General features: G+C 48.1%; 57 protein-coding genes (1 of these 57 cut by a window edge). 5 read left to right on the top strand and 52 right to left on the bottom strand.

Annotation, left to right across the window (positions count from 1 at the left end; translation table 11 throughout):
- Window positions 1–200 precede the first annotated feature (200 nt).
- Genes ACFPPD_RS13495 through ACFPPD_RS13480 form a run of 4 tightly spaced genes read left to right on the top strand, consistent with a single transcriptional unit; the run spans window position 201 to window position 4192 of the window.
- The gene (locus tag ACFPPD_RS13495) at window positions 201–1391 is read left to right on the top strand and encodes a glycosyltransferase family protein (RefSeq protein WP_209745452.1); all 1191 of its coding nucleotides are present in this window, start codon (window positions 201–203) and stop codon (window positions 1389–1391) included.
- 11 nt (window positions 1392–1402) lie between these two features.
- The gene (locus ACFPPD_RS13490; RefSeq protein WP_209745449.1) at window positions 1403–3058 is read left to right on the top strand and encodes a hypothetical protein; all 1656 of its coding nucleotides are present in this window, start codon (window positions 1403–1405) and stop codon (window positions 3056–3058) included.
- Window positions 3048–3446 (top strand): HAD-IIIC family phosphatase, encoded by a 399-nt coding sequence (locus tag ACFPPD_RS13485; RefSeq protein WP_378082455.1) that lies wholly within the window; start codon window positions 3048–3050, stop codon window positions 3444–3446. The genes ACFPPD_RS13490 and ACFPPD_RS13485 overlap by 11 nt, the downstream gene beginning before the upstream one ends.
- Window positions 3443–4192 carry a glycosyltransferase family 2 protein gene (locus ACFPPD_RS13480; protein ID WP_209745446.1) on the top strand — a complete coding sequence of 250 codons (750 nt, stop codon included), beginning with the start codon at window positions 3443–3445 and terminating at the stop codon, window positions 4190–4192. Before ACFPPD_RS13485 ends, ACFPPD_RS13480 begins: the two co-directional genes overlap by 4 nt.
- Window positions 4193–4318: 126 nt before the next feature.
- Here the strand turns inward: ACFPPD_RS13480 and pseI are convergent, their stop codons facing one another.
- From pseI to ACFPPD_RS13230, 50 genes are all read right to left on the bottom strand, one after another.
- A complete protein-coding gene (pseI, locus tag ACFPPD_RS13475; RefSeq protein ID WP_209745443.1) occupies window positions 4319–5368 on the bottom strand; it encodes a pseudaminic acid synthase in 1050 nt (349 codons plus the stop codon).
- A 49-nt stretch (window positions 5369–5417) separates the two neighbouring features.
- A complete protein-coding gene (locus ACFPPD_RS13470) occupies window positions 5418–7316 on the bottom strand; it encodes an NAD-dependent epimerase/dehydratase family protein (protein WP_209745440.1) in 1899 nt (632 codons plus the stop codon).
- On the bottom strand, window positions 7288–7881 hold the full coding sequence (locus tag ACFPPD_RS13465) for a GNAT family N-acetyltransferase (RefSeq protein WP_209745437.1): 594 nt from the start codon (window positions 7879–7881) through the stop codon (window positions 7288–7290). Before ACFPPD_RS13465 ends, ACFPPD_RS13470 begins: the two co-directional genes overlap by 29 nt.
- A 26-nt stretch (window positions 7882–7907) precedes the next feature.
- A complete protein-coding gene (locus ACFPPD_RS13460) occupies window positions 7908–8633 on the bottom strand; it encodes a cytidylyltransferase domain-containing protein (protein ID WP_209745434.1) in 726 nt (241 codons plus the stop codon).
- Window positions 8630–9751 carry a DegT/DnrJ/EryC1/StrS family aminotransferase gene (locus ACFPPD_RS13455; protein WP_209745431.1) on the bottom strand — a complete coding sequence of 374 codons (1122 nt, stop codon included), beginning with the start codon at window positions 9749–9751 and terminating at the stop codon, window positions 8630–8632. The genes ACFPPD_RS13460 and ACFPPD_RS13455 overlap by 4 nt, the downstream gene beginning before the upstream one ends.
- A 31-nt stretch (window positions 9752–9782) precedes the next feature.
- A complete protein-coding gene (locus tag ACFPPD_RS13450; protein WP_209745428.1) occupies window positions 9783–10370 on the bottom strand; it encodes an acyltransferase in 588 nt (195 codons plus the stop codon).
- Window positions 10367–11320, bottom strand: coding sequence for a Gfo/Idh/MocA family protein (locus ACFPPD_RS13445; protein ID WP_209745425.1), 954 nt, complete (start codon window positions 11318–11320; stop codon window positions 10367–10369). The genes ACFPPD_RS13450 and ACFPPD_RS13445 overlap by 4 nt, the downstream gene beginning before the upstream one ends.
- A 74-nt stretch (window positions 11321–11394) precedes the next feature.
- Window positions 11395–12714, bottom strand: coding sequence for a nucleotide sugar dehydrogenase (locus tag ACFPPD_RS13440; RefSeq protein ID WP_209745422.1), 1320 nt, complete (start codon window positions 12712–12714; stop codon window positions 11395–11397).
- 32 nt (window positions 12715–12746) lie between these two features.
- On the bottom strand, window positions 12747–13784 hold the full coding sequence (locus ACFPPD_RS13435; protein ID WP_209745420.1) for an NAD-dependent epimerase/dehydratase family protein: 1038 nt from the start codon (window positions 13782–13784) through the stop codon (window positions 12747–12749).
- 24 nt (window positions 13785–13808) lie between these two features.
- Window positions 13809–14750, bottom strand: a complete 942-nt coding sequence (locus ACFPPD_RS13430) for an NAD-dependent epimerase/dehydratase family protein (protein ID WP_209745417.1) — start codon at window positions 14748–14750, stop codon at window positions 13809–13811.
- Window positions 14751–14762: 12 nt separating this feature from the next.
- The gene (gene asnB, locus ACFPPD_RS13425; protein ID WP_209745414.1) at window positions 14763–16670 is read right to left on the bottom strand and encodes an asparagine synthase (glutamine-hydrolyzing); all 1908 of its coding nucleotides are present in this window, start codon (window positions 16668–16670) and stop codon (window positions 14763–14765) included.
- Between the two features lie 49 nt (window positions 16671–16719).
- On the bottom strand, window positions 16720–17853 hold the full coding sequence (locus ACFPPD_RS13420) for a DegT/DnrJ/EryC1/StrS family aminotransferase (protein WP_209745411.1): 1134 nt from the start codon (window positions 17851–17853) through the stop codon (window positions 16720–16722).
- Between the two features lie 25 nt (window positions 17854–17878).
- Complete coding sequence (locus ACFPPD_RS13415) at window positions 17879–18616, bottom strand: cephalosporin hydroxylase family protein (protein WP_378082451.1); 738 nt, start codon at window positions 18614–18616, stop codon at window positions 17879–17881.
- Window positions 18603–19322, bottom strand: a complete 720-nt coding sequence (locus tag ACFPPD_RS13410; RefSeq protein WP_209745409.1) for a WbqC family protein — start codon at window positions 19320–19322, stop codon at window positions 18603–18605. Before ACFPPD_RS13410 ends, ACFPPD_RS13415 begins: the two co-directional genes overlap by 14 nt.
- Window positions 19319–20011: a formyltransferase family protein gene (locus ACFPPD_RS13405; protein WP_209745406.1), complete on the bottom strand. Its 693-nt coding sequence runs from the start codon at window positions 20009–20011 to the stop codon at window positions 19319–19321. The genes ACFPPD_RS13410 and ACFPPD_RS13405 overlap by 4 nt, the downstream gene beginning before the upstream one ends.
- A gap of 26 nt (window positions 20012–20037) precedes the next feature.
- The gene (locus ACFPPD_RS13400) at window positions 20038–20673 is read right to left on the bottom strand and encodes a class I SAM-dependent methyltransferase (protein ID WP_209745403.1); all 636 of its coding nucleotides are present in this window, start codon (window positions 20671–20673) and stop codon (window positions 20038–20040) included.
- Window positions 20670–21833 (bottom strand): class I SAM-dependent methyltransferase, encoded by a 1164-nt coding sequence (locus ACFPPD_RS13395; RefSeq protein ID WP_209745399.1) that lies wholly within the window; start codon window positions 21831–21833, stop codon window positions 20670–20672. The genes ACFPPD_RS13400 and ACFPPD_RS13395 overlap by 4 nt, the downstream gene beginning before the upstream one ends.
- 3 nt (window positions 21834–21836) lie before the next feature.
- Complete coding sequence (locus tag ACFPPD_RS13390) at window positions 21837–22691, bottom strand: phytanoyl-CoA dioxygenase family protein (protein WP_209745395.1); 855 nt, start codon at window positions 22689–22691, stop codon at window positions 21837–21839.
- Between the two features lie 108 nt (window positions 22692–22799).
- Window positions 22800–23327 (bottom strand): dTDP-4-dehydrorhamnose 3,5-epimerase, encoded by a 528-nt coding sequence (gene rfbC, locus ACFPPD_RS13385; protein WP_209745392.1) that lies wholly within the window; start codon window positions 23325–23327, stop codon window positions 22800–22802.
- Entirely contained in the window at window positions 23328–24563 is a 1236-nt protein-coding gene (locus tag ACFPPD_RS13380) for a methyltransferase domain-containing protein (RefSeq protein ID WP_209745389.1), read from the bottom strand.
- The gene (gene rfbG, locus ACFPPD_RS13375) at window positions 24556–25638 is read right to left on the bottom strand and encodes a CDP-glucose 4,6-dehydratase (protein WP_209745386.1); all 1083 of its coding nucleotides are present in this window, start codon (window positions 25636–25638) and stop codon (window positions 24556–24558) included. The genes ACFPPD_RS13380 and rfbG overlap by 8 nt, the downstream gene beginning before the upstream one ends.
- Window positions 25619–26410, bottom strand: a complete 792-nt coding sequence (gene rfbF, locus ACFPPD_RS13370; protein ID WP_209745383.1) for a glucose-1-phosphate cytidylyltransferase — start codon at window positions 26408–26410, stop codon at window positions 25619–25621. Before rfbF ends, rfbG begins: the two co-directional genes overlap by 20 nt.
- Window positions 26411–26459: 49 nt before the next feature.
- Window positions 26460–27812 (bottom strand): glycosyltransferase, encoded by a 1353-nt coding sequence (locus ACFPPD_RS13365; protein WP_209745380.1) that lies wholly within the window; start codon window positions 27810–27812, stop codon window positions 26460–26462.
- Entirely contained in the window at window positions 27809–29137 is a 1329-nt protein-coding gene (locus tag ACFPPD_RS13360) for a hypothetical protein (protein ID WP_209745377.1), read from the bottom strand. The genes ACFPPD_RS13365 and ACFPPD_RS13360 overlap by 4 nt, the downstream gene beginning before the upstream one ends.
- Window positions 29091–29942 carry a radical SAM protein gene (locus ACFPPD_RS13355; protein ID WP_209745374.1) on the bottom strand — a complete coding sequence of 284 codons (852 nt, stop codon included), beginning with the start codon at window positions 29940–29942 and terminating at the stop codon, window positions 29091–29093. The genes ACFPPD_RS13360 and ACFPPD_RS13355 overlap by 47 nt, the downstream gene beginning before the upstream one ends.
- A 17-nt stretch (window positions 29943–29959) precedes the next feature.
- Window positions 29960–31039, bottom strand: a complete 1080-nt coding sequence (wecB, locus tag ACFPPD_RS13350) for a non-hydrolyzing UDP-N-acetylglucosamine 2-epimerase (protein ID WP_209745371.1) — start codon at window positions 31037–31039, stop codon at window positions 29960–29962.
- Between the two features lie 16 nt (window positions 31040–31055).
- Window positions 31056–32222, bottom strand: coding sequence for a glycosyltransferase (locus tag ACFPPD_RS13345; protein WP_209745367.1), 1167 nt, complete (start codon window positions 32220–32222; stop codon window positions 31056–31058).
- Between the two features lie 30 nt (window positions 32223–32252).
- On the bottom strand, window positions 32253–33374 hold the full coding sequence (locus ACFPPD_RS13340; protein WP_209745365.1) for a glycosyltransferase: 1122 nt from the start codon (window positions 33372–33374) through the stop codon (window positions 32253–32255).
- Between the two features lie 37 nt (window positions 33375–33411).
- Window positions 33412–35274 carry an asparagine synthase (glutamine-hydrolyzing) gene (gene asnB / locus ACFPPD_RS13335; protein WP_209745362.1) on the bottom strand — a complete coding sequence of 621 codons (1863 nt, stop codon included), beginning with the start codon at window positions 35272–35274 and terminating at the stop codon, window positions 33412–33414.
- An 18-nt stretch (window positions 35275–35292) separates the two neighbouring features.
- A complete protein-coding gene (locus ACFPPD_RS13330) occupies window positions 35293–35979 on the bottom strand; it encodes an HAD family hydrolase (protein WP_209745359.1) in 687 nt (228 codons plus the stop codon).
- Window positions 35980–36984 carry an SDR family NAD(P)-dependent oxidoreductase gene (locus ACFPPD_RS13325; protein WP_209745356.1) on the bottom strand — a complete coding sequence of 335 codons (1005 nt, stop codon included), beginning with the start codon at window positions 36982–36984 and terminating at the stop codon, window positions 35980–35982.
- Entirely contained in the window at window positions 36977–39256 is a 2280-nt protein-coding gene (locus ACFPPD_RS13320; protein ID WP_209745354.1) for a motility associated factor glycosyltransferase family protein, read from the bottom strand. The genes ACFPPD_RS13325 and ACFPPD_RS13320 overlap by 8 nt, the downstream gene beginning before the upstream one ends.
- Window positions 39257–39304: 48 nt before the next feature.
- Window positions 39305–40540 (bottom strand): flagellin lysine-N-methylase, encoded by a 1236-nt coding sequence (gene fliB, locus ACFPPD_RS13315; RefSeq protein WP_209745351.1) that lies wholly within the window; start codon window positions 40538–40540, stop codon window positions 39305–39307.
- 18 nt (window positions 40541–40558) lie between these two features.
- Window positions 40559–40885: a flagellar protein FliT gene (gene fliT, locus ACFPPD_RS13310; protein ID WP_465251441.1), complete on the bottom strand. Its 327-nt coding sequence runs from the start codon at window positions 40883–40885 to the stop codon at window positions 40559–40561.
- Window positions 40878–41267, bottom strand: a complete 390-nt coding sequence (gene fliS, locus ACFPPD_RS13305; RefSeq protein WP_209745345.1) for a flagellar export chaperone FliS — start codon at window positions 41265–41267, stop codon at window positions 40878–40880. Before fliS ends, fliT begins: the two co-directional genes overlap by 8 nt.
- Before the next feature lie 14 nt (window positions 41268–41281).
- The gene (gene fliD / locus ACFPPD_RS13300; protein ID WP_209745342.1) at window positions 41282–42826 is read right to left on the bottom strand and encodes a flagellar filament capping protein FliD; all 1545 of its coding nucleotides are present in this window, start codon (window positions 42824–42826) and stop codon (window positions 41282–41284) included.
- A gap of 16 nt (window positions 42827–42842) precedes the next feature.
- Window positions 42843–43241 (bottom strand): flagellar protein FlaG, encoded by a 399-nt coding sequence (locus ACFPPD_RS13295; RefSeq protein ID WP_209745340.1) that lies wholly within the window; start codon window positions 43239–43241, stop codon window positions 42843–42845.
- Window positions 43242–43378: 137 nt separating this feature from the next.
- A complete protein-coding gene (locus ACFPPD_RS13290) occupies window positions 43379–44146 on the bottom strand; it encodes a flagellin N-terminal helical domain-containing protein (protein WP_209745337.1) in 768 nt (255 codons plus the stop codon).
- Window positions 44147–44260: 114 nt separating this feature from the next.
- The gene (csrA, locus tag ACFPPD_RS13285) at window positions 44261–44509 is read right to left on the bottom strand and encodes a carbon storage regulator CsrA (protein ID WP_209745334.1); all 249 of its coding nucleotides are present in this window, start codon (window positions 44507–44509) and stop codon (window positions 44261–44263) included.
- Between the two features lie 16 nt (window positions 44510–44525).
- Window positions 44526–44963 (bottom strand): flagellar assembly protein FliW, encoded by a 438-nt coding sequence (gene fliW / locus ACFPPD_RS13280; RefSeq protein WP_209745331.1) that lies wholly within the window; start codon window positions 44961–44963, stop codon window positions 44526–44528.
- A gap of 73 nt (window positions 44964–45036) precedes the next feature.
- Window positions 45037–45600: a DUF6470 family protein gene (locus ACFPPD_RS13275; protein WP_378082482.1), complete on the bottom strand. Its 564-nt coding sequence runs from the start codon at window positions 45598–45600 to the stop codon at window positions 45037–45039.
- A 25-nt stretch (window positions 45601–45625) separates the two neighbouring features.
- Window positions 45626–46549: a flagellar hook-associated protein FlgL gene (gene flgL / locus ACFPPD_RS13270; RefSeq protein WP_209745325.1), complete on the bottom strand. Its 924-nt coding sequence runs from the start codon at window positions 46547–46549 to the stop codon at window positions 45626–45628.
- A 33-nt stretch (window positions 46550–46582) separates the two neighbouring features.
- Complete coding sequence (gene flgK, locus ACFPPD_RS13265; protein ID WP_209745322.1) at window positions 46583–48142, bottom strand: flagellar hook-associated protein FlgK; 1560 nt, start codon at window positions 48140–48142, stop codon at window positions 46583–46585.
- A 35-nt stretch (window positions 48143–48177) separates the two neighbouring features.
- Window positions 48178–48681 (bottom strand): flagellar protein FlgN, encoded by a 504-nt coding sequence (locus ACFPPD_RS13260; RefSeq protein ID WP_209745319.1) that lies wholly within the window; start codon window positions 48679–48681, stop codon window positions 48178–48180.
- Between the two features lie 36 nt (window positions 48682–48717).
- Window positions 48718–48984, bottom strand: coding sequence for a flagellar biosynthesis anti-sigma factor FlgM (flgM, locus tag ACFPPD_RS13255; protein ID WP_209745316.1), 267 nt, complete (start codon window positions 48982–48984; stop codon window positions 48718–48720).
- A gap of 87 nt (window positions 48985–49071) precedes the next feature.
- Window positions 49072–49488 (bottom strand): flagellar protein, encoded by a 417-nt coding sequence (locus tag ACFPPD_RS13250; protein WP_209745313.1) that lies wholly within the window; start codon window positions 49486–49488, stop codon window positions 49072–49074.
- Between the two features lie 100 nt (window positions 49489–49588).
- Window positions 49589–50776: an acyltransferase gene (locus ACFPPD_RS13245; protein WP_209745310.1), complete on the bottom strand. Its 1188-nt coding sequence runs from the start codon at window positions 50774–50776 to the stop codon at window positions 49589–49591.
- Window positions 50777–50804: 28 nt separating this feature from the next.
- On the bottom strand, window positions 50805–51566 hold the full coding sequence (locus tag ACFPPD_RS13240; protein ID WP_209745307.1) for a ComF family protein: 762 nt from the start codon (window positions 51564–51566) through the stop codon (window positions 50805–50807).
- Window positions 51567–51987: 421 nt separating this feature from the next.
- The gene (locus ACFPPD_RS13235; RefSeq protein WP_378082444.1) at window positions 51988–54510 is read right to left on the bottom strand and encodes a helicase-related protein; all 2523 of its coding nucleotides are present in this window, start codon (window positions 54508–54510) and stop codon (window positions 51988–51990) included.
- A gap of 200 nt (window positions 54511–54710) precedes the next feature.
- Window positions 54711–55109, bottom strand: coding sequence for a hypothetical protein (locus ACFPPD_RS13230; protein WP_209745304.1), 399 nt, complete (start codon window positions 55107–55109; stop codon window positions 54711–54713).
- Between the two features lie 397 nt (window positions 55110–55506).
- Here ACFPPD_RS13230 and ACFPPD_RS13225 point away from each other — a divergent pair, with 397 nt between their 5' ends.
- The gene (locus ACFPPD_RS13225) at window positions 55507–56082 is read left to right on the top strand and encodes a DNA-binding response regulator (RefSeq protein ID WP_378082442.1); all 576 of its coding nucleotides are present in this window, start codon (window positions 55507–55509) and stop codon (window positions 56080–56082) included.
- 441 nt (window positions 56083–56523) lie between these two features.
- On the opposite strand, the gene ACFPPD_RS13220 is transcribed toward ACFPPD_RS13225, so the two are convergent.
- Together ACFPPD_RS13220 and ACFPPD_RS13215 are read right to left on the bottom strand one after the other, a co-directional pair.
- Window positions 56524–57246, bottom strand: coding sequence for a response regulator (locus tag ACFPPD_RS13220; RefSeq protein WP_209745298.1), 723 nt, complete (start codon window positions 57244–57246; stop codon window positions 56524–56526).
- Window positions 57236–57671 carry the end of a sensor histidine kinase gene (locus ACFPPD_RS13215; RefSeq protein ID WP_209745295.1) on the bottom strand. It continues 743 nt past the right edge of the window, so 436 of the gene's 1179 nt are visible here — the last part of the coding sequence; its start codon lies beyond the right edge, outside the window; the stop codon is at window positions 57236–57238. The genes ACFPPD_RS13220 and ACFPPD_RS13215 overlap by 11 nt, the downstream gene beginning before the upstream one ends.

Below are 57671 nucleotides of genomic sequence, written 5' to 3'. Positions count from 1 at the left end.
AAATGATATATCGTCTTCGCACATTCATATTATCGGAAAAAGAAGCGAAAAAAAACAGCCCCGGATACTGGCGATTACTGACTTATTCTGTCTAGTTATTCATGCCGTCTGATGATAGACTAAAATTGTAAGGAGTCAAACTCCAAATTTACACCGAAATCTCATGTTCGTGAAAGCGTCACATATGCGAGGTGTACATAATGGCAAAAATGGTGTTGTATAAGGGGCAATCACAGTACGGCGCATTGCGGGTACACATTGACCAACTGGCGGAAGCCTTTCGTTTGTTGGGGCACACCCCAGTTGTCATTGACTTGGTTGAAAATGACGCATTAACCCAGTTGGAAAATGCATTGACAAGCGGCAGCAATTTTGTTTTTTCGTTAAATGCAATCGGAATTGATTTCAAGGTAGGAGAGCGGTCCCTCTATGACGTGGTCAACATCCCCTTTGTTACGGCATTGGTGGATCATCCCCACTATCATATCGAACGTTTGAACAACAAAATTTCGAAAAGTGCCGTAACGTGCCTCGATCACTCCCATCTTCGTTTTCTGTCGAATTATTATCCGTCCAACCATTTCAAGGTCAAAGCTTTTTGGATGCCGGGCGGAAGCACGGTTCGGGAAAAGACGGATCAGGACGTTGATAGCTTTCTTCGGCAAAGGACCATTCCGCTGCTGTTCACCGGGAGTTACCGCGGAGTTCCTAAGCGAACCTGGTCAGGAAGCGGCCTGAGATCCGTACCAAACATAATGGACGATGTCTGCGACCTCATGCTGTCCCACGATTATCTCGCTGCGGAGGATGCACTGGACGAAGTATTGAAGCACCGCGGAATTGTCTTTAGCGAAGATCAAAGAAAGATTATGCATAAGTATTGCCTTGAGCAAGTCGGACGATATATAGAGGCATACCGCCGGCATTTGTGTCTGGAATCGCTGGGGAAGGCCGGTGTGCCTATGGAAATTTACGGAAACGGCTGGGACGGTTTGTCGGAGAAGTGGCCGACCTTTAGGTTCAAGGGAACTGGCAGCGTTGAAGAAACCTTGGACTTGCAGCAACAATCCAAAATCTGTTTGCATACGAACAACAACTTCGTCGAAGGCGGACACGAAAGAGTGTTTAACGCGATGACGAACGGGGCAGCCGTCGTCTCGGAAACCAGCCTTTTCTACGATAATGCTTTTGAAAACGGGAAAGAGATGATCGCTTTTTCGTGGAAGGATCTGAACGATTTGCCCGAACGGATCATGCATTATCTGGATAATCCGGAGACCTTGTGGGAGATAGCTAACGCGGGGCACCAGAAGGCCAAACTGGAGCATTCGTGGGTCCGCAGAGCAGAACAAATCCTTGATTTATTTGAACTGGCGAACATCGACGTATAGGGGCGCGCTCTATGAAAATACTGATCATTCCAAGCGCCAAGACCGTTAGCGGGGAACTGCAACAAAACTTCGGAGAAATTCCAAGCGTTCTGATTCCACTGCAGGGGAAGCCGGTGTTCGAGCATTTGTTCGAACAATACCGGCACACCGTGGACAAAATCTATATTGTTGGTTATGAGCAAAGTGATCTCATCGAGGCTTATCTGGTGTCCAGGCAACTCAACCATTCGGTTGAGTTGGTTGTGCTAGACCGGTTGGGAAGCCTTGGCTACAGCATCTGCTTCGCGATGAAGGAAGCTTTCCGGAGCTGCGGTACCGTGGACAGCATCCTGGTCAATTTTGGCGATACGCTATTAAACGAAGAAGTACAAGCGGATGAAAATACCGTTTATTATTCCAAAACCCGGCATTCCAAAACGTGGACGACTTTTCACCACGACTCGGGGAAAATAACGCAGGTTTGGGATCGCCAGGAAGTTCAATATGCGGAAAACTACGACTCGTTTATCGGGGTTTTTCACTTCGCAGACCCGTCGGCATTTCTTCAGGCTTTGGAAGACGCCGGGAAGCACAACGGGGTATACGACAGCTTCTATCATGCGGTCTTAACCTATAACGAATTGTACCCTTATCAGATCAAGCAAACTCAGGAATGGATGGATGTCGGGCATCAAGAGCAGTACATTCAGACCGCGAAAGAAGTGCAGGCCCGGTTTTTCAACACGATAGAGATCGACAAGCAAAGGGGCATTCTGACCAAGAAAAGCGAAAACCAGGAGAAGTTTATTAAAGAAATCAAATGGTACTTGAAGCTGCCCTCGCAACTGCAATATTTGATCCCGAGAATTTTCGACTATTCTTTAGATTACAACGATCCCTACGTCAGAATGGAATATTACAGTTACAACACGCTTCACGATTTGTTCGTGTACGGTAACCATTCGTTAAGCCAATGGGACGAGATCTTCGATTCCATGGAACAGATTATTCTTGATATGTCCAGGTATCAAGTTAGTCTAGGGCAGGAAGAGGCTGCAGCGTCGTTGGATGCGATTTATATCGAAAAGACGATTCAGCGTTTGAACAGTTTGAAGCACCATCCGCAATTGGGAAGGCTGCTCACGGAGGAAATCGTGATTAACGGGAAGAAGTTCCCGCCACTGAGTTTCTATATGGAAATTCTGCCTGAACTGCTTCAGAAAAATCAGGTATACAACGTAAACTCGTTCCAAATCATTCACGGGGACTTATGCTTCAGCAATATTTTGTATTCGCTCAGCGGAAGCACCATCCGGTTAATCGATCCGCGGGGAGAATTCGGAAAGTTCGATATTTACGGCGATATTCGTTACGACTTGGCCAAATTGAGCCATAGCGTATTAGGCCGCTATGATTTTATTATTAATGATTTGATAGATGTTCGGATGGAGGACAATCGAATCCGGTATGAAATCCATTCGAACCGGAGAAATGCGCAAATCGGCGAACGGTTTCGCGATCGGTTAAGCAAGCTGACGGATATGCGCGTCATACGGCTGATCGAATCGTTATTGTTTCTAAGCATGGTGCCGTTACACGGCGATTATCCGAGAAGACAGCATGTCATGCTGGCGGTAGGAGTAGAAATGCTAGACAGCTTTTTGCGGGGTGACGGAAGTGATTGCTGAAGAGAATGTACTCGTCATGGATATTGACGGCACGATTTGCGAGAACAAGAAAGAACATCAAAGCTATCTCGATCTTAGACCTAAGTACGATGTCTTGGATAAACTGCGGGAGTACAGGCAAAGAGGCTTTTATATCATTCTTTATTCGAGCCGGCAGATGCGGACCTACAAGGGAAATGTGGGCAAGATCAACGCCAATACCGCAAAGACGCTGTTTCAATGGCTGGACAAGCATGACATTCCTTACGACGAAATCCATTTCGGGAAGCCCTGGTGCGGCAGAAACGGGTTTTATGTCGACGATAAGGCGATCCGCCCCAGCGAATTCCTGCAGTACTCCCTTGAAGAGATTCAGAATTTGCTTAAGAGAGAAGACGGTGTGTCATGAGCTTAAAAATCATCGTTACCATGGCCGGCATGGGCAGCAGGATTACACGGGCAGGCATTGCGCAACCGAAGTATAAAGTGATGGCGCGGGGCAAATCCCTGTTTGAATGGTCCATGCTTTCACTACGGGATTTCTTTGACGAGGAGTTTATTTTTATTACTCGGAAAGAAATATACGATGAGGCTTTTTTGCGGGACCGCTGTGCGGAGCTGGGAATCCAAAGCTATCATGTTGTCATGCTGGAGCAACTCACAAACGGACAGGCAACTACAGCTTTAATGGCGGATCCTTATTTGCGGGGCGATGACAGTTGTATTATCTACAATATCGATACGTATGTTGCGGAAGGCCAAATATCGAAAGTCGATATTTGGCCCGAACTTGACGGGTTTATCCCTGTCACGCGAGTGCAGGGAGACCATTGGAGCTTCGTGAAGACGGACGATGCCGGAACCGTGGTCGATGTTGCCGAGAAGAAGCCGATTTCCGACCTGGCTACAATCGGATTGTACTATTTTAAAAGTTGGAACCAATACAAGAAAGTCTATCATGAGAATGCGGAGAACATCCCGAAGGAGAACAAAGAATATTATATCGCCCCCATGTACAAGGCTTTCATTGACGGAAATTTGAAAGTCGGAATCAAGATCATCCCCTTAAGCGATGTCGTTTTTCTAGGCACTCCTAAGGAGATTGAAGCTTTTGATCCCGGGTATGTCAAGGCGAATATGGAAATAAGGAAATGAAAAGTGTCGGAATCAAAAACGTATTCGGACGGAAAACGCAAGTTGCCGACGCATTTGGGGTTGCCGAAATCCATACTTAGCCCCAAAAAAAGTCGGCAACTGCATCACTGCCTTATCCAATCCCGGTTACAATAGCTCCCAAGATAATGGGGTCCCTTTCTTGATGTCTTGATTAATTTGTTTTCCAAGAATGCGTTCCAAATATTTGGTCGGCAAACCAAGTCCGGGACGTATCGCCCGCAAGTTCTGTGTCGAAAAACGGTCCCCGGCTTTCATGTCTTGCGCTACATACAAGGAACGGCGATGCTTCAACGAATTCGTCTCCGCTTCGGTCGGCCCATAGACAATCCCGCCGATGGATTGCCAAGCCCTTTCCGTTTCGACGGCAAGCGCTTTGAATTCCTCGGGTTCCAACGAAAAGGCCGAGTCCACGCCTCCGTCCGCACGGGAAAGCGTGAAGTGCTTCTCGATGACAGTTGCTCCCAATGCTACGCTTGCGACAGACGCGCCGATTCCCATCGTATGATCGGATAGGCCGACCTGGCATTGGAATAATTGCTCCATGTGCGGAATCGTCGACAAATTCGAATTGCTAGGGGTTGCCGGGTACGTGCTCGTGCACTTTAATAGGACCAGGCTTTGGCATCCGGCTTCCCTCGCTGCTTTTACGGTCTCGTCAAGCTCGGCAATGGAGGCCATCCCCGTTGAAATGATGAGCGGCTTTCCGGTTGCCGCCGCTTTGCGGATCAAGGGCAAATCCGTGTTTTCGAATGAAGCGATCTTGTATGCAGGTACGTTCAAGCTTTCGAGAAAATCGACGGCCGTTTCATCGAACGGAGTACTGAACGCGATCAAGCCTAACTCCCGGCACCGTTCGAATATCGGTTCGTGCCACTCCCAAGGTGTGTATGCCTCTTGGTAGAGCTTGTAAAGCGAGTTCCCTTTCCACAAGCTGTCGGGATCATCGATAAAAAACTCGCCTTCCTCTATATCCAACGTCATCGTATCGGCCGTGTAGGTTTGCAGCTTCAGCGCATGTGCGCCTGCCTCTGCCGCCGCTTCTACGATTGCCAACGCCCGATCCAAAGATTGATTGTGATTGCCGGACATTTCGGCTATTAGGAACGGGCGGTGATTGCGGCCAATCCGCTTGTCCGCAATGGTTATCTCGTTCATATCGCGACCTCCAATAACATGATACGCATCTCCTTAACTGCGAACACAATCATACGATAAGATCCCCGGGATAGCGGACCAACTTTTTGTTCCGCTTCGATCGAAGGAACGGATAAGATTCGAGTTCCTGTCCCATCGACTCCAATATAAACCAATAGAAACTGTCCAGTCCCATTTCAACGCTAAGGGAAGAGGCTCCGCCAAATCTGCTGTTGCATTCGACGATGTGGATTTGACCTGACGCATCGACGATGATCTGAAAGACGACATGACCATACAATCCTAATCGGCTCGCGAATTCCACGCAGGTTTGCTCTAGGAGAGGGGCATCGACCGCCGTCGTGATTTGGGATTCACCGTTCAAGACCAAGTCCCTGGTCCGAGCGACGATACCTTTGACCGTTCCCTTGCTATCCACATATAAATCGACGCTGAATTCCTTACCCTCTATATAGGGCTGGAATAGGGGTTGATTGAGCTGCCCCGCGTGCAGAAGAGCTTCGTCCTTGGAGAGGCCAAGCCCTATTTTTTGCGAGCCTGCGCCAAAGCGTTCCTTCACGACATAAGAACCCTCGTGCCGAAGCTCTTCGATGGAAAGAGCGACAGGGATGACCGGGAATCCCATCTCTTCGCCGATAGCGGAAAATAACAGCTTATCCAAGCATGCTTCTACAGCTTCCGTTCCGGAAACCATAACCGAAATGCCTTCCGCGGCAAGGGTCTCCTTCATCCGGGAGAAAAAGAGGAGCTCTCCATCCCGTGTCGGAACGATGCTGCGGACGTGGTTTCGTTTGCAATAATCAATCAGAGTTTCGACCGAGAGTTCCCGAAGGGGAGGCATTTCCCAAAAACGGTCCGTAAAATGCGACCCGATACACTCCGGGTTAAGGTCTGCGCCGATTAATTCGGTATCCGAACCCAATTTGGCAATAGCTTGTTTAACGCTTTGAATGAGCGGAACCTTCCTCGAAACGCTCGTAACGAGAAGGTTATGAGGCCCCGGTTGCCTTACGTTCTCGTTCGCCCTGGCGCGATAATGTTCAACCAGTTCGGGAATCGTCTCCTCCAATTGTCTTGAAGGCCGCCAACCCGTAAGAGCCATGAAACGATCCATATTCGCTTGGGAAGCTTCAAAAGGAATATCGCTAGGTTCTTCCGAGTATTCCATCGACGGAAAATAGTTCTTCAACACGGTCAAGACGTCGTTTACGGATCGGGCGTTTTGAGTGCCCAGGTTGACGATCCCGGTGGCTTTGCTATGCGCCAAACGGATTAAGCCTTCCGCCACGTCATCCGCATAGATATAATCGAATATTCCCTCTTTGCGGAAAACCGTAAGCTTCTCCCCTTGCCATAATGCTTGAATCCACCGTGAAATGATATCCCGGGAGTTTTTTCCATACACGCGGTAAATACGGGCGCACACACTCTCGAAAGGGCGAAATTCGCTTAAAAAGCGCAATTCGATTTCATGCAGCAGCTTGGCTGCTCCGCATTGATTCCGAGGATAAATCGCGGCTTCCTCGTTCAGGGACCGAGCCTCCCGCTGAGGCTCGGCGAATTGATACAGTGCAGGGTCATAGATCAAATAGCTCGAAGCGAATACGACCTTCAGCAGTTCGGGCATTTCTTTCATGCAGTCCATGACATGATGACTAAGCTTGACGTTATGCCGGTAATTCTCGTTCCAAAAATCGTAGGACTCGGTAGATCTTTCGAACGCAGCAGCCAGGTGAAAAACATAGTGCGGCGAGAACTCCAGCAACTCTTCCTTGGTCAGATAATTCAGATCGCCTTGGCGATACCGGATGTCCAGATGCCAATGATTCGGCCTCGGCTTGAGATCGCCCACGAAAAGATCTGCGCCCATATGGAATAAACGTTGGATCAATGCTTGACCGATTACCCCCGCGCCGCCGCTAACGAATATTCTTTTCCCTCTCAGCATCGTAATGCTCCTTTAAACATCCGTGTAATAATGAATCCACGAATCGTCCGTCGATTCGAACATGTTGTTTCATTCGGCCTTCGAAACGGAACCCCTCGGCTTCGAGGATGGCGACATGCTTCGGGCGTATATCGAATGTCTCGGTGAATAGACGGTTGAATCGCAAGTCCTCAAACGCAACCCGTTTCAAAAGCCGAAGAAAATGCCTGAAGTCGGATTCGTACAGCTTTTCGTCCGATATCCGCTCCGTCGAAACCAGAAAGGATACCTCCGCCCGAAGACTGCACCAGTCCATGTTCGTCAGTCCACCGTATCCAATCAGCAGATTATCCCAAAAATATCCAAATAGCATTAGCGATGGATTTTCCATCTCGAGACTTGGGAGAACGACTTGCTCATAATAGCGAGCCTGATCTTCATCCGTTAGTTTTTTGTTTTGCCTTAACACATCGATTTGCTCGTTGCGCCATTGTTTGATGTAACGCATATCCTCGAAACGCAGCACCGAGATCCGGTAACGATCCAGTTCATAAAAACCTTGCGATAACGATTTATAGGCTTTCATGATTTATCTCCTTCACCGTGCGTTCGCTAAATAACAGGCTTCTGTTGGATGTGAGCGTTAATTCGCGCTACTTCCGGATGATCCAACAAATAGCGGATTACTTCCCGCGAAGAAACCAACGGATCGCCCCGAAAACGATCGGCAACGCGCGTCAGCATTTCATAGTCCTCGGAAGTATCGAGAGTAATTCTAAGATCCGGATGCCGGAGCCCTTCGGGCAGCTGAAGCTTCATGACCTGAAATTGTTCCGAGTACTCGTATGCGTAATAGGTTACGTGTTCCCTGTGCCTCGCTTCATGGCCGTGCTTGTCTATGAATTTCAACGCCCGGTAAGAAATCAACTCCATGGGAAGACCCCTGGGCAGGTCTCCTTCAAGAATGGCCACGTCCGCCAGGGAGCGCTTCATTTCCTCCATCATAGCGTTTCCTAACTCATAATCGATAAAAGGACAATCGCTCGTCACACGGATTACATAGTCGGGCCGGTAGCTTTCGGCACACTTAACGTACCGGGATAATACATCGTCTTCCGATCCCCGGAAACAAGCCACTCCGTGATCGCAACACCAATCGACGATAGCTTGATCCTGTTCCAAAGTTGAAGTGGCAACGATGACTTCATCGACATTCCGGATTTGCTTGCACCGTCCGACTACGTAATCCAGAATAACGGTATCGCCTAAGGAATGCAGGACTTTTCCGGGCAAGCGGGTTGATCCCATTCGAGCCTGGATGATCAGAATGGTTTTCATCGCAGTCCTGCCGCCTCGCGAATGGAACGGATCGCTCTCTCTTGTTTCTCCGGATGCATAAGCGGCCAAATGGGAAGGCTTAAGACTTCATCCGCAAGCGTCTCCGAGACGGGCAAATGGAGTTCCGATTTCCCGTTCAAGGGTTGATAAACGGGCAACCGATGGACCGGAGTAGGATAGTACACCATCGTTGAAATACCAAGTTCGCTCAGATGCCTTTGAAATTCGTCACGTCGGCCGTTCAAGATACGAACGGTGTATTGGTGATAAACATGCTTGGCGTACGGAAGCTCGGCCGGGACTACGATTTCGGAGATGCCGTGCAACTGATCGTCATATTTTCGGGCAATGCCTCTGCGGTTCTCGTTCCAATGATCGATATGCGGCAGCTTCACTCTCAAAATCGCGGCCTGGATTTCGTCCAGCCGTGAATTATAGCCTAACATTTCGTTACGGTATTTGTTAATTCCGCCATGCGTCCGCAGCTTACGTGCGATTTGGGCAACGGCTTCGTCTTGGGTTACGAACAGCCCGCCGTCACCGTACGCGCCCAAATTTTTGGTCGGAAAAAACGAAAAACAGCCTGCATCTCCCAAAGTGCCCAGCTTCTTGCCTTTGTACTCTCCTCCGAAGGCCTGGGCAACATCCTCAACGACGAACAGTTTATACTTTGCAGCCAATCGACGGATTTCGTCCATATCCGCCGCTTGACCGTACAGATGAACGGGCATGATCGCTTTCGTACGGGAAGTGATTTTTTCTTCCATCTTGTTCGGATCCAGGTTATAGGAACATTCCTCTACATCGACGAAAATCGGAGTCGCTCCGACTTGGCCGATCGCCTCAGCCGTTGCGAAAAACGTAAACGGCGTCGTGATCACTTCGTCGCCCGGGCCGATTCCGAGCGCTTTTAACGCAATAACCAGAGCGTCAGTCCCGGAATTAAGGGCAACGGCGTATTTAACGCCAAGATAAGCAGCCACTTCTTCTTCGAAGGCCGTCACGTTCGGTCCCATAATGAATTTCCCCGAGCGGATTACGCCTTGCACAGCTTCCATGATTTCGTTCCACAAAAGCTCGACTTCCGAATTTACCTCGAATACGGGCACGTTGCTCATTCGACTACACCTCTCTATTTTAAGGCAAATGTCAGGCTTGAGTGCGCTTTACGGCTTGTTCAGACGGGTTATACGAATACGTTCTCTCGCAGTTTTCGCATTGCGCCGTGTTATTCTCGAAACGCAGCGTTTCCCCGCATTCGCAAACCCATCCGATCCTCTTGGCCGGAACGCCCGCCACCAATGCGTAAGGAGGAACGTCCTTCGTCACGACCGCGCCGGCGGCGACAAATGCCCATTCCCCTAACGTAACGCCGCATACGACGGTTGCGTTCGCTCCGATAGATGCGCCGCGTCGAACGACGGTCGGGGCGTAATCGCTGCTCGTATTGCGGGGGAAAGCGGATCGGGGCGTCCGAACGTTGGTAAATACCATGCTAGGCCCGCAAAACACGTCGTCTTCAAGAATGACGCCCTCGTAAACGGAAACGTTATTCTGGATTTTCACGTTGTTGCCGATGCACACTCGATTCGCGATCAGCACGTTTTGCCCCAGACTGCATCGTTCGCCGATCACTGCTCCGCCCATGACATGGCAGAAATGCCAGATCTTCGTTCCCTTCCCCACCTGGGCGCCTTCATCGACGTAGGAGGATTCGTGGACAAAATAGTCGCTCATGTATTCAATCCTCCGCGCAATAGGTCCGAAGCCTTCTCTAGAATGCGTACGACCTCAACCCCGTTCGTTCCGTCGGACAGAGGCCGCCTGCGCAAGTCGACGCATTCTAGGAAATGCTTGCACTCCAATGTTAACGGCTTCGCTTCTCCTTTGAAAACAAGCTCCGACCCTTCATCTACGTTCGATAGCTCGGCATCGATGCCTTTTCGGTGAAGCGTCACCGTTTGTACTTCTTCGTCGTATACAAGCATTCCTGTTGTTCCGATAATTGTCAGGCATCGGCGCTGCTGCGGCCATAACCATGAGGTATGTAAGTGTGCAGTAACGCTATCAGTAAAGGTCAGATGCACGTAGACATCGTCTTCGATAGCAGGCTGCACGATTCGCTGTCCGGTTGCCTGAATGTCCTTGGGAGATTCCCCGACCAGATAGAGAAACACGGCCAAATCATGGACGCCGAAGCTCCATAATACATTTTCGACCGCTCGAACCCGTCCAAGCTTCATCCTCTCCTGATGAAGGCTTCTCAGCTTTCCGATCCGGCCTTGGTCGACCATTTCTTTCATCTTCCGGATAGCCGGTTGATAGAGCAGCAAGTGACCTACCATCAATATCCGCTGCTTCTCTTCGGCCAGAAGGACCAGTTCTTCGGCTTCGTCGGCGGACAATGTCAACGGCTTCTCGACGAAAATGTCTTTTCCGGCCAGCAAGGCCTTCCGGGCAATCGCGGCATGCGTATGAGCCGGCGTTGCGATGACGAAAGCTTGTGCTTCCGCGGTTAATGCCGATCGATAATCCTCGTATAACGGAACCTCTGGGTAGTCCGTCTTTAGCCGGTTCCGGAGCTCGGGATGGGCTTCCGCCACGCCTGCCAAAGCTCCAAGTTCATAGAAGGTCCGGACCAAATTCTTCCCCCATTGCCCAGCCCCTACGACAATGACTTTGGTCATCTTGCTAAGCCTTCTCTCCTGGTGATGTAAAAAAAGCGAAAACGGTTATTTTCGCTTTTTTGAGGTCGTCGCTGCTACAATCGGTGATATGTATTTGCGGTTTTTCTGCCATTCATCGCATTTCGAGTGTCGAACAAAACGCCGGCATATTCCCCGATCTGATCGTAATCAAATTCCGAATGGTCGGTCGCGATAACTACAATATCGGCATTTTGCAGATTTTCTTTAGTCAGCGGGACGGCTTCATAGCTATTTCCTTTATATCGGAAGGAAGGAATTTTCGGATCGCTGTAGATCACATTTGCTCCTTTCCTCTTCAACAGCTCCATGATCGTCACGACCGGAGATTCGCGGTAATCGTCAATATCCTTTTTGTAGGCGACTCCGAGTAAATAGACGGTTGAATTGCGGATGGGTTTGCATTCATCGTTGAGAATGTTGCCGATTCGCTCCACCACAAACTCGGGCATGCTGTTATTGATTTCACCCGCCACTTCGATTAAGCGGGTGTGGTAATTGTATTCCCGGGCTTTCCATGTCAAATACCACGGGTCAATGGGAATGCAATGCCCGCCCAGCCCCGGCCCCGGATAGAACGCCATAAATCCGTAAGGCTTTGTCTTCGCCGCGTCAATGACTTCCCAAATATCGATGTTCATGCGGTTGCACAAAATGGCCATTTCGTTAACGAGTGCGATGTTGATGTTCCGGAACGTATTCTCCAGTATTTTCTCCATCTCGGCTACGGCAGGGCTGGATACGACATGAACTTGTCCTTCCAGCACTTTCTGGTAAAGAGCTGCGGCTACTTCTCCGCAGGCCGCCGTCACCCCGCCTACGACTTTAGGGGTGTTTTTGGTCTTGAACTGTTTATTGCCCGGATCGACGCGCTCCGGGGAGTAAGCCAGGAAAAAATCTTCGCCGCATTTTAGCCCTGTTGACTCGAGGATGGGCTTAACGACTTCTTGGGTCGTGCCAGGGTAAGTCGTACTCTCAAGAACGACAAGCATGCCCGGGTGCAGGTGCTTGGCCACCGCCTCCGCAGATGCCCGTACATAGCTGATATCCGGCTGCTGATACTCATCAAGCGGGGTTGGTACGCAAATAGAGACGACATCGACGTCATTCAACAACGAATAATCCTTGGTAGCCCGAAACCGGCCCGATTTGACCAGCCCCTTAAGTTCCTCGTCAACCACATCCCCAATATAGTTGATTCCTAGATTCACCTGATCGACGCGCGATTGCTGGATATCGAACCCGATCACTTGAAAGCCAACCTTGGTTTTTTCCACGGCAAGCGGCAGTCCGACGTAGCCCAGACCGATGACACCGAGGGTAGCTGATTTGGATTGAAGCTTGTGGATCAGGGTATTGTGAAACGGAAGCGTCATTTGATATACCCACCTTATCTCGGCCTGGTGCATTATAGAAAACGCTTATGTTTCTCCATGCATTGTTCAATGAATTCCAAATGATGTTTTGTCCATGTGACGGTCTTACGCAAACCCTCCAACAATCCGACTTTCGCCTGAAAGCCAAGCTCCTTCCGGGCTTTTTCGATACTGCCGAATCTTTTGCCGGAACGATCCCAATCCCGCGCCGGACGGTAGTCAACCCCCACAGGGTTATCAGTCAGCTTATCGACCGTCTCGGCCAGTTGAAGAATCGAAGTTTCTTCACCGCTAGCCAGATTATAAACGTCTCCCGCAGTGCCTTTTACAGCACACAGCATTAAACCTTCCACAATGTCATCTACATAGATAAAATCTCGGGTAGCGATTCCTCCGTTCTCAACGGTTAGAGGCATTTGCTTTAATGATTTATAGATGAAAGTGGGGGTCACATTTCGCCATACCGTTGCAGGAGTACCACGCCACAGCCCCGCCCCCAAAATTTCCCGAGGACCATATACATTCTGAAAACGTGCTTTCACCACAGGAAGTTTGTGTTGTTTAAAATAGTAGTTGGAATAAAACTCTCCAATAATTTTGGAAATTTGATAGGGGCTGTCCAAGTGTAAAGATACCGGCGAATCCTCAGTGGTCGCTTCCGCATGTTCGAACGTTTTCTCGGCGACCGTACAGCCAGCGGAAGAATAGACAACTTTCTTAATGTTGTTAAATCCCTTGATTTTTTCATACAGCTTCAAGGTTGTGAAGGTGTTGTTCTCATGATCCGCTAACGGATCATGCATGGAACTTTGATTTCCGTGATAAGTAGCCAAATGAAACACATAATCCAGATCGGCAGGAAGTTGATCCAAAATGCGATCGTCGGTAATCGAGCCCTCCAGAAACGTGACATTACCCGCATCCGGGACATTCTCTTTTTCGGAAGAAAGCAAGTTGTCGACGACAACGATCTCTAGTGGAAATGAAGAGAGGAGCTTGTGAACGAGATTGCTGCCCACAAAGCCCGCTCCCCCTACGACGAGAATTTTTTCGTTACGGAATTGTTCCATAAATTCTACCACCACTTTACGCCGTTATTTGGATTCAACCGGTTTTAGATGTGTAAAGGTCTGCGAAATCCCGTATTGCTTGTACCATTCAATTGCTTTCTTCACCCCGTTTTCAAGAGGCGTCGTGACCTTCCAATCAAAATCGCGGTTTGTCCTTGAAGGATCAAGCAGGATCGTGAATGCATCGTCTTCATTTCGCGGGCGTACTTCAACCTCTTGATCCAGCGTAATGTTCAACGCTTTGATCGTTGCGTCGAACAATTCTTTGATCGAAAAGTCGGATCCGGATGAGATATGGTAAGCCCCTCTGCCTCCCATTCCATCGATTGCTTTCATGACGACGGATACCAGATCGTCGATGTAAATAAAATCACGGCGGGTATCCATTACAAAACAAGGTTTCTCATTCGTAAGCCGGTGATAGAAAGTAGGCAGGGGACCGCTCAAGTTGCGCGGACCATATGCATTCGCCAGACGGAAAGAAAAATATTCAAGACCGCTCAGTTGAATATATTGTTCGCCTGCAGTTTTGCTGATGGCATAGCTGCTTCCTTCGGATTGAATGGGATGGCTCAATGTGATCGGCTGTTCCAAAGGTTTAAGACCATAACAGAGTGCAGTCTGGAAGTAAATGATGCGCTGCACGCCTTGCTGCTTTGCGGCCTTCACCACATTCACTGTACCTGTTATATTGGTGAACGCATCTTCTTCCCAATTGTCCGGATCCTTGTAAGACGCAGCCGCGTGGACAACCACTTCCGGTTGGAATTCGGCAAACACACGATCTACCAATGGCCGGTCGGCAATCGATCCCTCTACAACCGTAAGTCCGTCTTGAGCAGTCAGGTTATCCCTTCTGCCGGTCGCATAATTATCAATAACCAGTACCAGGTTGCCGCCGCTTAACAGACGATCCGCGATATGGGAACCGATAAACCCGGCCCCACCTGTGATCAGAACTTTCATATTTCCCATCTCCTACTCTTGTAATAATTTTTTGTATTCATATTCCCGATCATGGAATTCTTGCTGCCACAGCTCCAAACTCAGAAGTCCCCAGAGCTTACGGCTATACTTGGGCTCGTTCTCCAGATTGCTTAAGACTTCTTTATTGTTCGTGAAGTCTCTGGATAGGGCTTGCCGGCTTGAGAAAAGATCAAAAACGAAATCCCGCGCACCGCCTTTCACCCATTCGTTAAACGGTACCGGAAAACCCATTTTGTCTTGCCGGTTCACAATCATCTCAGGGAGTTCGCGTGATAAAGCGTTCTTAAGCAATTGCTTGGTTGTACCGTCCTTGAACTTAATGTTGGAAGGAATCGTCGCTACAAGTTCGATAAGCGGATGATCCAGAAAAGGCACTCTCGATTCCAGTCCGTGAGCCATGCTCACCCTGTCTTCCACGTGCAGTAATGCAGGCAGCAAAGTCTTAAAATCAAAATGGGTCATGGAGTCGAAATACGACTCTTTCTTTACGTTGTTTGCTCCGAAAATGCTTTTGAAAGATTCGTAGGGAGAATAATCGTTCAACAAATCCCAACGGATTTCATCTTGTAGAGTAGTTGCCCGGTTGATCAACCGGAAATAGCGTTTGTCCAGATCGTCGAAAAGCCCTTCGCGCCAAAAATCTTGCAATAAAGGCTTGTAATTTTTGAGTGACGTTAAATTCGGAATAATGGATTCATACGTCACGATGAAGTTCCCATTTTTGGTAGTTCCATCAATCGCCGCTTTTATGCACTGTTCAAAATAAGCAATGATGTACCGGGTATATCCGCCGAAAATCTCGTCACCGCCTTGTCCGCCGAGAACCACTTTGCGATATCGGCTCGCATGCTGCGAAACCATATACTGCGGGAATGAGCCCGGCCCTGCGACCGGCTGATCCAAATGAAAAATGACTTTGCGGATGTTTTCGATAAAATCTTCAACTTGTATTTCAACCTGATGCAGTTGAAAGCCCCGCCATCTGGACAATTCCTCCGCATACATGCTCTCGTCGTAATCCCGGCTGATCGAAAACTTTCCCGTGAACCCCAGGAAATCTTCGGATTTCTCCTTCGCTGCCAACGAGGCGATTATGCTGGAGTCAAGTCCGCCGCTTACATAGGCTCCCACAGGAACGTCGCTGCGCAAATGAACTTTCACCGAGTCCGCAAGCAAGTCATACACTTTCTCTTCGAAGTACTTCCCTGTATGGTCCCAATCCAAATCATAATAAACTTCCCAGTACTTCCGGACTTGAACATTTCCATTCCTCACCGTCAGCATATGACCTGGCTGAAGTTCGTGAATGCCTTGAAACAACGTTTTACCCGACAGGCAGAATTGGAAGCTTAAGTAGTCTTTAAACCCTTCCAGATTGGTTTGTATGCGCTCGATGAACGGCAACAGCGCCTTAATTTCTGAAGCAAAGTAAAGGGTATCCTCAACGATTGTATAATAGAAAGGTTTGATTCCAAACCGGTCTCTCGCGCAAAAAAGCGTCTGATGCCGTCCGTCCCAAATGGCAAATGCAAACATTCCCCTGAGATGGTCCACACAATCGTATCCCCATTTGAGATAGGATTGCAAAATGACCTCCGTATCGGAATCGGTTCGAAAACGATCTCGTCCCAATTGATCCCGAAGTTCCAGATAGTTATAAATTTCGCCGTTAAACGTAATCCAATTGTCGGACATGTCGGTCATTGGTTGTGCTCCGGAAACCGCATCGATGATGCTTAATCGACTGTGGGCAAGACCGACGTACTTCTCATCATTGTACCAGATCCCTTGCCCGTCAGGCCCGCGATGCTTTAGCAACTGATTCATGACCTGCAACCGTTTTGGCATTAGTTCTATAGAATTGTATGATAAGTTAATCGAACCTGCGATACCGCACATATTTACAGCCTCTCATTAACTGAATTTGTTGATACTGTTATTACCCTAATCACGAGATTAGCGATTTTAAAGATTCCGAGACAACCTTCACTTTTTCTTTGGTCATGTTCATTCCGGATGGAAGATTAATTCCATAAGGTGATATTTTATACGCAACGCCATTTCGTAATTGTGCATTTTGGGCTGCTTTTAATTTCTGATAGGCAGGCAGAGAGCTTAACGGGTAGAAGAACGGCCTGCAGTCTATGTTTAATTCTTTTAATTTGGATATTAATTGTTCTTTTTCTATGTTTTGTCGATCTGAAAATACAGCGGTAACCATCCAGTAAGTGTTTTTTGTGTGAGGTGCTTCAAAATTTAATTTCATGGTTTGCAAATGGTCAAGTTCTTCCCGATACCAATTAAAAATTTCCCGCTTCTTTGTTACAAGCTCTTCAATTCGTTCCAATTGAGCCAGCCCCAGAGCAGCCTGTAAACTGGACATTTTGTATTTATAGGCTATTTCTGAATTCCAAAACATTTTATCACCAGGTAGGCGTCCATGGTCCCGAAGAAACAAACACTTTCTATAAATATCCTCTCGATCGGTGACCAGCATCCCCCCCTCACCGGTCGTTAATGTTTTTGAGCCATGAAAACTGAAAACACCGATATCTCCAAGGGAGCCCGCTTTATTACCGTGATACATACTGCCGATAGCTTCCGCAGCATCTTCAATAATGGCGATCCTGTGTTTTTCAGAAATCTTTCGAATGGCGTTCATATCAGGAACATTACCGTACAAATCAACCGGAATTACCGCTTTCGTTTTCTCAGTAATACAACTTTCAAAACTTTCGGCGGATAGGCACCATGTTTGGGGATCGATATCAGCAAATACTGGGGTGGCCCCGACATAATGAATGGGTGCTGAAGTGGCAATCCAAGTGATATCCGGAACAATGACCTCGTCACCGGGACCTACACCGGCTGCGAGCAAGGAAAGGTGAATGGCTGACGTGCATGAAGGCATTGTAATCGCATATCTTACGCCAACATATTGGGCAAATGCTTTCTCAAACTTATCATGATAGACATTGGCATTCTCATACCATGCACTTTGGACCGCTTCAGTAACGTATTCGATTTCCTTTTGCGTAATGGAGGGTCCGGAAACATGGATTTTTTCACCTTTGATGCCCATCAGAACACTGCTCCTTCATCCTGTCTTAAAGGTCTTTCGTGCATTTCAGGTACCCGTCAGGCGCCACCGTAATCAATAGCTTATTGTGAATGGTCTCATCAATAACAAATCGATCGTTACTTCTCAAAAATGACTGGACGGCGGTTTTGGGATTACTGTTTCGGTTCCAAGGCCTTTCTTTATGCAACTCACTGGGCATATCATCAACTACAGTATCCATAACAACCAAATAACTTCCCGAATTCACCAACGTGGAATACAACTCGAGCTCTCGGAGCACATGATCATGGGTGTGATTGGAGTCCAAAACAACCAGAACTTTACCGGCACCCATTGCCGATTCAGTGATCTCATGAAAAAGAGTCTCATCCGTGCTCGACCCTTCGATCAACTGTATTCTTTTGAACATAGGGTGTTTTTCGATCTCAATCCGATTGTGTTCCCTAATATCGATGTCAATGCCGATCACATTTCCATGCCCGATCAGTTCCAACATCGAGGCATAGAAAATGATAGACCCGCCATGGGCGACCCCGGTCTCGACAATGAGGTCAGGCTTTATGTCCCAAATAATTTCTTGCATGGCTATGATATCTTGCGGGAATTGAATAATAGGCCTTCCCATCCAACTGAAATTATAAGTATATTTGAACGGGGTAGTGCTCTCTATCCAACGATTGGAAATATCCTTTAATTCCTTTCGATTTGACATATTCGCGATATTTGAAGACACTTCTTTGCGGAATAATTCAATTGGATTCATGAATGAAATCCCTCCAAGGTTGGGTAACCGGTATTAAAAAATTTCGTGCCTGCAAACCCTCGTTACATAGCAAATCGATAATGGAGACATAAGGCGTGAAATCTCCATGAAGTTGTTTGTGTGGCAGTTTTTGATATCTCATATAATACACGCCTACATGGTGTCGTTCAAAATACTCGTGGTCCAAGTAATGGCGCGCTCCATGGCCGGTAATGTATTTGTCCGCCTGATAAGTTTGTATAATATCCATTAATCCTTCCGACTTGGCTCCGTGCGGCGGATGTTCAGAAGACCGGTGAAACCGTGTGTTTAAGCCCAGCCATTGTGCTATGTATTCGATCGCAAAAATATTGAACTCACTTAAGCTTTTGGTATCGTTCTCATATATCCTGTGGATAACGTCTATTACTTCTTTGTAGTAACGGGCTTTAGAATACAAATGATGAATCGTTCTTAAATGACGGCTTCTCCAAGGTTGTTCGTGATCAATCTCTACGTCCATGATCAATTGCTTGCCGCTTCTGAGAATGGGAACCGTCAACCACATGACTCCCGTTTCTGATTTTACTTGTACACGATTTGTGAAACTTCGGCCCATGGGCAATTGTACATTGTCATAATGGACATAATCGTCGGCAGCGGCGATTTGTTCAAACAGCCCGCGCCAAGGTAAAAACATAGGCTGCGAAATGACAATGGTAGTCATTTGATCAACTCTACGCCCTCTCTATCTTGAAGTCCCATAATCTCTCGCAGAATGCCTTCATTCCGGATGGAAGGGTTGCACCTGTCCGTATACGGCAACATGCCGGTTACTTGATATCCGGCATTACCCTCAGCTATTCGGATAGCGCCGCTCTCTACAAGTTCGATTGCCAACAAAGCCAAATATATTTTTTGAATGAACGAATATTTGTAAAGCTTTTCTAGCGACGTCTCATACGGAACAGGCATCGAAACTTGTGCCACGATCGCACCGCCATCTATGGATTCGTCCACCAGATGAAGAGAGGCTCCAAAAAACTTCGCATTCGCTTCCTTCATCTGCGTGACTGCGTGAAAACCTTTGAAGGAAGGCAATAGGGAAGGATGAATGTTAAATGTAGGGATAGACAGATACAAATGACTGCAGACCAAGCGTGAAAAAAAAAGCAAAACCATGTCAATGCCGATCGAATGAAAATGCTCTCCGGCTTTCTCGGAAAATAGCGCGTTGTCGCGTTCCTCAATTCGAATAACTTCAATATCCAAATCCGCGCATTTCGTTTCTAACCCGCATTCCCGGTCGGTGATTACATAAAATTGGAACCGGCCAGCCAAAGATGCGGCTTTCAAGATGCCAACCACTTCGGCAAAAACACTTCCGCCAGCCGATCCGAGAATTCCAACTTTCATGTCCTCCTCCGGACCCCCTTTAACAGTTATTTGTAAATGTATACGGTGTATTCATATAAGGGGTATGAGTGATCTACTTTTACTTTGCCGCCGAATTGATTCATGCAGTAAGCAAATAGTTCTACAGGATTTAGATAGAAAAGATTCGGTGCCATAAAATTCACTTTGGTCGTCATCACGTTAAATGCAATTCCGATCCTGCACAATGCGAACATTTTTTCGACGATCTGTTTGAGATACTTTTCCATCTCCAAGTGGCTTGTTTGCAATTTCTGAGTGAGAATTCCATTGCAAACCACGTAATCAAAATGATCGGCAGGGTTGTAGCTAAGGATGTCCGCAACAGCGAACGAACCGGAATCGAACTTCTGATGAGATCTAGCGTAAGTTATCATTTCACTTACGACATCAATACCCGTATATTGTATCTGAGTTTCCGCAAAGTTCGAATGGTCAATATATTCCAGAAGGCCGCCATAACCGCATCCGACATCAAGAAGACTTACGTCAGATTGCTGTCCGGGTAAAATGACAGAAAGCATGTTCCTATATCGGAGGACAATATCCTTTTTCGCCCCCCAGTCCACCCCTCTCTCATTGGGGCCGTGCTTGATAAAGGTTTGTTGATAATGCTCTTGAAGGCTTCTTGTTATCGGATTCAAAGCATCGGCACTCCAGTCTTTTCAATAAAGAAATGGATTTCTCTTGAACTCCATGCCTCTATATTCTTGATGATAGATTCGGCGGCAAGTGGATTCAATCCGACATAAACAGTATCAACCGAGTCCGGAAGCCGATCCGGCGGCACGATGGCTATGCCGAACAATTCTTTTCCCTGAAGGAAAGGGTTTTGATCGACAAAGCACGTTATTCTCTCCGGAAACTTCAGGCAAGAATAGATAAAGGTCCCGTAAAACCCGGCACCATAAATCGCAACTTTATGTTCAGAGTAACGATTCTCAAACTCCATGATTTTGCTTGAAAAATCATTCCAATATTTTGACAGAGATACTACGGACGCATAGTTGTTCATCGTTGGAGAAGGAATGAAACCCCACTCCTTATCGCTTTTTTTGGAAATGATAATAATAGCGTTGTTATGGGATCGGACATCGATCTCTACAATTTGAAATCCGCAGGATTCAAACAAATAGTTCAGCGACGATTCTGAAAAATGGTTAACATGATCCACGACTACAAAATCTGCAATATTACGATACACGTTGGGCACAACACAATAAAAAATGCCGGCATCACAGAGGAGATTCCGTATATTCCTTAAGAATATTTTCGGGTCCTCTATATGCTCCATGACAAAAAAAGATGTAACCAAATCAAAGCTGCCCTGCCAAGATTCTTTTGGTTTGTATGTGCTCCATTGTTCCGGCGATACAAGCTTTTCCCAGAATAGAAGGTACTCTTCCGTAACGTCAAATAAATGGATCTGAATGTCCGGCAATTTATGCCTTAATCCCTTTAACAATGCTCCTTTGGCAGAACCATAATCCAGGACGCGTGCTTTTTGATGAATTCCTACCTTATTCATCAAGGTATTGATTTGATGTTCGGTGCGGTAAATTTTTTGACCGTCAACCACGGCATATAATTGATCTTCTTCCACACTATCGTTCGACAGTTTATAATTCTCATCGTAATAAACATCCACATTTTCAATGCCTTTTGTTTGAATATGACCACATCGGTCGCAGTAATACACCGTGGTTGTTATGTTTAATACTTGGCACAATGAGGTTATGGAGGTATTTTGCCCTGACCGATAGACTGGTGATTGGATTTCGCTTTCACAAACGCAGCAATCCATAGTTTAAACTCCCTTACGATCGGCAATTAATTCAGGATGTACGGATTCGATGGATTTGCCTGCTGCAAACGAACCTGCCCATCCGATTTTGATTCCTGTGGGATCGTTAAAATTAAAATGCCTCATTTGCATGGACCACCTTGAACGGTTACTTACGTTATAGCCGGAGGCATGGATGACAAGAAAATCCAGTATCAACAAATCTCCAGGAGATGCTAACACATGCACAACAGGGTACTTGCTTAACAGATTTTCTTCATCCTTCAGAACTGTAGCATAAGCTCCCGTTTTCCCAGGCTCTTTCCCATTCTGTGTATGCACGGGAACCATTCCTTCTTTATGAGAACCCGGGCATATCTGTAGCGGTCCTATTGACTCCGTAATCTGTACTAAAGGGCTCCAAAATACCAAACCGTCTATACTGCGGAATTGAGAGGTATAGTCCTGATGCCATCCCGCTCGGAATTTTTCTTCTCCGGGATGATCCATACGAATTCCATAGCCGCCCGCTGCGACTCCGGGAAAAGAATTCTTCCGAATTTGTGAAAACACGGAATCGTGCCGCTCGCTGGATACCAATCTGACAAAAGCAGGGATTTGCTTCACCGCATCGTAAGCTTCCGAACCTAATTTTCTGTCATGGGTGATTAAATCTTGGAAGCAGGAATCAAAGGTTTCCGAGGAGAACGGAGCCTGTATAAACGGCAAATTATATTTCTTAATCAGGAGGCCGATAATGTTATAAATCGCAAAATGAATGGGTTCGATGTCTCTATTCATATCATAAAACGACTTTATCACGAGGTAACCTTCCAGGTTAAAAAAATCAATTTGTTCCTGCGACAAAGTTGGATTCAAAGCATCTTCCCCCCTCGGTTGTATAATTACTTAGAGCTGAACGTTATTCTTTCCTATATTATCGGCTTTTTCCCGGATAGAATTAATAATAAACTAGACTATCGCCTTTTATTTGAAGTTCGGATATTCCTTATCCTTACACGATATTATTGGATCTATTAGGGGCCACTTCATCTTAAAAACCGGATCATCCCACCGGATACCTCCGGCACTTTCGGAATGATAGTATTCACTCATATGATAAAAAACTTCTGTATCGTCCTCCAAGGTTTGAAAACCATGGGCAAATCCTGCCGGAACCAAGAGCATTTTTCGGTTTTCCGAAGTTAACTCTACAGCCGCCCATCGTTTAAATGTATTTGAATCCGGACGAAGATCAATTATTACGTCATAAATGGCGCCTCTAGTACAGCGGACGAGCTTGGCTTCCTCGTACGGCTTAGCTTGAAAGTGCATTCCGCGGAGGGTACCTTTTTTCTTATTGTAGGAAATGTTGCATTGAACAAAATCGAGATGGACGCCATGCTCGATAAACTCTTCTTTACACCAGGAGCGGGCAAAGAAACCTCTCTCATCTTCTATTGGATCAATCTCAATAACAAATACTCCATTTAGAGAAATTTCCTTAAAATTCATTTAAATCACCTTTACTTCCGGAATAGGAATCACGAACTTGCCTCCCCATTCCCTAATATAGGACATTTGTTCCATGACCTCTTCCTGCAAATTCCATGGTAATATCAATAGGTAGTCCGGTTTTGTTTCACGAATTTTTTCTGGATGTTCGATTGGAATGTGTGTGCCTGGTAAATATAAGCCTTGTTTGTATGGACTACGGTCAACGGTATAATCCATAAAGTCAGTTCGTATTCCGCAGAAATTAAGTAATGTGTTTCCTTTTGCAGGCGCACCATATCCTGCTATTGTTTTTCCTTCTCGCCTAGCACTGATTAGAAAATTTAGAATTTTCCATTTAGTTTCTTTTACTTGGTCGTTAAACTTCCGATATAAAGCCAGTTCAGTTAACCCCATTGTTTCTTCATTCAGCAATAAGTTGTTAACACGACTATGAACCAGTTTTCCGGAATCTTCACCATGCCGGGCGTATACCCTGAGGGATCCCCCATGTGTAGACAATTCATCAACATCGAAGATGGTTAAGCCTTGTGACGCAAATATCTTTTGAACTGTCATCAATGAAAAATATGAAAAATGTTCATGATAAATCGTATCAAATTGGTTGTTTTTAATTAGCTCAAGCAAGTAAGGGAATTCTACCGTTATCACACCGCCTGGCTTTAATAACAGTTTCATTCCGGCAACAAAATCCAATAAATCCGGTACATGCGCCAATACATTATTTGCAATCAGCAGATCTGCCTGCAATTGATATTCAGTAATAATTTTATTCGCCGTGCTTTTTCCGAAAAACTCAATTGCCGTTGGAATTCCTTTTTCAATCGCAATCTTTGCTACATTTGCAGCAGGTTCAATTCCTAAAACAGGTGTCCCTTTTTGCTTGAAATATTGCAATAGATACCCATCATTACTTGCAATTTCAACAACTTGAGATGATGCATGAATATCGAATCGGGTTGTTACCATATCCGCATATTGTTGAACATGTCTCAACCAAGTAGCTGCATAGGAGCTAAAGTAGGCATAATCACTAAATATTTGTTCCGGTGCTTCAAATTCATCTAACTGTACCAACAAACACCCCTCACAAACATAGGCATGTAAGGGGTAAAAGATTTCCCTCTCCATTAATTGATCCGGTCGAAGATAGGAATTTGATAAAGGAGACATCCCCAGATCTGCAAAGGTATATTTCAAATGTGTCCCGCAAAAACGACATTTTTGATTAATCATTTCCGGCTCCTCGAAGTAATTGCTCATATTTATTCATTTGATCCAATGTTACCTGCTGCATATCTGCTTGAGCAACATACGATTTGTACCAATCGACAACCCATTCAATGGTATCGTCGAACTGAAGCTTTGGCTTCCAATCTAATTTCATTCTTGCTTTAGAACAATCCAATTTGAGATAATTCGCCTCGTGCGGATGATTTTTTTCATCCAATGTCCATTTGGCATCGCCCCCCCATAGGGCACAAACCTTTTCAACAAGTTTGCTGACCGGAGCAGCATCTTGTTCAGACGGTCCGAAATTCCACCCTTCACCAAATTCAATGCCAGAGATCCAAAGATTTTCTGCTAATAGTAAATATCCATATAAAGGATCCAGAACATGTTGCCAAGGTCGAATGGCTTGCGGATTTCGAACCAGAACCGGTTCGCGTTGTAAGATTGCCCTGATCATATCAGGGACAAGCCGATCCTCGGCCCAATCTCCACCGCCTATTACGTTTCCGGCCCTGACGGAGGCCAACATTCGTGGACGATCACCGGATGCCGAAGCATTAAAAAAAGAATTGCGAAATGATGAGGTGATTAACTCCGCACATCCTTTACTTGCGCTATAGGGATCATAACCGCCCATCGGATCTGTTTCACGATATCCCCAAACCCATTCTTTATTTTCATAACATTTGTCGCTTGTCACATTGATAATGACTTGGACAGAGTCCGTATTTCGGACAACTTCAAGTACATTTACCGTACCCATCACATTAATCTCAAATGTTTCGATCGGATTTCTATATGAATGCCTAACTAACGGCTGTGCGGCCATATGAATCAAAATTTCCGGCCGATGTTTCTCGACCACGCTTTTGAGCAAATCGTAGTTCCTGACATCACCGTTATAAGAGTGCATACCGCCCGCTACATTGGCGAGTTCAAATAAACTGGGTCTTGTCGGAGGATTTAAAGAAAATCCGATGACTTCCGCACCCCATTTTTGTAACCAAAGAGAAAGCCAACTGCCTTTAAACCCGGTATGGCCCGTTATCAAGACCTTTTTATTCTTCCAAAACAACATTTCTTCCCCACACTTTCCACGGAGCCAGCTTGGATTCCCATAAACTTTCCAACTTTTGTTTATCACGCAAAGTATCCATCGGCTGCCAAAATCCTTTGTGTTTAAACGCTGAGAGATTGCTTTGAGACGCTAACCTCTCTAAAGGTTCACTCTCCCAAACTGTGGAGTCCCCCTCAATGAAACTAAAAACCTCAGGTTCCAATACAAAATAGCCCCCGTTAACCCAGCCTCCATCACCTTGGGGCTTTTCCTCGAAACTGATGATTTTGTTTTCATAAAAATCAAGTGCCCCGAATCGTCCAGGCGGTTGAACTGCCGTTAAAGTAGCAAATGTCCCCTGAGAACGATGAAAAGCGATAAGTTCTTCAATATTCACATCGCTTAATCCATCGCCATAAGTAAAGCAAAATGTTTCATCGCCAACATAATTTTTAACACGCTTCAATCTTCCGCCCGTCATAGTCTCGTCACCGGTATCAACCAAAGTCACTGTCCAAGGTTCCGCATGATGTTGATGTACCCGCATTTTATTATTTTTCATATCGAAGGTAATATCAGACATATGCAAAAAGTAGTTGGAGAAGTATTCCTTGATCATGTACCCTTTATAACCCAAACAGATAATAAAATCATTTATTCCATAGTGAGAGTAAGTTTTCATGATATGCCACAGAACGGGTCTACCGCCGATTTCCACCATTGGTTTCGGTCTTATTTGTGTTTCTTCACTAATACGGGTACCAAGTCCGCCTGCAAGAATGACAGCTTTCATATTCAACCACCCTCACGAATAAACATGATGTTAACGAATGTGTGTTTCCTTATATATCTATTGCTGAAATCACGGCACCCTGAAAGTGATATGAATCTGTCAGCTCTTTCTTTATATCAACTGCATAATCTAGAGAAGCAATAATCACAACATCGATCTGCTGGCTGTTCAGTATATCCGGCGAATAAATGACGGCACCTGTGCCGTCAATTTTCAAGCCATGTCTATCTTTGTCTTTATCTATTACTATATCGACATATTCACTAAGATAATTAGAATTCCTTAGCAGATACAGGCCAAGCTCGCCCGCTCCCCAAACCGCCATTTTTTGACCAGTGCGAACTAAGGCCCCAATGGTTGAATTAAATGCTCTGATCATAAAATTCGTACCCATTCGATTGAACAGATTGTTGGAGTCGAAAACGACTCTTTGAATAAAAGGATTTTCATTCTTGAGACTCTCCAGCACAATTTCTCTTTCTTCTGAGATATTCGTGCCGCTATACTCTAAATAAGCAAAATTACGTAGTATTTCCGTATAGTAGTTGATGATATCAAGCGGATAATAGTCCAATCTTCCTTTTACTTTTTCCCTAATTGATAAATAATCATTAATAATCGATCCGTAGTTTGTAAGCAACTTGCAAGGCGTACGGTCCGGTACCAGATTTTCTTTATTTCCGCCGGCACTCAACGAAATGAAATCATTGTATTGTACGGACGAAATTTTTCTTTCAAATGCTCCGCCATTACTTGTTTTTGAATCAAAAAAAACTAACTCCTTATCTATATATGCCAGCTTATCATATAGCCCCAATTGCAATGACATTGAGGTAATATCGGGAGAAGCAAAAGAAAAAACTCGATTTACACCGACATGTTTGGATTTTTCGATTATTGTACTCTCGCAACAAGAATTAACAAAGCGAGGAAGAATTCTGTGAGTGTGGTTATAATTGTGTGACAACAAAAACTGTATTACTTGCTCAGAGCTAAAAACAATACTCGAGGCTTCCGGATTCTTGACGATTTTTTTATTTAAGACGCCATAATTCCAACTAACGATCGGTACGTTTTCTTTGTGAATCGTATGATAAATAACTTCCAGGGCATCTGGAACAAAACTCGCCTTATCCTCTAATAAAGTAATGAATTTCCCTTTTACTTTGTTAACTCCAAATTCCCAATTATCGTGCATGGCCAGATTACCAGTACGAAAGTATTTTATTTTTTCATTAATATAATGATGGACTACCTGAGAGGTTTCATCCGATACATCATTATCAATAATGAGTAATTCCCAATCGGAAAAAGTTTGATTAATAACGCTAAGGATAGCTTTCTCTACGATAAAGCTTCTGTTCCTGGTAGGTAATATAATTGAAAAAAATGGAGTTTTCATTGAATACCCCCCTTGGTATCGATCCAGTCTCTAAATAAACGAATGAGTTTGTTCTTACAGCTTCTGTATTTTCGTATCGAACGAATTCTATGGAGATGAATCCTCTCCTGAAACCAGTTCCACAGGCATAAACCCGATCTCCAAATATCCAGTTTTCTAACGTAACTCTGATCATCAGCTTGCAGTGAATGATTAATGACATTGGATACAAAAGACTCATATGAAAATCGTCTGGATTCAACAATATCTTGATAGGCTCTCTCCACAATGCTTTCTCTTAAGCGATCCTGCTGGATTATTTTTAAAACTTCCTCCATGTTGCTGAAATCTCGTTTTAATTGGATATAGTGCACATTGGGCTTGAGAATTCCATTGTACTCCCCTTCGATCAGTATCTGGCATGTTCTCGTCGCACACGCTTCAAGATGCCTGGGAGATAGGGCGTAATATTGTAAATATCCATCTTGATCCGGGAAGCAAGCCTTCTCGATTTCCTCGAAACTTGCTTGCGGATAGCTCTTAAGATATTCATATGTTTTAATTCTAATACTTCCATCGCGATCAATAACGCTAGCCCCGCCTTCTACCCCGATCGTATATTTACAATGGAGTAAAAACCTGAACCAATCGTTTCCGAGGATCGTATCCTCAGTGCGTGTAGAGATGTCCAGCTTCAATCCTAAAATTGAGCCTTCTTCCTGAAAAACAGTGCCGATGAGCGGTTTTAGAATTCCATGTTTCCCTAGCGACGGATGAACGCGGGTAGCACGGTACCCGATATCCGTCGTTTTTTCGGTTGCCAATCCGGCAAGCCGCTTAATCAACTCAACTGTACGATCATCCAGATAACCCGTTAAAACAGGATAAAATTTCACCGAATCCTTCACTTTGGCAGAATAGAACTTGGGCCGTTCGGATTCGGGAGACACGGAGAAAATAATATCCATATCGAATTCATTTATCAGATCGCAAATATAATCCGTTTTGAAGTGCTCATCCTGCGGCATTCCAACTTTTACCGCATCTAACTTCTTAATAAACTGAGCTTTCCTTCTGGTCCTCTCATATCCCACATTATCCCATCTTGCGGAAAAAAAGATAGTATGGAAAATAACCAGATCGAACTTCATCTTCTGAATATAACCTGGAATGGTTTCACGATACGCCAAATTTAAATAAAAAACTTGATGCTTTGAGTTTTTCTTAAATGAGTACAAATGGTCTCGAATCGCAACCCTCATCGGCCCGAGCGGTGCATAATCGAAAACGATAAGAATGTTATATTTCATTTGAGGGCCAGATTTTTTCTTGTTCGACCATGCCATCTTCCATCCTCCACGACTCTCCAAGAGTACGTCCCATCCACTGGTCGCAACCTGCGCAGTACGGGTCCGGATAATCCTTGCGGATTTTTTCCATCACTTGCGATTCCCATGCTTCTTGTATCGACATCTGATTAAGATCGGGGCCTTGTTCCGGTGTCCAAATATGACTGCAGCGGGAGATGGCTCCATCGTAAGCAATGACCAAGGTATCCAGTAATTTGGCACAATATGTTCTGGGAACGTCCAAGCTGGTTCCGATGCCGCCAAAATCCCCATTGATCGTATGCTGTTTGTACAATCTTACACTATCGAAGCCTTGCAGATTTCGGCTTAAAATTACATCATCCAAATAACGCACGGTATTCTCGCCTGTAACGAAAGAAATTTGAACATCCGGTTTTTTTGTCGCTTTGTATTTTAATAGTTTGGAAAAGGATTGTGCTTGTTTTAAACCACTGACGGTATGAATACTGATATTCACAAATTCACAACGGCATAATAGATCTGCAAACTTCTCATCGATCAGCAGCCCGTTGGTTGAAACATGGATTCGTATTGACTTGGACAAAGCATACTCCAACAGGCGGAGAAATTGTGGGTGCAACAAGGATTCTCCCCGCCAAAAGGGCAAAACGACCGTATCAGGGGAATTCCGTGAGATATCATCAATTAGTTTGAACCATAGCTCTTCTGTTATGAATCCGGTCGTATCCGTGATATGATGCCTTGGACACATCGCGCAGGACAAATTGCATAAGGGAGTAAGTTCTATGGCGATTCTCTGAGGATAATCCAGCATGTTCATTCTTGCACCTCGCCAGCCTACAGGTTAGACAGATACGCATGAATATGATCCGTTATCGATATGCCTGTATTGCCTTTACCATAGGGATTTTCTTTTGATTCGCCGGCCTGCGCGCTTTGAATGGCCTTCACGATGGACTCCGAATCGTTGGAAACCAACTTCCCCCAGCCCAGCTCAACCAACTCCACCCACTCGGTGTTCTCCCGCAAAATCACACTGGGTACCCCGTTGAAGTAAGCTTCTTTTTGTACGCCGCCCGAATCGGTCACGATGACCTTCGCCCCGGCTTGCAATCGAATCATATCCAGATAGCCAAGGGGTTCGGTGAGAACCATGTTGCGAGATTGAAGATAATCATTAAGTTCAAATTGGGCGATCATTTTCTTCGTTCTCGGATGCATAGGGAAGACGATCGTTTCTTCGCATTGCTTGAAAGCGCGAAGAATCGCCTTTAGCCGAGCCGGGTCATCCGTATTGAAGTTTCGATGTACCGTGGCGAGTATATACTTTTTCTCCTCGAATTGAAGACGTTCCAGAATCGTACTTTCTTCCTTCGCCAGACCTGCGAAATGCAATACGGCGTCATACATGATATCGCCAACGTCATGAACACCTTCCTGTATGCCTTCCCTTTCGAGATTTTTCACGGCCGTCTGTGTCGGACAAAACAGCAATGAAGAAAGATTGTCGGTAAGAACGCGATTGATCTCCTCGGGCATCCTGCGATCATAACTTCTCAATCCCGCTTCAACGTGAATCACCGGAATATTCAGCTGCGCTCCCACCATGGCCCCAGCTAATGTAGCATTTGTGTCGCCATAAACGAGGATTGCCGATGGACGGTTCTGCCTCAATTGCCCTTCCAAAGCCATCATGACCCTTGCCGTCTGTCTCGTATTGGTATCACCATTAATGTCCAAAAGAATTTGAGGTGCTTGCAAACCCAGCTCGCTGAAGAAGATGTCACTCATATTCCGGTCGAAGTGCTGGCCGGTATGAATAAGCGTTTCTTCGATGCCCTTCGTGCTTAAATGAGAGCTCAACATCGACGCTTTAATGAATTGAGGACGTGCGCCGATCACTGTGACGATTCTCATGCCCTCGCCTCCCCGTCTATTTTTGCAAACTTTCATACAAATGCGACATCTTATCCGTTTGGCTCTTCCAGGAGAAATATTCTTGCGCCGCTTTGAATTTCTCTTCCGGGTATGCCCCTTCAGAGAGATCTCGTTGAATAACTGCGGCTATTTCATCCAAAGACTGATCGACCGGAAAACTCCTTCCGACCTTGTATTTATGGATATACCAATCCATGGAACTTCCCTCATAAGTGAAAAAAGGAATGTCGGAGAAGATGGCGTCAAAGAACTTGTTCGGCATTTGGAAACGATAGTTTTTAATATCTTTGGTCAGCGAGACATCCCGAAAATTTACGTATCCATCGCACATGTAGACATATTCAATCATTTGTTGATACGGCAGCATCCCCGCATAGACGATTTTCTCGTTGATTCGTGCAGCCTCTCTGACATCTTGGGCATAATGCCCGTCTCCGATAATGAGCAGCTTGAAGTTTTCCGGCAGTATGCCGATCAACTCCATTAGTACGGGAATACCGCGGTCTTTCCTTAGGAAACCCGCAAATACGAGCACCCGTTCATGCTCCGTGAAACCAAGCTTTTGCCGCAGCAGCTTCTTGTCTATGGTGACTACATCAGTCTTGTATCGGGTGTTATAGATGGTCGTAACCGGGCATGGTAGTTGGAATTCTGTCTGTAAGGCATGTGCAATATCTTCGCTGACGGTAATTACACCATCGGCGTGCCTGATATATTCGCCTCGGTTTTTAATGAGGAGTTTTGCGGTTTGGTATTTATTCTCGTCCGGGTAATTTTCACGAAAGAGATCGTCTGGAAAATACTCATGGGCATCCGCAATCCATTTGGCTTGATGCTCTTGAGACAAGATGTACCCCAGCGGCCAAGTTTCGGTGTCGTGGCAATGGTAGATATCGAACGGTTCTTCGCGTTCGAGCGCCTCTTTCAGTTGAAAGTGGGCACGCAGATATTTATCTACGAGCACAGAAGTGCCCAACTTGTACCTGAAGACCCTTCGAATGTGGACGCCTTCTCTTTCTTCCGAGTCGGGAAGCTCCTTTTCCTGCTGGCAGAAGATGGTGACATCATATCTCAGTTCCGATAAGGTGATCGCTTCCCGCCACACACGCGGGTCCGGATGCAGGGGGTTGTCCAGTAACATGGCGACTCTTGCTTTAGTCATAGGCAATCTTCCTCTTCAGTCGACGTTAGTCTAAAGCTTATAATTATAGATATGAATGAAATTAGGGCGGAGAGGCTTCTCTGTGATGCGGTAAGTCATGGAATCTCTAGACTCCGATATCTTAAGGTTGTGTGCTGCATCCAAATATCCTTCTCTTAACGTCAATGCCCTTTGAAAATGTTTTTCTGCCTCTTCCGTCCGGTTAGCTACCGCCAACAGCACGCCGATATTATTGATCAAAGCTGCATCTTCCGGCGCGTGGCTCTCCGCTTGCTGAAATGCGGACAGGCTCTTCCCGTAATCGCCCAGCCGAAACCAGCTTACTCCCGCGATAAATCCACCTTCAACGGAATCCCGCGCAAGATGGTTTGTATATTGCAGAGCCTTCTCCGGCAAGTCAGCGGATAAAGCAGCTGACGCTACGGCGACTTGAGCTTCCGCCTCGGTGAATTGTTCGGCCATTTCCTCAAGCAAATGGTCTAAATCCAACCGGCGCAAAATCGACTTGACCGACTGTTTGGATACCCGGCCATCCCCGGATATGTTGTGCTGGTGAACTCGGTACCACATGAGGGATTCGTCAAGTATTTTTAAGGTATACCCATGGGTCAACAATCTCATAAACAGCTCATAATCCACCGCGTTCGGCAGACTCGTATCAAACCAGATATCCGGCGTTTTCCGCAATAAGACTAGGCCGCTCCACAGATGGTTTCTTTGTAATTGAAACAGAAGGGCATTTTCCGCGTTCATGCCTTCCGGATACCCCTTACGTCTTTGCAGAGGCCGATTTTCTTCATCCACCATTTCACAGTCGAAAAACACCATATCAAGGTCGGGGTGCCGGATCAATTCCTCCACTGTACGTTCGATCCTCTCGGGCTTCTGCAGATCGTCGCTGGCTGCGAACGCAAGAAATTCACCCTGGCTCTGTCGGATTCCGCTGTTTTTAGCCGCCGAAACCCCTTGATTGATCTCATGTCGAATAATCTTAAAGGGAATTTCACTTATTTCCCGGTAACTTTCTATTTCTTGCAAAGTTCCGTCAGCACTTCCGTCGTCCACGACAATAAGTTCAAGCTCCCTATAAGTTTGACGTAGAACACTTTCAATAGCTTGTCCTACAAACCGCTCATTGTTGTAGACGGGCATAATGACAGATACCTTCGCCACATTTTTCACCTACCCATTAATCATGATAGTCAATAAACGTCCGGTACCAAAGCTCAACCGAAGCGATTCGCCAAATGAGAAAGCTGTCATTTCGTGTACCTACCTTGAAATTTTCCCATTCTTTGCGGATGGTTTCGATGTCGAATATGTTACGGCTTTCGATTTCCTCGCTGTAAAACAAGCTGTCCAGCATGGGCCTTAGTCCTCCTCGGAACCATATGGCTTCGGGTGTGACGAATCCCATTTTGTCCTGGCGATTTTCGATCTTTTCCGGAATCACACCCTGCATCGCTTTGCGCAAAATAACCTTGGTAACGGAATCATGCAGCTTCATCTCAGGGGGCAAGGAAAAAACAAACTCTACCAAGCGATAATCCAGGAAAGGTAGCCGACTCTCAATGGAGAATGCCATGGAATTCCGGTCTTCATGTCTCAAATATGCCGGAATGGAAAACGATACGAGGTCATGGTACATCTGATTTTGCAAGAATGACGGGAACTTTCTCTCGGGTGATATTTCTTTGTAGTAGGTCTGGGCGAACTTAGGAGCCAAGTATTTGGCATTAGCCTCAATGTGACGCCCAAGTCTGCCGGTTTCAACCAACTTCTTGGCTCGATCGATGGCAATTGACGAAGTGAGCTTATGCTTCGCACAATAGATATCCACCTGCTTGTACAACTCAAAATGGTTTCCCGAAAGGTACAGATCGGCAAAATAGGAGTCAGCGTATCCCAGATAACCGGCCAACATCTCATCAGCCCCTTGGCCGTCCAATGTAACTTTGATTCCATGCTGATGGATTAATTGCATGACGACGTATTGACCAAAAATACTGGTGCTGCCGAACGGCTCTTCCTGTGTATAAATAAGCTCTTTAAGTTTATCTAGCAAGTCTTGTTCTGTCGGCGAAGTAAAATCACTCTTGATATTCGTTTGCGCTCTGACAATATCAATCCATTGGCTTTCATCATATTGGCCGAACGGTGATATAAGGGAAAACGTATGAAGCTTGTTCTCCGTCTCGATTTCTCCTTGTGCGATTAATTTGTCGGCGACACAAACGATGGAAGACGAATCGAGCCCTCCGCTTAGGCAACTACCTACTTCTACATCGCTTCTAAAGCGGAGCCGGACAGCATCCTCGAAAATCCGGTAAAACTCGTCCGCCGATTGCTCCAAGGTACCTTCAAATACATTTCTTTCTGAAATATCCCAATAACGTTCGAGCCGCATGCCATGCTTGTTGACGACACAATAATGGGCACCGGGGAGTTGATGGATTCCTTTAAAAAAAGAATCGTTCGTATGATTGGCTCTCGCGTAGATGATAAAGTCATAGACGCTCTGAAGATTCGCTTCCGGCTTGATTCGCGGATGGCGCAGCAATGCCTTGATTTCTGAAGCGAAAACAAACTGTTCGCTGTCATAATGATAGACAAACGGTTTTACTCCGAAGCGGTCCCTAGCACAGAAAAGCTCTTGCTTGTCCTCATCCCAGATGGCAAAACTCCACATTCCGTTAAATCTTTGTAAACAATTTCTCCCCCAGATAATGTAAGCCTGGAGAATCACCTCTGTATCCGTGCCTGTTTGGAAGGAGCAACCGAGTTCCGTGAGCTCGGCACGAAGCTCTATATAGTTGTATATCTCACCATTAAATACAATCCAGTGACGCTTCTCCATCGTTGACATTGGTTGTCGTCCCGCATCGGAAAGATCTAAAATCGACAGGCGCCGGTGTCCTAAACAAATGTGTTCCTTTCGATAGATTCCTTCATCGTCGGGCCCGCGATGCCGAAGCGAATTCATCATCTGTTCTACAATTAAACCGCTGTCGCTTCCGGAATCTTTACTGTATATCCCAGCAATTCCGCACATAAAGTCGCCTCACTCTAATTAATCCAAGTTAACGGTCAACTCATCCAAACTTTCAATCATCTCGTCCGCTTCGTATTCTGGCGACAGCCTCGTCAGCATGTGGTCGCCTGTTTTGCGAATGATGCGTATGGTATGGAAACCCATTTTTTTTGCGGTGAAAAAATCTTTATGGGGATTGTCTCCAATGTAGATAAAGCTTTGAACTTCTCCCCTTAGAAGATCCTTTGCTCTCTCAAAAGGGACCGCGCTTGGTTTCCAGCAATCCTTCCCCAGTTCATCCGTGACAATTATGTAAGGGAACCTCTGCTTTAATCCCAAAGCTTCGATTTTTCGCCATTGAACGCCCTTTTCCCCGTCTGTAATCAATCCTCTAGGAATGTCCTTTTCTACCAACAACTTGACGACTCGATCGGTATCGGAATACAAAGAAAGCTGTGGGGTATGTTCACGGTATACCTGTACGAGATTCATAGGCTCTACCGGCACCGAAAACTCTTCGATCAGATGATTAAATATTTTTCCTCTGCCGTTTTTAACCCAATCTTCGAGCATGTATTCGTATAGTGTTGACGAGTCTAGTTGGTTATCAATCTTTTGCAAATAGTCTGCGACCGCATGAAAACCCGACCGCACATAATCATGTTCGCAAAAGAGCGTATCGTCCAAATCGAAAAAGATCGCAGTTTTGGGATTAATATTGATCATCTAAATCAACTTTTCCTCATTTATCCATTTCCACAACAGATTCTTGTCGATTACAGTTACGTTAAATACTGTGGACACAGGATTTTTGACGTCTAATACCCCTGGATAAGTATCCTGTCTCTTCGTGAAAATGGAAGGCAAGATATACATGTCCGATGTTTCCAAGGCTATGCATTCCTCGTCATGCGTCATTAATTCTTCATACATTTTTTCTCCGGGGCGCAAACCGATCTCTTCGATATGAATAGGTTCGATAATGTTATACCTATTAGCGATTTCCTCGATCATCACATCGGCAAGATCGGATAATTGGACGACCGGCATTTTGAGTACGAACACCTCACCGCCCTTTGCCAGTTCATTAGCCTTCAACATTAACGAGATGGCTTGGGAAGGCGTCATCATATAGCGTTTCATCCCCATATCGGTGACGGTTACCGAACGTTTCGTCAAAATTTGCTCCTTGAACAACGGGATGACGGAACCTCTTGACCCCATGACATTGCCGAACCGAACCGAGGAAAAAATGGTGGACTTAGGGCCTTTTTGATATTCCGCGGCAGTAATTAATCTTTCCGCAGTCAGTTTCGTAGCTCCGTAAGTGTTGGTTGGGGAAATGGCTTTATCTGAGCTCGCAAACAACACTTTCTTAACACCGGAAGCGATAGCCGCTTGTATAATATTCTGTGTTCCGATCACGTTTGTCTTTACGGCTTCGAATGGATTATATTCGCAGAAGGGGACATGCTTCATGGCGGCTAAATGAAAGACGTAATCGATGCCTTCCAAAGCTCTTAGCAAACGTTGTTCATCCCGGACATCGCCAATCAAAAATCGCATTCTGTCTGTATATGGCCCGAATTCTCGACTCATATTGAATTGCTTATATTCATCACGGCTAAATATACGAATGACACTCGGGTTGTATTGAAGTAACTGTTTAGTCAGATGATACCCGATTGTCCCGGTGCCGCCCGTGATCAATATTTTTTTGCCATTATACATGAGTCGGCACCTCTGTTGTTCTATTGGCGCTCCGCAACTTAAGCTTGCGGTTGGCTTCTCCTACTAATTCATTAAGTTCCGGCAAGCACATTTGCGTCTTTCGAACAAACGGGCTCAGAACTTCATAAAACAATTTTACTTTCTTGATCACATTCTTCTCTTCCGCCAACTCCGGAAGTTCGCGATCCAACAAACGGATTTCGTTCATCATGGCAGTAGTCAACAAAATCATAAAAGGAATACCGTTTACAATTTTCCCCCATATTTCCTCAATGTCTACCATCGTATCCATACACTTCTTGGGTTTGGTTCGGCTTAGCTCCTCAAGACCTTCCAATTTTCTATCGATCTGTTTCAATTGGTTTTCCAATTGAGCAAGCTGCTCCGTCAGGCTGACCAATCGCCCCGTCATTTGCTTCATTCGAAGCTCATCATAAAACGGACGCTCCCCCTTTATGGCATTAAGCATAAAATCCGAAGGAATGCTCACCGTCCGCAACCGCTCAAGCACGTTTTTCATAGGTTGCCATTCGGTATTTTTTATTTTGGCCCCCATCGACGTCGTATTAATGAAATGCACCGTCGGATGTAGAGCGAGCAGATCTTCCATGTCCCTTAATGTGATATACATCGCCTCTGTTGTACGGTTCATGCCGCCACGGACATTTTCAACCTGCAATCCAGCTTTCTCGAGCACATCTTTGCTATAATTATAGTACACATGCTTCGCTCCGGGAGCGTAAACTTGCTCAACAGGGTAGGATAAATCTTGTCCAGCAAGGACAACTTCCCTGCATCCCATGTAGATGGCTGCTTGTACTGCCGTTCCGGTAACAGAATGGGTAACGTTGAATACAGGATCTTCATTTGTCCAACCGGCCAGATAACGTGTCGTCAGATCGTTATTGAAGAAAGCATGGAATAGTTCCTCTTTTTCCTCCAATATTCGATACTCAATTTGCGGGACATACAACAAAGGAATGTTTGCGGTGTCCGTGTTTCGAAAAACTTCATAATTAATATCTCCGCCATCCATCGAGACGATCAGATGAGGCTCAATTCCAAAATGTCGAAGCGACTGGATACTGGAGCCAGCCGCAATAATCAGAGCATGATCTTTCAACTGCCGCAAATGCTCGATATCTTCCTTAAGAGAAGGGCCTGCCCCTACGATAACTGCCGGTATACCAACCAATTTTTCTTTTAAGCCTGCAAGGGATGGAGTCGTGATATTAACAGCCATGTTATATAGCCTGTTCTTCAACCACTGCATCCCGTACAAATGATAGGTGTGAACCGAGGCTTCATAAGTTTGAATGGCTACCTTCGCATCTTCGCAGAACTCCAGCTTCTGTTGAAGATTCAGCTTGTCGTACATGGGAACGGACAGCAGAGCCGGGTCTCCCTTGGCCAGCCGAAAAAACTCAAAGAACGAGCTCTCTCTTAACACCTTGTCTCGCCCTACAACAAAATCTTTGATTTTGATTTGTGAAAACAATTGCTGTAGATCAATAACTCTCATAGCAGCCAGCAGCATTTGCTCATCCGGCTCAAATATGACATATTGTTTTTCTGGGTATCGCTTGGCCAGCTGAGAAAGATGGTAACCAAAAGAAAAGCCGTAAACAATGACGTTAGCTTTCCCGTTTACTGATTCGGCAATCGTTTCAACCCAGCGCTCGGCTTCATGCTCCGGATCGTATGTGCTATAAAAATAACGCTCTTTACCATCCTTCGTAAACATGAAAAGATTGGAAAGTCCATTTCGTGCACGGCAAATCTGATACCGGGATTGTTCGGGTTTCAAGTGTTGGATAACATCGAAGGCTTTTCGGAAGCGTTGTTTCAAAAAGGTGAGATTGGCCGCAAACCTGCGTTCGGCAACCAACATGCCCTCGCCAAGGGAGATAGCCAATCCTTCAAATAGTGGTGCCAGCTCAAATTTGATGGAATCTGCCGCGTGAACAAATTCCTCTTCGTCCATGCTCCGGTTCAAAGGTTCAAATCTCTCGGACAGTTGTGCTGTAAAGCTTCCGAGTACGGGTATTAACGAGGCGTAGTCGGGACTATGCTCAATCTCACGGCTGATTGCATTGGCCGTCTTGAATAAGTCGTCCATCCCCTGCAGCAGTTCGCCGAACTTATCCCAAGCGCTCTCTTGAACGGATTCGTAGAACATATTCGCTACGGTCTCGCAGGCTTGAATCAAGTTCGGTAAAAACGCTTTTATCTCTTCCAAGACGGGCTTGATTTCAAAATTCGTGTTGCCCATATCCGTTCCTCCCATTTTGAAATCTGCCGCGTAAGATGTTATAAGCATTCATAGATTGACCAGCAGCGACAAATGCCCTAATGTTATGATTTGCTCCTGCCGGCATTTTTCTTTAATGATCTGTTTAAATCCCTGCTTATGTTCGAAGTTCTTTACGAAGGATTGAATCAATTTGACGGCTAACTCAGGATTCATTCCGCCATGAAATGCGGACATGCCGATCAATTGCAAACGGATCATGGAAAAGATGATTCCGAGATAATACACTTTCTCAAACATCGTCTCGTTCTTGGAAAGGGGGAACAGGCTCGAGAAAACATGGTTTACCAAATAATTTTCCAGTATGTATTCATGCTCTTCCATAAACGGCCTATAGAACTTTTCATAGATTTCTTCATAGAGGTTGATCATTTCGCCGGATGGGCTGTTTACTACAAGCTGCATGCCCTGCAGATACTCATCGAGACATTCTTTGTACCGTGAATTGTACCAAAGCTTCTTCTCCATGATCGACAACAGCAGATCGTTCAAAAACCGCACCTGAAAAGGGTGATTGACCGGGTAAATGCCGGCATCTGCTGCTCCCGCCCCTTGTCCGATTTCATGCCGAAATTGTTGAAGCAGGCTGGGAATGGCCAAATCGTCGCTCGTGTGAAGCCGTTCGTCTATCTGATCCGCCAATACTGCGAGCTGCATCATGCGGTGATGAAGCGGGTATCGCCGATTTTGCAAGATTTCGATCGCAGCGACCCGTAAATCCCAGAAATGCTTCATGATTGGCTTAACATCGGCAATTTCAGTATTGATCTTTACATTCAAGTGCATGTTTACTGCCGAATGCAGCTCCTCATATGCGAACTCGATACCTTGTGGATCCAGCAAGGCCAGTCTGGCCGCTTCCGGGCAAGACAATGAAGCCGACAGTTCCCTGGTCCCGTTCACTTCATTAATCGTACGGGGATAAGTCGCACAAGTTTGCGACAAATACGACTCTCCCAATTCCGCTTGTATCGAACATAGCCCTCCCTCCTGGAAGCGGCATGCTCCTGTCTGGGGATTCAGCCTTATTGAAGCGTAATGCGTTTTCACCTGTTCATTCTGCTCGTGAACCACTATGTCATTCTTGAACCTTTCGGTCAACGTCGGATGATTGATCGTTTGGTACCGCTTATACGTATCGAGATCGACGCCAATGGTCCATGAAGCACAGCATGTATCTTCGCACTCTGCGCCGATGCATTTGAATTGTCGCATATATTCCGGTACTAGCGCTTTATTGTTCATTCCGCATCATGTTCCTTGTCATTTTCGCTTGTCAAATAAAAAGCTGTCATATGCTCCATTTGAAAGGTACGCCGCTTGTTGTTTCTTCGATGTATTCACTCGATTTAAACCAAGAGCAGCTTCATCCTTCAATTGTTGCATGTGTTGCATAATTAGCTGATCATATTGCAATATTTCACGAATCCGGTTCTTCTCTTGCGGTGTCAATTGTCCTTTTTGTCCAACCGTATCGGTTAGCGTCTGACGAAGCTCGACCAGCCGCTCAAAGCGTTCATAATCAAGCGTCTGAACGGGTTGGCTCAATTGCCGGGTCTCCTCCAGCACCAATTGCAGCAATTCATCCATGGCCGGAAATAGATGAAGAAGGTGCTTTGGCGGCTTGTGACCATGCTTCCTTCAGTTCAACCAAATAGTTCAGCGCTTCGACTGCAGGAGCCGTGTCCTTCTTCAAATTAGCCGTAATTAACAAGTGAAGGATGTATTCATAGATTTTCGCTAAATTTTGTGCGATCGAATACTGGTGATCCAAGGAAGCTACCAGTTCGTTCACGACTTTTTGCGCTTTGATCAGGTTTTCATTAGTCTTTTCGATGTTTCGGTTCTCCATGGAATCAACGCCCTGTTTGATGAACCGGATAGCTCCATCATACAACAAAAGAATCAGCTGTGCGGGAGATGCCGTTTGAACGGAGGACTGTTGATACTTCTGATAGGGTGTTGAAGCCATTCCTCTCACTCCTTTTATTTCGAAGCTCCGAATAAGCTGCTGGATTGCGCGCTGTACCGATTCATCGCGGTCTCCATGGCCGTAAATTGCTTATAGTAGCGTGACTCCACCAATGATAGACGTTGGGTCAAGTCTGTGATTTTAAAATCGATAGACCTCAATTGTTCGCCTATATAGCTCGAAGCGGAGAAAGCCGTGTCTTTGTCCGAACTGAATCTGGATGTTCCTACTCTCGTAGCCAGATCATCCAAGGCGGTCATGACGACGTTCGACAAGCGGTTAAACAAGCCATTATCGGGATTGGTAGGAGATATCCTTAAATTCGCATCTGTCTGTGTCGTTTGCTGCGTGAATAATTTCATCACTTGATCGGGATTGGCGTCTATCGCCGCACGCAACTTCGCCTCGTCCTTAAGGACAAGCTTGCCGCGCTCTGTATAGGATCCGGTCGTAATACCCAATGAAGTCATATTAACAGCCGTCCCGCCTATATTTACGCTAGTGATCATGGCGAGGCGCGAATCGCTTGCCATTTTGGATAGAGTGGTGTCTCTGCGCAGCAGCCCGCTTTTCGCTTTCTCCTCCCAGAGCTTGATTTCGTCTTCGGTCATTTCTTCTTTCTGATCGGCAGTCAGAGGCGGATACTTGCGATACCGTTCTTCATTTATCTTATTATTTACCGTACCCAGAACATCGTTATAATCTTTGATAAAAGATTTGATCGTCTCTACAATCTTATCCGTATTGGAAACAATGCTTAAAGTGGATGCCGTTCCTCCTGTCGATGCTGTTGTGGCATTCAATGTGATTTCCACGCCGTTTGCCGTAAACTTGTTGCTGGAGCGAGTCGTGGCGATTCCGTTGATCGTGACGTTGGCATCCAATCCCGCTGTAGCGGCTGGCAGATTAAATTTCGAAAGCAAATTGGAGGGGACCGAATCGGAAAATGTAATCGTACCGGCGCCGGTCGTTTTGGAGGTGAGAGACAATTTCCCGGTAACGCTATCTACAAATGCAGTGATATTCGCATTGCTGCTGTTAATTTTAGACACCATAGACGTAAGCGTATCCGTATTTTCATTTAATGTGATTGTAGCGTTGGAAGCGCCGTTTGTAAGAGTAAAGGTGACATTCCCGGATCCGTCGGCCGTGTAATCGATTTTCCCCGCTCCAACACCCTTAATGTCGATAAGCTTCTTGCTCGTGTCAATTGCGCCAACCCCTGTCGTACTGGTTGTAGTAGCGGCAGTTGCAAGACTCCCTACCGATACCGTCATCGCCCCTGCGACAGCACCGGAAATCGCGTTGGCGCTGACGGCTGCCGTGTTACCCGTAATATTGACCTTTTTGGCGTTAATCGCGCCCTCCAAGCCGTAGTTGAACAGCTTGTTATTGCGGAAATCAACCATTTTGATGTTGACATCCCGGAATTGCTCCCGTTGCCATTCAAGCGTCGTTCTCTGTTGCGTTAATTTGTCCATAGGAACTCGTTTTGTTCGCATCAGATCTTTAACAATCTGATCAATGTCCATTCCGGATGAAAAACCTGAGATTCTCATTTCGTTTCCTCCTATCTCATACTTTCTCGTCAATAAGGATGCCTGCGAACTCGCTCATCTTGGCGACAAGATCCAACGTCTTCTCGGGAGGGATTTCGCGAATGAGTTCACCGGTATCTTTATTAATTACTTTCACCATAATCGTGTTGGTCGCTTCATGCACTTTCATTTCAAACATGGTAGTCGGACTTTCCAACGCTTTGATCGCCCGGTCGATCGCCCGAATCAACTGCTCTTCGCCGACCGAAATTTTAACCCCCTGGCTTTCCGCTTTTTGCAATTCCTTGCCTGAACGCACCTGTAATCCTTCAGAAGCGACATCTTGAGGTCCTGAATTCGTTTGGGGGGCCGATCTTTCTGGCGAAGGTTGCTGAACAGACGGTTGAGATATGCCAGCGGTCGTTTGCACATTCATTCCGTTCACTCCGATCTTTAATCTTATTAAGTTTTATATCGACGAATGAAGACCTATTATTTAGCTTTTTTCACCTTAACCAACAAAAATAGAGGCCCCGGATAAACCGGGACCTCTATTTTTGTTAAAATGAAGAATTAACGAAGGAGCGACAGGACACCTTGCGGAGCCGAGTTCGCCTGCGCCAACATGGCTTGCGCAGATTGCAGCAGAATTTGGTTTTTCGTAAGATTGACCATTTCCTTTGCCATATCCGTATCGCGAATACGGGATTCGGCAGCAGACAGGTTCTCGACCGTAGTACCCAGATTGTTGGAGGTGTACTCGAGACGGTTTTGCTTGGCCCCGAGTTTGGCACGTTCCGTAGAAGTGTTCTTAATTGCCGTTTCGACCGAGCTCAAGCTGGAAGTGCTAGATAAACCGGTAATTCCGGTCGTGGAGATTGCGGAAACGGCAATCGTCTGGGATGCGTCATCGCTTTGAATCGTTGCGCCAGCCGTAATGCTAATACCGTTGAATTTCGTGCCGCTGACAATCTTGTCGATCTGAGCGCCAAGCTGAGTCAGCTCTTGGTTAATGTTCGATTTGTCCCCGGAAGAGTACGTACCGTTCAGCTTCTGAACGTTCAGTTCTTTCATCCGTGTGAGCATTGCGCTTACTTCGTTCATTGCACCTTCCGCCGTTTGAACGAAAGAAATACCGTCCTGAACGTTACGTTGCGCTTGCTCCAGACCGCGGATTTGACCGCGCATTTTCTCGGACACCGCCAAGCCGGCAGCATCGTCAGCCGCGCGGTTAATGCGCAAGCCGGATGCCAGCTTTTCCATGCTCTTCCCTGTATTGGTATTGTTCAATTGCAGATTGCGATGGGTGTTCAAAGCTTCAATGTTGTGGTTAATACGCATGTTTATTATCCTCCTTGAATGGTTAATCTTCCACATCCTTGTGGACTTGAACGATTCCGATCGGCCGCTCGAAATCGATTCTAACTACATATATCGGAAAAATATTGAAATGTTTTATAGCTCCGGCGAATTTTTTTTCATTTTTTTGAGTTTGGCCGAGAGGTTTTGCAGATCCAGTCGCTGCTCCGCTGCTTCCCGGTTCGCCTCCTTGACCGAAGAAATCAACTCTTTGCGTACAATTTGAATTTCTTTAGGAGCTGAAATGCCCAGCTTAACTATCTCGCCGTCAACTCCCAAAACCGTCACTTCAATTTGATCCTGGATGATAACGGACTGTCCTTTCTTCCGGGAAAGCACCAACATCTGATTCAGCTCCCTTCTATTTCGCCGTTTCGAGAGCAAACAACCGGTGTTTCGTCGAATAATCGGCTCGCAAAAGGATTACTTGTTTACCCCTCTTGGCAACTGCATTCATGACGACGGGAGCAACCAAATTGGTTGTCGCATGCTCCAAATCATCGTTAACGTTCACAATTGAACGGATGATAATTTGTTCTTTGGATTGAATTTGCAATTCTTCCAATTCGGGTACCGGCAAATCGAATTCGTAGTCCGAAAAAAATTCAAACGGATCGATCATTATAAAAGCCAGTTGGCTGTCATCGACCGATTGCAAATAAGCGAAGGGTTCGTGTTCTTTTACCGTGACCAACACAAAACGACGCGATTGCTCAAATCCGGGAATCCCGGATTCGAAGCTGTAGATGTCTTCTTCCCTGACTTCGAGCTCCCCCAGCTTTGCCGTAAGCAGTTTCATATAACCTTCCCTTTCATCAAAAAATAATAAATAGCTATAGCGCCCCCCCGCCTATAGCTACAAATAACCGAACTTAAGCCATGATATTGATTGTCGGCGGAGTAATCGTGACTTTCGGGTACTGTGCCATCTGAATCTTCACGCCACCCCGATGATAATTAACTTCCGGACGATGACTCTGCACGTCTATGATAAATTTTCCAGGTTCAACCCTCAAATTCAAATCTTTGGGAATATAACCAAGATCGATATTGTCCGCCGTAGCCTCGCCGTATACCTGCAGATCGGGAGCGCCCTCCACAAAAGCATCCAGCGCCATGTCAGGCATCGGATTCCCACGAATTCGCAAATCTCCCATTCGATTACCCCACTCAACGATATGCGTCAGATTTTGTTGCGCAAATCCTTTATATTGTGAGTGTATCCGGTGCCAGAACTCATCCATCTTCCCGCCTGTCAAAGCGCTGAAAGAACGGGTTTGATCGATAACAAGCTCTCCGGGACCGTTGTTCGCGGTGATTACCGGCGGACTCGATTCAACATGAATCTCGGGCCGGGGCCTTCGAATTTCAAAGCGACCCGGCTGCGAATCCACACTTATTAGTCCTCTTTGGGATTGAATGGATATGAGCGGCACCAATACAAACCCACCTCTAATCTGCTTATCTTAGAAAATCCACCAGTGTCGGCGTTATTATTTTGGCCCCGACCGACAATGATGCCTGGTACACATTCTCGTTCACTTTCGCCTTAATGATAAGGTCTTCCATATCGGCATCCTCGGTTTTCGACTGAAGCGTCGATAAATTGAGATTCAAGTCATTCAGCCGTTGCTCCATCAACTCAACGCGGTTCATACGCGCTCCGATCTCTGCTTGCTGCGTCAGAACCTTGTCCATTCTGGAATCCAGCATGGTGAGCTGGTTCGAGACCCCGCTGTAATCGCCCGATTCCAAACTGGAAACCATTTCGTCAATGACATGGAACAGATTGTCGTCCTCGTTCTTCGGAGCGGTAACGCCGGTCGGCGGATAACCGAATATATTATTCCCCGTTAAATTAACCGTTAATTGAATACCCGTATTAATGGCATAATCCAAATTCCCGGTATCCGTGATAACGGTGGCGGGATCAACGGCAGGGTCGTAAGTAATCTTGTCCGTGAATTGGCCGTTAAACACATACTTGCCCTTAAACTGGCTGTTGGCGATGTCCACGAGCTGCTCTTTCAGCTGCTTCATCTCGCTAGCGATGTTATCGAGCGCTACTTGCGGGTTCGTGCCGTTGGAGCCTTGAACGGCAAGCTCCTTGATTCGTTTGCCGACGTCGCTAACCTGAGTCAGCAACGTGTCGTTAAAGTCCAGCCATGAGTTCGCGGAATCGACATTGCCCTGGTAACGTTCGTTCAGGGAAAGATCGCTTCGATAACGCAGGGAGTACGTAATGCCGACGGGATCATCCGAAGGACGATTGATTTTCATGCCGGTCGATAGCTGCTCCTGAAGACCTTGCATCTGAGAAAGGTTCTTATTAATGTTGCGCAAGAGCTGGTTCGTAATACTCCCTTGCGTCACGCGTCCTACCATTCCGATCATCCTTTCAGTTGAAGGCTCGCATAATTACCTGCCGACCGTACCCATGCCGTTAATGATTTTGTCCAACGCCTCGTCGATTGCCGTCATATAACGAGCGGCGGCGTTATAGGCGTGCTGGAACTTAATCATGTTGCTCATCTCTTCATCGAGGGAAACGCCGCTTACCGCTTGACGTCGAGAGTCCACTTGATCTACGACGATCTTGGCGTTCGCGACTTGCCTGTTCGCTTCGTCAGCTTCGATGCCGAGTTGACCGACGACGGAACGGAAGAAATCGTTGATTGTCCCTTGCGCCGTCGCGGCGCCGGCGGATACGGAAGAGAAATCGATCTTTATCTCGCTGAACTGGGCGATCAGCATAGCGAGGTCTTTGTTCCCCTTGACAACCGCCTCCGGCGATCCCGCCGTACGCATCGATGAAGCGATATAGCCGGCATCCGCGAGAATATTCGGGTCAAGTCGAATATTGCCCGCGGTAAGAGCTCCTCCGTCGCCGGACACGAAAAAAGCGCCGCCCGCTTGCGGCGGATCCATCATCGTATAACCGAGCTGGTGCAAACCGTTCAGACCTTTCACGGTGACGGTCAGATCCGAAGTCAGCGTACGGTTCGCGCCCGTATACGTGACGTTATTAAGAGTAATGCCGTCGGGAAGTACCGATCCGGCCGGGATTTTCACTTGAATGTCGCCGTTGGCCAAGCCGTTCACGAGCGTATCGAGCTGCTGCTTGTAATCGGTCACGTATTGATCGCGCGAGACGAACATGCCGTAGGCTTCGCCGCCCGTTAATTCGCCGGAAGCGACGCCGGCTTGCAAACCTTCGACCGTTACGGGCGTATACTCGTTATTCGTAACCAGTACCGTTCCGCCCATGGAGACCTGATACCCTCCGTCCGCCGTTTCCACGCCGGTTACGTTGATGATTTTGGACAAATCGTCCATCAGGAGATCCCGTTGATCGCGCAGATCGTTCGCGTTGTCGCCCATGCCTTCGACTCTTCTGATCTGAAGGTTCAAGTTCGAAATCGTCTCGAGCGACGTATTGACTTGGCTGACCTTCACGCCGATATTCTCGGTGATATCCGCGCTAAGATCGTCCAGCTGCCTGCCGGTTTGGTTGAACGCATCCGTTACCGCTTTGGCGGTCTCGCGAACGAGCTTCCGGGCGGTGATATCCTCGGGGTTCTCGCTGAGGTCGTGCCACGACTTCCAGAAGTTGTCCATCACCGCGCGGAGGCCGGTGTCCGACGGTTCGTTCACGATCGTCTCCAGCTTCTGCAGCGTGTCCGCTTGAATGGACCAACTGCCGTAGGTCTTGTTCTCGTTGCGGAATTGCGAGTCCAGGAAACCTTCGCGGATACGCGTGATCGAAGTGAACTCGACGCCGGTGCCTAATTGGCCCTTCGCCGTAGAACGGGACATGCCGACGGCTTCCATCGGTTTGGTGGCCGCCATGTTAACCGTCTGACGGGAATAGCCCGCCGTATTCGCGTTCGCGACGTTATGCCCCGTCGTCTGAAGTGCCGCCTGTTGGGTAAATAGGCTGCGCCTGGCTGTTTCAAGTCCGTGGAATGTCGATCGCATGATTGTCTGCCCCGTTTCCGTATCGAAGTTCTGCTTTATGCTTTGGAATCGAAAAGTTTAAGTTTATGTTGCGCCTGAGAGGAATCGGTCGGCCGCTTGTACACGTAGTCTTGATCGTCGTAACCGCCCGCGAGCAAGTCCAGCGAGAAGTCGTTGAACTCGATCGATTGCTGCGTCAGCTTCATGTTGACGTCGTTGAGGGCTCTCAGCTTCTCCACCGTCGCGCTTAAGCGATCGGCTACGTCCGAGAGTGCCAGCTTGTCATCCGCCACCGTGACCATGCGCACGATGTCCGCGACCCTCGTGGAGGAGGCAGGCTTCATCCCTTGCTCCGCAAGGAACCCGTTGACGGATTGGACGCGCTTGTTCTCCATCTCCACGATCAGTTTCAGCAATCGCGCTTCCTTATTTACCATCTCGTTCAGCAATTCGACGTTGTTCACGATCAACGCTTGTTTCTTCTGCTCGCTCAACGCGATCATCTGCTCATGCTGCACGAGCAGCGTCTCTAGCACCTCGATCAGACTTCGAATCGCCATGCTCGCACCTTCTGCTCTCTATATGATGTCGACAAACTATTCGCGAACGAACGGCAGCAGCTTCTCCGCAAGCTTGCCCGAATCCACTTCGTACGTGCCGGTACGAACTTCGTGCTTCAGCTTCTCGATGCGCTGGGAGCGATCCGGTTCCTCGGTGCGGTTAGCGCCCAGAAGCTCCATCGCCTCGGCGGAAAACTGGACTTCGTCCTTGCGCCGCTTGCCCGCCGCCTGGCTCGAACGGGCTTCCGATTGCTGCATGTAATTGCGGTAAGCGCCAATGCGCTGGGAATCATTGATTTTCACGTCATATCACCCCGAATAAATAAAAAAACCGATAATGTCTATCCCTATTATCGGTTGTTAGATATGAATTGTTTAGATGAATCGCGATTATTTGCGATCGTCAAGCCTGTTTCCGATCTGATAGGCACGTTTGTTCTTAGCATCGTCCGGGTTCTGTTGCAGCATCCCTCTGGAGCTCGCGTTCTTCACGTCGGTCTGCAGCCGCTTCTTGCACGAATCGCACATATGGCCATCCCGAATGAGGATGCCGCACGATTCGCAAGGGTAGGACATGTTCGGCGCGTTCATGAGGGATATGCGGCCTTCGCGGATCCACTTCGTGATCTGCTTGATGCTGACTTCCATCTCGTCGGACAGCTGCTGGATGTCCACGCCTTTGTTCTGGCGCAGATGCTCGACGCATCTCTCGTAATCTTTCTCCATTAGGGCGTAGCAATTGTTGCAGACATCGCGGAAACTCTTGGAGAACAACTTCCCGCATTTCGGACAGTAGGTTAAATTCACGCAATCATCTCCTCAATCTCCGACATCAATCGACTTGCCTTCCCGTATTGTAATCGAAAATCGGGAGATTCGCCAACTATTTGTTAAATCTCGCCAACGCTCAGCCCGAAGCCGTCTCGGATACGACCGTCCTTCCCGCGCTCCTCTTCGACTCCGATGCCGACGCCCCGAGCTGCGCCGGAACGCTTCCGAACAAAACCCACGACACCCGCGTCAACCTGCTCAGCGCATAGACGACAAGCCACGAAAGGAGCAGCGCGCAAGCGAACCCGCCGGCGTACCAAAGATGCTGCATGTAGCCCGGACCTCCGTGAAGCGGATATTGACGGTAGACGAGCAGCACGACCGGATGGAACAAATACACCCCGAACGACGCGATTCCGAGCTGCCGCAATGCGGCCACCCATGGCGACTTCATTTTCCCCCGCAGCAGGAACGCGATCTGGATGAGCACGATCGGCGTCAACATCGTATATGCATCCCATAGCCCGTCGTACAGAGCATTTTTGAACATCGTACCGTGCACGCGATTCTGGTAGAAGAGCCACACGTAACCGAGGCCCGCGCCGAGCCATACCGCCCACAACGCGCACCAGGAAACGATTTTCCCGCCCGTGGCGGATTCTTTGGCGATTATGAGCCAGGATCGGATCCGATCGAAATAGATGCCGAGCCACGCGCCGAGAAAGTAATGCCCGAAATAGCTGAGCGACCAGCTTCCCCGATTGGCGACCTGCCAATATTCCCTGTTATACAAGAAGAACGCCCACTGGATCGCGACTCCGACGAAGATCGCCGATGCCGCCAGCCACTTGAATCTTTTGAACAAATAGAGCAACACCGGAAAAAGCAAATAGAGCTGAATGCTGATGAAGACGAAATATAAATGCGTATAAGCTTGTCCCGTCATGATCCGATGCAAGAAATCCGGCCACATCTCGGTCAGCGACCACGGGTGATGATTGACCTCCCACCGCAGCAGGAAAAAAAACGCGGAGAACGCCAAATACGGTACGATGATGTACAGGAGCCGGTTACGATAAAACTTCTTCAGTTGCGCGAAAGCGAATGGCTGAGGGAAATAGTTATAGAACAAAACGAAGCTGCTGAGCAGAATAAACGACGTCGTGCCGATCTTGGAGAAAATGTTCAGGAAATTGTAGATGCCGTAAAAACCCGACGATTTCATATTCAACGTCGCTTCGGACGTGGAATGAACCATCAATACGCCCAATATGGCGATTCCGCGTACGATATCGATCTCCGTTAACTTTGCCCGTCGCTCCATGGCGCCTCCTTATGCTGATCCGTCGTCGTTACGAACGCGCCCACATTAACCCAAAGATGTCGATGCCGCCTTCCCCTTCCGCCGCTTCCCTCAGCACTCGCGCGCATTCGTCGAGCGTGCTGCCCGTCGTGTAGACGTCGTCCACGATCAACAACCGGACGGGCGATTCGGATCCGGAAAATAAAGCTTCGGCTTCGGCGGCGAAATTGCCTTTCATGTCGGTGATGCGGCTTCGGCGGGTTTTGAGGCTTTGTTTCTCGGTGTGGCGCAGCCTGCTCAGCACGGGAGAGTAACTTAGCCCGTACCATTCCGCGAGCCTGCGCGCCAGCTTCTCCGCTTGGTTAAAGCCTCTGTCTTGCAGCCTTTCGGGGGCGAGCGGCACGGCCGTAATGCGTTGGAACGCCGAGCCGGTCGCGTCGCTTAACCGTTCGTAAGCGAAAGCGAGCATGGCGGCAAGCGCGTTCTCGAGCCCTTCGTCGCCCCGATACTTGTAGAGGGCGAGCCAATCCTTCATCCGGCCGTCGTAACGGACCGCGCACCGGCTCGCCTCGTAATGCCGTTTCGTCCTTCGCGCGCAATCCCCGCAGCGTTCCGCCCTTCCGCATACCCGGCAAGCCGGATAAGCGATCCAAGGGATGTTCTCGCCGCACGTCTTGCACAACGAGGCTAGAATCGCCCTAGGAACCGGGTGACGCAGCGGAATCGGCCGACTTTCTTTCGCGGAATTACCGGTTCCGCATATCGGGCAGGATTGGCTTTTCGACGAAAAGAGCTGTCCTATTTTTACCATTATAGTCGACTTCCTCCTATTAAACGTTTTCTTATTGTTAAAAGTTGCTACTTGATAGATTAAAAGTTGCTAAAGAATGGCGTGGTGGCGAGTAAGGCTTCGCCTCTTGTCGATTTAGCGTTGGTCCTATTTTCGGCGTGCGGTTTTGGGCGGATAGAGTTGTTCAAGCGGTCGTTTCTGCTCCTTTGTCTATCAACCTGCAAATGTGCAGGTTGTTTGAGCACTTGGTCCGCTTGTTCGGCGACAAACTGCAAATGTGCAGGTTGTTTCCTGTTTTCGGGAAGAAACGATCCGTTTAGGCTCAACAAAATGTACATTTGCAGGTTGTTGTGCTTAGACGCCGATATCTTGCCGATCTACCTGCACTTTTGCATTTTGTTGTTGGGGGGGGGGCGGCGCTACCGCACGAAGACGGGCCATTTCAATTTGGAAATTTGAGATAGCCCTCGCGAGCCGCAAGGGAGTTCATCGTCCGGATCTGACGAACGGCGTCCCGTTGAGAGTTCGTCCATAACGGGGCGACAAAACGGACGACGCCTCCGGGGTCCGCGGCCGAGCGGCCGGCCCGTCCCGCCATCTGGACGAGCGAAGAAGCGTCGAACATGGCATGGTCCGAATCGAAGACGTAGACGTCGCTTTTCGGAATCGTGATCCCTCTCTCCAGTATCGTCGTCGTGACGAGAGCGCGGATCTTGCCGGAACGGAAGTCGGTGACTTTATCCGTCCTCTCGCCGTCCTTGGAGGATGTACCGGCTATCGTCTCCGGAGGTAACCCGAGTTGGTCTGCGTACCGTCTTAAGAGACTCACCAGCGACTCCACTTGCTTGATGAAAGGCACGAACAGAAACAACTGAGCGCCTCTTCGGGACGAGATCCGCAGCTGCTTAAGTAGTTTGGAAGGAAGCTGTCGCCTCTTGAGAAGATCCGCGAGGCGCGGAACGGTAACTCTGCCGGGCACAGGAAGCGGATGTCCGTGGTAACGGACCGGTACGCGCGCGCAGGGGAGCTTGCCGCGCGTGACTTCGCGCTGCATCCGGCTTGGCGGAGTCGCGCTTAAGTAGACGGTGACGCCGAGCAGTCGTCTGCACTTCTCCGCCGCATGGTGAAGCATCGGGTCATTATGGTAGGGGAACGCATCGAGCTCGTCGATCAGCACGAGATCGAACGCCTCCTGAAACCGGAACAGCTGATGGGTCGTGGCGAGCGTCAACGCCCCGGTCTCCCAACGTTGTTCGCTTCCCCCGTAGAGAACGACCGGAGTAGCGTCAGGGAAAGCTTTCGCCAGCCTCGGCGCGAGCTCGAGCACGACATCCTTGCGCGGCGTCGCGACGAGCGCGCGACCTCCGCGCGAGATAACGAATGCCAGCAACGGGAAAATCATCTCCGTCTTGCCCGCCCCGGTGACGGCCCAGAGCAGGAAGGAGCGATCGTTGGGCGAGGTGGTCGCGGAGGCTCCAGCGGGCGATGGAATCAACGGTGCGGGAGACGTCGAAGCGTCTGGTAGAGCGAAAGAAGCGGGAGACGTCGAAACGTTTGGTAGAGCGAAAGATGCATGAGAATTCGAATCGTCTGGTTGAGCGAAAGATGCGGGAGACGTCGAAGCGTCTGGTAGAGCGAAAGAAGCATGAGAATTCGAAGTAGCGGGAAATTCGTAAGGCAGCGCAGAGGGCGTCGAGGAAGCGGCAGGAGCATCGAAAGTCAAGCGCTCCGCCAGGAAGGTCAGCGCCTTTCCCGCCGCCGCGGCTTGCGCGGGACTAAGCCCCCAACGCCGCGACAATGTTTCGCGGTCGGCGGGGGCTGCCGCTTGCCTTGGCGCCGGCAGCCCCGCCGGCGCGCCGATGACGAGCAGCCCGCACTCGCGGCTGCGCCCCATCGTCAGGCAAGCCGCGCAATACGCGCAGGCTTGCCGCCCGCACGCGGCGCACGGCGTGCGCCGCAAAGCTTCGCTGCCGCTTCCGCAGCGGCGGCAGCGCAATTCGGGGCGCGCGCGCCGCGGCGAAGCCGGCGTCGCGAGCCCCGGCAGCCGAGCGCTGCGCAGCCGCTCGGCCCAAGCGCGCAGCCCGCGTAGCGGCGGGCGCGCGTGAGGCTCGGGGGCCACGGCGGCCGTCAGCCGCACGGTCCCCGCCAGCGAGGCGAGCTGGAGCGCGGCGAGGCTCTCTTCCGCTAGCTCCGCGGGTAGCAGGCGCGGGAGCAATTGCATCGCCTCCTCCCGCAGCAGGGCTCTGCCCGCTAGCGCGGGCGCCGCTTCTCTCACCGCTTCGGCGAGCCGCGCCAGTCTCGCCCGTCGAATCTTCGTCCTGTCGCTCCTCGCCTCATCTCCGCTGACCGTATGAATGTCCGCCAACGGCTCCGTCCCAACCTCCTTCCCTCCACTTCCCCCCATCACCTCCATGCCATTCAGTTCCGCTGCCATTCCCTCAAGAACTCCGTCCCTCTCCGCGCACAGCCGGAGCACCCGCTCCACTTCCTCCTTCCACATGCGCTCTTTGCCCGCATCGCTCTCCATTGCCCTTTGTCCATGCCTCTTTCCGTCATCGCCGTCTCCTCTCCACGAATGCTCATTACCCCCATCGCTCTCCATTGCCCTTTGTCCATGCCTCTTTCCGTCATGGCCGTCTCTCCTCCGCGAATGCTCTTTGCCCGCATCGCTCTCCATTGCCCATTGTCCATGCCTCTTTCCGTCATCGCCATCTCCCCGACGCGAATGCTCATTACCCCCATCGCGCTCTATGCTCTCCTGCCCATCACCCTCTCCTCCCGTAGAGCCCCACATCGCATTCAACCCATCCCGAAGCGCCAGAGCAATGCCCAGCGGCAACGCCTCCTTCACTCGCGCGATCTCCGCTCCGCTACCGTCCCAGTACCCTTCGTCTACTTCCCAGGCTACGGAAATCTTCGCTTCCTTGCCGGAACCTTTTCGCAACGCGTAGAGCACGACCTTCATATCCATCCCTCGCTTCACCGCTTGCCCGGCAAACGCAAAAAACACCCCCGTCGCCGCAGCCGCGGCAATCGGGAGTGTTCTTCACTCCGGACGAACTCGTATTCACATTGGCTTAATTGTAAGCGATTATCGATTGCCATGCAATCGTCATTATCGCTTCCACATCCCGTAACGTCCTTCAATTTCACTTTGCCCCCGCCTCACAAGGGCAGTCTAGCCACGTCGACCTCACGGTCCAGCTCCACCCACACGACTTCGCCGCGCGCGCCGCTTCCGTTCTCCGCCCGACCGGCCGCGGCGCCGCCTCCGTCGGATCGGCGAACCCACTCGATGCCGGATTGGCTTCTGGCGAAACGTTCCATAATCCGTCCGGTATCGTCGTTCGAGCGGTCCAGCACGACCGTGATGCCGATATCCATGCCGCTTCTTCTCGCGAACTGCCTAAGAGACCGAATGTACCATTCGATTTGCATTTGATGATTGCCCGCGACCAGCACATAGTGCCGTCGCTCCGCGCGGACGCTTCTCCGAACGAGCCCTTGCGCGAACACCGCTGCCGCGGCATAAAATCCGATGATCCATAATAGGTCTGGGAACACGGCGGGCACCTCCTCTGGACTGAAGGTCAGTGACGTTTGCCGGGGCGGCGACCATCCCTGTCATCCGTCAACTCGTTCCACATCATATGCCGCGACGGGAAAGGGAGTTCCGAGGAGCGCAACCTATCGAAACAAGGAGCGACCAGCGTTTACGGAAGCTCTTGACTTCCTGCGCCGTTCGATTTACGCTAGCGTTAGATCACGATATGGCAGCGAAGCACGCGCCGCTTTTCCCTTCGTCTTAATCGAAGGGAAGGCGGCTATTTTTATGGTCGGAGGAGAGGCACGCATGAGGGGATTCGACGAGACTTACGTTTCGTTTCTGGAGTATCATCGCAAACGAAGACAAGGCGAGAGACTCAGAAGACTAAACGAGGGACATCGACACGGAGAAAAAATGCTTTTGCAAAACATATGCTGGCCGGCTTTCGGAACGTTTGACGGATTGCATCCCGAATATGAGGTGAACGATTTCAAAGACGGCTCGCGCTTTCTCGACTTCGCTTTTCTCGAGCCCTACCTTAGACTGAATGTCGAGGTTGACGGCCACCGCTCGCATGCCAAAGACGTCAGTCGCGATCAATTCTCGGATCATCTCATGCGCCAAAACCACCTTATCCTGGACGGTTGGAAAATCATCCGGTTTTCCTACGACGACATTAACGAACGACCGAGAATGTGCCAGCAATTGCTGTTGCAATTCATGGGGAGATGGGCATCCAAGCGGGATTCGAACCGTATATCCGCTCTTTGCGCAGAGGAACGGGATATTTTGCGCGCAGGGCTTCGCGGTATGGACGCGCTGACCATCCCCGATCTGTGCCGTCGGCTCGGCATCGGCGACAGGAAAGCCCGCAAACACCTGCACGCCCTTGCCGAACTCGGCCTCATCGTTCCGACTCGCGCCAACGCAACTAGAAACCGTGCCTACCGCATATCGACCTCGGTATCGGCGGACTTGCTCGGCCTGTGAGAGTTAAATTTGATGTTAACCGCCCATTTGGCCGCTAACTATCCCAACCAGCGCCGGAACAGCACGCATAACGGCCATTCTGGCGCTTATGGGCGGTTTTGACGGGCAGGCGAGAAGAGTTTCGACAGATTAACCGCCCATTTGGACGTTAACAGCCCTAACTAGCACCGGAACAGCACGCATAACGGCCATTCTGACGCTTATGCGCATCTTTGAAGGGCGGGCGAGAAGAGTTTCGACAGATTAACCGCCCATTTGGCCGTTAACAGCCCTAACTAGGACCGGAATAGCACGTATAACGGCCATTCTGGCGCTTATGGGCAGATTGACGGGCAAGCTAGCTAGGAGTGGCTCGACTGAGACGCCCTCCCGCAATAACCCAGCCGAACGCAAAAAAACGCCCCGGTCGACATCCGACCCAAGGCGCCTCTTCTTAGAATGTTACAACGTGACCCAACCGTACTTGATCGAGTTGATGACCGCTTGCGTGCGATCGTCCACTTCCATCTTCTGCAGAATGCTGCTCACGTGGTTTTTGACCGTTTTCTCGCTGATGAATAAATTCTCCCCGATCGTTTTGTTGCTTTTGCCTTCCGCCATCAGGCGCAGCACTTCGGCTTCGCGGCGGGTCAGCGGGTTGTTGTTGCGCGGAATGAGCTTCGTGACCGTCTCGCGGCTGGCCGCGGCGCCCGAAGTCGCTCCGATCTCGTCCAAATACGTCATCCGGCGAAGCTGGTTGATCAGCTTGCCCGTCACTTTCGGATGGATGTACGCGTGCCCGTCGGCCACCGTGCGGATCGCGTTGATCAAAGATTCCGCTTCCATGTCCTTCAGGAGATACCCCGACGCGCCCTTGCGCAGGGTCTCGAACACGTAGCTCTCGTCGTCGTGAATCGAGAGGATGATGACTTTGATATCCGGAAAAATATCGCGTAGGCGCTCGGTCGCCACGACGCCGTTCTCCGTCGGCATGTTGATGTCGAGCAGGACGACGTCCGGTTTCTCGCGATTGCAGAATTCCAGCACCTGAATGCCGTCTCCGCACTCCCCGATGACCTCGAGGTCGTTTTCCATGTTCAGGATGCGCTTCAGACCTTCACGGAACAGCTGGTGGTCGTCGGCAAGGAGCACCTTGATCGTACGCACCGCAACTTTATTCTCCATGTGCGATTAACTCCTTTCCTGGCTCCGCTTTGATAGGTACGTCGATGATGATTTTCGTGCCGTGTCCCGGCTTGGATTGAATCTCCCACTTCCCTTGCAGAAGCTCGACCCGTTCCTTCATGCCGATCAATCCGAAATGGGAATGGGATTTCGCCCGCGACTCGATCGAGTCTACGACGAAACCGACGCCGTTGTCTTCGATATGCATTTGAACGGTCGTTTCCTTGAAGGAAAGATCCAGCGAAACGTATGTAGATTGCGCGTGTTTCAGCGCGTTATTGAAACCTTCTTGAACGAGCCTGAACATCGCCGCTTCCATCGCGCTCGGCAGCCGCTTTTCCTTGCCCGTCGTCTCGAACACCGTGCGGACCCTCGTCTTCTCCTCGAAATCCTGCACGAATTTGCGAAGCGTAGGGACCAACCCG

Source organism: Cohnella suwonensis (assembly GCF_042655365.1).
In the GTDB taxonomy this organism is placed as follows: Bacteria; Bacillota; Bacilli; order Paenibacillales; family Paenibacillaceae; genus Cohnella; species Cohnella suwonensis.
This window is presented reverse-complemented; position numbering and strand designations above follow the sequence as displayed.

Bases quoted from the DNA above. Each gene is read 5' to 3' on its own strand.
- ACFPPD_RS13495 (WP_209745452.1), top strand. From the start codon at position 201: ATGGCAAAAATGGTGTTGTATAAGGGGCAATCACAGTACGGCGCATTG.
- ACFPPD_RS13490 (WP_209745449.1), top strand. From the start codon at position 1,403: ATGAAAATACTGATCATTCCAAGCGCCAAGACCGTTAGCGGGGAACTG.
- ACFPPD_RS13480 (WP_209745446.1), top strand. From the start codon at position 3,443: ATGAGCTTAAAAATCATCGTTACCATGGCCGGCATGGGCAGCAGGATT.
- pseI (WP_209745443.1), bottom strand. From the start codon at position 5,368: ATGAACGAGATAACCATTGCGGACAAGCGGATTGGCCGCAATCACCGC.
- ACFPPD_RS13470 (WP_209745440.1), bottom strand. From the start codon at position 7,316: ATGCTGAGAGGGAAAAGAATATTCGTTAGCGGCGGCGCGGGGGTAATC.
- ACFPPD_RS13465 (WP_209745437.1), bottom strand. From the start codon at position 7,881: ATGAAAGCCTATAAATCGTTATCGCAAGGTTTTTATGAACTGGATCGT.
- ACFPPD_RS13460 (WP_209745434.1), bottom strand. From the start codon at position 8,633: ATGAAAACCATTCTGATCATCCAGGCTCGAATGGGATCAACCCGCTTG.
- ACFPPD_RS13455 (WP_209745431.1), bottom strand. From the start codon at position 9,751: ATGAGCAACGTGCCCGTATTCGAGGTAAATTCGGAAGTCGAGCTTTTG.
- ACFPPD_RS13450 (WP_209745428.1), bottom strand. From the start codon at position 10,370: ATGAGCGACTATTTTGTCCACGAATCCTCCTACGTCGATGAAGGCGCC.
- ACFPPD_RS13445 (WP_209745425.1), bottom strand. From the start codon at position 11,320: ATGACCAAAGTCATTGTCGTAGGGGCTGGGCAATGGGGGAAGAATTTG.
- ACFPPD_RS13440 (WP_209745422.1), bottom strand. From the start codon at position 12,714: ATGACGCTTCCGTTTCACAATACCCTGATCCACAAGCTTCAATCCAAA.
- ACFPPD_RS13435 (WP_209745420.1), bottom strand. From the start codon at position 13,784: ATGGAACAATTCCGTAACGAAAAAATTCTCGTCGTAGGGGGAGCGGGC.
- ACFPPD_RS13430 (WP_209745417.1), bottom strand. From the start codon at position 14,750: ATGAAAGTTCTGATCACAGGTGGGGCCGGGTTTATCGGTTCCCATATC.
- asnB (WP_209745414.1), bottom strand. From the start codon at position 16,670: ATGTGCGGTATCGCAGGTTCGATTAACTTATCATACAATTCTATAGAA.
- ACFPPD_RS13420 (WP_209745411.1), bottom strand. From the start codon at position 17,853: ATGGGCATCAAAGGTGAAAAAATCCATGTTTCCGGACCCTCCATTACG.
- ACFPPD_RS13415 (WP_378082451.1), bottom strand. From the start codon at position 18,616: ATGAATCCAATTGAATTATTCCGCAAAGAAGTGTCTTCAAATATCGCG.
- ACFPPD_RS13410 (WP_209745409.1), bottom strand. From the start codon at position 19,322: ATGACTACCATTGTCATTTCGCAGCCTATGTTTTTACCTTGGCGCGGG.
- ACFPPD_RS13405 (WP_209745406.1), bottom strand. From the start codon at position 20,011: ATGAAAGTTGGAATTCTCGGATCGGCTGGCGGAAGTGTTTTTGCCGAA.
- ACFPPD_RS13395 (WP_209745399.1), bottom strand. From the start codon at position 21,833: ATGGATTGCTGCGTTTGTGAAAGCGAAATCCAATCACCAGTCTATCGG.
- rfbC (WP_209745392.1), bottom strand. From the start codon at position 23,327: ATGAATTTTAAGGAAATTTCTCTAAATGGAGTATTTGTTATTGAGATT.
- ACFPPD_RS13380 (WP_209745389.1), bottom strand. From the start codon at position 24,563: ATGATTAATCAAAAATGTCGTTTTTGCGGGACACATTTGAAATATACC.
- rfbG (WP_209745386.1), bottom strand. From the start codon at position 25,638: ATGTTGTTTTGGAAGAATAAAAAGGTCTTGATAACGGGCCATACCGGG.
- rfbF (WP_209745383.1), bottom strand. From the start codon at position 26,410: ATGAAAGCTGTCATTCTTGCAGGCGGACTTGGTACCCGTATTAGTGAA.
- ACFPPD_RS13365 (WP_209745380.1), bottom strand. From the start codon at position 27,812: ATGAAAACTCCATTTTTTTCAATTATATTACCTACCAGGAACAGAAGC.
- ACFPPD_RS13360 (WP_209745377.1), bottom strand. From the start codon at position 29,137: ATGGCATGGTCGAACAAGAAAAAATCTGGCCCTCAAATGAAATATAAC.
- ACFPPD_RS13355 (WP_209745374.1), bottom strand. From the start codon at position 29,942: ATGAACATGCTGGATTATCCTCAGAGAATCGCCATAGAACTTACTCCC.
- wecB (WP_209745371.1), bottom strand. From the start codon at position 31,039: ATGAGAATCGTCACAGTGATCGGCGCACGTCCTCAATTCATTAAAGCG.
- ACFPPD_RS13345 (WP_209745367.1), bottom strand. From the start codon at position 32,222: ATGACTAAAGCAAGAGTCGCCATGTTACTGGACAACCCCCTGCATCCG.
- ACFPPD_RS13340 (WP_209745365.1), bottom strand. From the start codon at position 33,374: ATGCCCGTCTACAACAATGAGCGGTTTGTAGGACAAGCTATTGAAAGT.
- asnB (WP_209745362.1), bottom strand. From the start codon at position 35,274: ATGTGCGGAATTGCTGGGATATACAGTAAAGATTCCGGAAGCGACAGC.
- ACFPPD_RS13330 (WP_209745359.1), bottom strand. From the start codon at position 35,979: ATGATCAATATTAATCCCAAAACTGCGATCTTTTTCGATTTGGACGAT.
- ACFPPD_RS13325 (WP_209745356.1), bottom strand. From the start codon at position 36,984: ATGTATAATGGCAAAAAAATATTGATCACGGGCGGCACCGGGACAATC.
- ACFPPD_RS13320 (WP_209745354.1), bottom strand. From the start codon at position 39,256: ATGGGCAACACGAATTTTGAAATCAAGCCCGTCTTGGAAGAGATAAAA.
- fliB (WP_209745351.1), bottom strand. From the start codon at position 40,540: ATGAACAATAAAGCGCTAGTACCGGAATATATGCGACAATTCAAATGC.
- fliT (WP_465251441.1), bottom strand. From the start codon at position 40,885: ATGGATGAATTGCTGCAATTGGTGCTGGAGGAGACCCGGCAATTGAGC.
- fliS (WP_209745345.1), bottom strand. From the start codon at position 41,267: ATGGCTTCAACACCCTATCAGAAGTATCAACAGTCCTCCGTTCAAACG.
- fliD (WP_209745342.1), bottom strand. From the start codon at position 42,826: ATGAGAATCTCAGGTTTTTCATCCGGAATGGACATTGATCAGATTGTT.
- ACFPPD_RS13295 (WP_209745340.1), bottom strand. From the start codon at position 43,241: ATGAATGTGCAAACGACCGCTGGCATATCTCAACCGTCTGTTCAGCAA.
- ACFPPD_RS13290 (WP_209745337.1), bottom strand. From the start codon at position 44,146: ATGCGTATTAACCACAACATTGAAGCTTTGAACACCCATCGCAATCTG.
- csrA (WP_209745334.1), bottom strand. From the start codon at position 44,509: ATGTTGGTGCTTTCCCGGAAGAAAGGACAGTCCGTTATCATCCAGGAT.
- fliW (WP_209745331.1), bottom strand. From the start codon at position 44,963: ATGAAACTGCTTACGGCAAAGCTGGGGGAGCTCGAAGTCAGGGAAGAA.
- flgL (WP_209745325.1), bottom strand. From the start codon at position 46,549: ATGGTAGGACGCGTGACGCAAGGGAGTATTACGAACCAGCTCTTGCGC.
- flgK (WP_209745322.1), bottom strand. From the start codon at position 48,142: ATGCGATCGACATTCCACGGACTTGAAACAGCCAGGCGCAGCCTATTT.
- ACFPPD_RS13260 (WP_209745319.1), bottom strand. From the start codon at position 48,681: ATGGCGATTCGAAGTCTGATCGAGGTGCTAGAGACGCTGCTCGTGCAG.
- ACFPPD_RS13245 (WP_209745310.1), bottom strand. From the start codon at position 50,776: ATGGAGCGACGGGCAAAGTTAACGGAGATCGATATCGTACGCGGAATC.
- ACFPPD_RS13240 (WP_209745307.1), bottom strand. From the start codon at position 51,566: ATGGTAAAAATAGGACAGCTCTTTTCGTCGAAAAGCCAATCCTGCCCG.
- ACFPPD_RS13235 (WP_378082444.1), bottom strand. From the start codon at position 54,510: ATGAAGGTCGTGCTCTACGCGTTGCGAAAAGGTTCCGGCAAGGAAGCG.
- ACFPPD_RS13225 (WP_378082442.1), top strand. From the start codon at position 55,507: ATGCTTTTGCAAAACATATGCTGGCCGGCTTTCGGAACGTTTGACGGA.
- ACFPPD_RS13220 (WP_209745298.1), bottom strand. From the start codon at position 57,246: ATGGAGAATAAAGTTGCGGTGCGTACGATCAAGGTGCTCCTTGCCGAC.